At 55.1% G+C, this 46,345-nt stretch carries 46 protein-coding genes, 1 tRNA gene and 2 pseudogenes; 12 read left to right on the top strand and 37 right to left on the bottom strand.

The genetic code is table 11. The features are described from left to right. The 5 genes and pseudogenes from H6A25_RS12680 to H6A25_RS02805 all read right to left on the bottom strand — a co-directional run. Nucleotides 1–232 (bottom strand): annotated as a pseudogene (locus H6A25_RS12680) (helix-turn-helix domain-containing protein); the annotation flags it as partial. Nucleotides 233–402: 170 nt separating this feature from the next. Then, complete coding sequence (locus tag H6A25_RS02815; RefSeq protein ID WP_430651153.1) at nt 403–660, bottom strand: ABC transporter substrate-binding protein; 258 nt, start codon at nt 658–660, stop codon at nt 403–405. Continuing rightward, on the bottom strand, nt 642–1,013 hold the full coding sequence (locus H6A25_RS12675) for a hypothetical protein (RefSeq protein ID WP_243423198.1): 372 nt from the start codon (nt 1,011–1,013) through the stop codon (nt 642–644). The genes H6A25_RS02815 and H6A25_RS12675 overlap by 19 nt, the downstream gene beginning before the upstream one ends. After that, nucleotides 968–1,222, bottom strand: coding sequence for a hypothetical protein (locus H6A25_RS12670; protein WP_243423196.1), 255 nt, complete (start codon nt 1,220–1,222; stop codon nt 968–970). The genes H6A25_RS12675 and H6A25_RS12670 overlap by 46 nt, the downstream gene beginning before the upstream one ends. A gap of 82 nt (nt 1,223–1,304) precedes the next feature. Next, nucleotides 1,305–1,952 (bottom strand): hypothetical protein, encoded by a 648-nt coding sequence (locus H6A25_RS02805; protein ID WP_204750493.1) that lies wholly within the window; start codon nt 1,950–1,952, stop codon nt 1,305–1,307. A 143-nt stretch (nt 1,953–2,095) separates the two neighbouring features. On the opposite strand from H6A25_RS02805, the gene H6A25_RS02800 reads away from it, so the two are divergent. Continuing rightward, nucleotides 2,096–2,434: a helix-turn-helix domain-containing protein gene (locus H6A25_RS02800; protein WP_204750492.1), complete on the top strand. Its 339-nt coding sequence runs from the start codon at nt 2,096–2,098 to the stop codon at nt 2,432–2,434. A gap of 27 nt (nt 2,435–2,461) precedes the next feature. Here H6A25_RS02800 and H6A25_RS02795 read toward each other — a convergent pair whose 3' ends face one another. The 16 genes from H6A25_RS02795 to H6A25_RS02720 form a co-directional block, all read right to left on the bottom strand. Further along, nucleotides 2,462–2,869, bottom strand: coding sequence for a hypothetical protein (locus H6A25_RS02795; RefSeq protein WP_204750491.1), 408 nt, complete (start codon nt 2,867–2,869; stop codon nt 2,462–2,464). Nucleotides 2,870–2,874: 5 nt separating this feature from the next. Then, a complete protein-coding gene (locus tag H6A25_RS02790; protein WP_204750490.1) occupies nt 2,875–3,789 on the bottom strand; it encodes a ParM/StbA family protein in 915 nt (304 codons plus the stop codon). A 271-nt stretch (nt 3,790–4,060) separates the two neighbouring features. Continuing rightward, entirely contained in the window at nt 4,061–4,465 is a 405-nt protein-coding gene (locus H6A25_RS02785) for a DUF4313 domain-containing protein (RefSeq protein WP_204750489.1), read from the bottom strand. A gap of 31 nt (nt 4,466–4,496) precedes the next feature. After that, the gene (locus H6A25_RS02780; protein ID WP_204750488.1) at nt 4,497–5,171 is read right to left on the bottom strand and encodes a hypothetical protein; all 675 of its coding nucleotides are present in this window, start codon (nt 5,169–5,171) and stop codon (nt 4,497–4,499) included. Nucleotides 5,172–5,226: 55 nt separating this feature from the next. Next, nucleotides 5,227–7,233, bottom strand: a complete 2,007-nt coding sequence (gene ligA, locus H6A25_RS02775; protein WP_204750487.1) for an NAD-dependent DNA ligase LigA — start codon at nt 7,231–7,233, stop codon at nt 5,227–5,229. Next, nucleotides 7,233–7,547, bottom strand: a complete 315-nt coding sequence (locus H6A25_RS02770) for a hypothetical protein (RefSeq protein WP_204750486.1) — start codon at nt 7,545–7,547, stop codon at nt 7,233–7,235. Before H6A25_RS02770 ends, ligA begins: the two co-directional genes overlap by 1 nt. 23 nt (nt 7,548–7,570) lie before the next feature. Then, nucleotides 7,571–7,774 (bottom strand): hypothetical protein, encoded by a 204-nt coding sequence (locus tag H6A25_RS02765; protein WP_204750485.1) that lies wholly within the window; start codon nt 7,772–7,774, stop codon nt 7,571–7,573. Nucleotides 7,775–7,787: 13 nt separating this feature from the next. Further along, the gene (locus H6A25_RS02760; protein WP_204750484.1) at nt 7,788–8,138 is read right to left on the bottom strand and encodes a sigma factor; all 351 of its coding nucleotides are present in this window, start codon (nt 8,136–8,138) and stop codon (nt 7,788–7,790) included. Between the two features lie 25 nt (nt 8,139–8,163). Then, nucleotides 8,164–10,344, bottom strand: coding sequence for a PcfJ domain-containing protein (locus H6A25_RS02755; RefSeq protein WP_204750483.1), 2,181 nt, complete (start codon nt 10,342–10,344; stop codon nt 8,164–8,166). A 4-nt stretch (nt 10,345–10,348) separates the two neighbouring features. Continuing rightward, the gene (locus tag H6A25_RS02750; RefSeq protein ID WP_204750482.1) at nt 10,349–10,888 is read right to left on the bottom strand and encodes a DUF7666 domain-containing protein; all 540 of its coding nucleotides are present in this window, start codon (nt 10,886–10,888) and stop codon (nt 10,349–10,351) included. 3 nt (nt 10,889–10,891) lie between these two features. Continuing rightward, a complete protein-coding gene (locus tag H6A25_RS02745; protein ID WP_243423194.1) occupies nt 10,892–11,674 on the bottom strand; it encodes a PcfK-like family protein in 783 nt (260 codons plus the stop codon). Between the two features lie 91 nt (nt 11,675–11,765). Further along, nucleotides 11,766–12,011 (bottom strand): hypothetical protein, encoded by a 246-nt coding sequence (locus tag H6A25_RS02740; protein WP_204750480.1) that lies wholly within the window; start codon nt 12,009–12,011, stop codon nt 11,766–11,768. Then, complete coding sequence (locus H6A25_RS02735) at nt 11,998–13,737, bottom strand: YodL domain-containing protein (RefSeq protein ID WP_204750479.1); 1,740 nt, start codon at nt 13,735–13,737, stop codon at nt 11,998–12,000. Before H6A25_RS02735 ends, H6A25_RS02740 begins: the two co-directional genes overlap by 14 nt. Before the next feature lie 55 nt (nt 13,738–13,792). Next, nucleotides 13,793–14,872, bottom strand: coding sequence for a hypothetical protein (locus H6A25_RS02730; RefSeq protein ID WP_204750478.1), 1,080 nt, complete (start codon nt 14,870–14,872; stop codon nt 13,793–13,795). Nucleotides 14,873–14,938: 66 nt separating this feature from the next. After that, nucleotides 14,939–17,236 (bottom strand): SF1B family DNA helicase RecD2, encoded by a 2,298-nt coding sequence (recD2, locus tag H6A25_RS02725; RefSeq protein WP_430651152.1) that lies wholly within the window; start codon nt 17,234–17,236, stop codon nt 14,939–14,941. A gap of 23 nt (nt 17,237–17,259) precedes the next feature. Continuing rightward, entirely contained in the window at nt 17,260–18,303 is a 1,044-nt protein-coding gene (locus tag H6A25_RS02720) for a YqaJ viral recombinase family protein (protein ID WP_204750477.1), read from the bottom strand. A gap of 930 nt (nt 18,304–19,233) precedes the next feature. Between H6A25_RS02720 and H6A25_RS02715 the strand changes: the two genes are divergently transcribed. Both H6A25_RS02715 and H6A25_RS02710 read left to right on the top strand, forming a co-directional pair. Continuing rightward, nucleotides 19,234–19,446 (top strand): helix-turn-helix domain-containing protein, encoded by a 213-nt coding sequence (locus tag H6A25_RS02715; protein ID WP_087337090.1) that lies wholly within the window; start codon nt 19,234–19,236, stop codon nt 19,444–19,446. A 17-nt stretch (nt 19,447–19,463) separates the two neighbouring features. After that, nucleotides 19,464–20,852, top strand: a complete 1,389-nt coding sequence (locus tag H6A25_RS02710) for a site-specific integrase (RefSeq protein WP_204750476.1) — start codon at nt 19,464–19,466, stop codon at nt 20,850–20,852. Nucleotides 20,853–21,057: 205 nt separating this feature from the next. On the opposite strand, the gene H6A25_RS02705 is transcribed toward H6A25_RS02710, so the two are convergent. Continuing rightward, nucleotides 21,058–21,134 (bottom strand) — tRNA-Arg (locus H6A25_RS02705). Nucleotides 21,135–21,241: 107 nt separating this feature from the next. Next, a complete protein-coding gene (locus H6A25_RS02700; RefSeq protein ID WP_204750475.1) occupies nt 21,242–22,525 on the bottom strand; it encodes an MFS transporter in 1,284 nt (427 codons plus the stop codon). Between the two features lie 283 nt (nt 22,526–22,808). Here H6A25_RS02700 and H6A25_RS13045 point away from each other — a divergent pair. The 3 genes and pseudogenes from H6A25_RS13045 to rbr all read left to right on the top strand — a co-directional run. Beyond that, nucleotides 22,809–23,132, top strand: a pseudogene (locus tag H6A25_RS13045) (Fur family transcriptional regulator); the annotation flags it as partial. Nucleotides 23,133–23,225: 93 nt separating this feature from the next. Continuing rightward, nucleotides 23,226–23,387: a rubredoxin gene (locus H6A25_RS13040; protein WP_118748315.1), complete on the top strand. Its 162-nt coding sequence runs from the start codon at nt 23,226–23,228 to the stop codon at nt 23,385–23,387. Between the two features lie 41 nt (nt 23,388–23,428). Continuing rightward, the gene (gene rbr / locus H6A25_RS02690; RefSeq protein WP_204750473.1) at nt 23,429–23,968 is read left to right on the top strand and encodes a rubrerythrin; all 540 of its coding nucleotides are present in this window, start codon (nt 23,429–23,431) and stop codon (nt 23,966–23,968) included. 76 nt (nt 23,969–24,044) lie between these two features. Here rbr and H6A25_RS02685 read toward each other — a convergent pair whose 3' ends face one another. The 10 genes from H6A25_RS02685 to H6A25_RS02640 form a co-directional block, all read right to left on the bottom strand. Then, nucleotides 24,045–25,106 (bottom strand): alanine racemase, encoded by a 1,062-nt coding sequence (locus tag H6A25_RS02685; RefSeq protein WP_204750472.1) that lies wholly within the window; start codon nt 25,104–25,106, stop codon nt 24,045–24,047. 73 nt (nt 25,107–25,179) lie between these two features. Then, a complete protein-coding gene (gltA, locus tag H6A25_RS02680; protein WP_243423190.1) occupies nt 25,180–26,571 on the bottom strand; it encodes an NADPH-dependent glutamate synthase in 1,392 nt (463 codons plus the stop codon). Beyond that, on the bottom strand, nt 26,561–27,415 hold the full coding sequence (locus H6A25_RS02675; RefSeq protein ID WP_204750471.1) for a sulfide/dihydroorotate dehydrogenase-like FAD/NAD-binding protein: 855 nt from the start codon (nt 27,413–27,415) through the stop codon (nt 26,561–26,563). The genes gltA and H6A25_RS02675 overlap by 11 nt, the downstream gene beginning before the upstream one ends. 235 nt (nt 27,416–27,650) lie before the next feature. Further along, nucleotides 27,651–29,099 carry a hypothetical protein gene (locus tag H6A25_RS02670; RefSeq protein WP_204750470.1) on the bottom strand — a complete coding sequence of 483 codons (1,449 nt, stop codon included), beginning with the start codon at nt 29,097–29,099 and terminating at the stop codon, nt 27,651–27,653. Nucleotides 29,100–29,114: 15 nt separating this feature from the next. After that, nucleotides 29,115–30,140, bottom strand: a complete 1,026-nt coding sequence (locus H6A25_RS02665; RefSeq protein ID WP_204750469.1) for a hypothetical protein — start codon at nt 30,138–30,140, stop codon at nt 29,115–29,117. Then, a complete protein-coding gene (locus tag H6A25_RS02660) occupies nt 30,137–31,828 on the bottom strand; it encodes a [Fe-Fe] hydrogenase large subunit C-terminal domain-containing protein (RefSeq protein ID WP_204750468.1) in 1,692 nt (563 codons plus the stop codon). Before H6A25_RS02660 ends, H6A25_RS02665 begins: the two co-directional genes overlap by 4 nt. Nucleotides 31,829–31,967: 139 nt before the next feature. Next, a complete protein-coding gene (locus tag H6A25_RS02655) occupies nt 31,968–32,219 on the bottom strand; it encodes a (2Fe-2S) ferredoxin domain-containing protein (RefSeq protein WP_204750467.1) in 252 nt (83 codons plus the stop codon). 18 nt (nt 32,220–32,237) lie between these two features. Continuing rightward, the gene (locus H6A25_RS02650) at nt 32,238–33,917 is read right to left on the bottom strand and encodes a [FeFe] hydrogenase, group A (RefSeq protein WP_204750466.1); all 1,680 of its coding nucleotides are present in this window, start codon (nt 33,915–33,917) and stop codon (nt 32,238–32,240) included. A gap of 3 nt (nt 33,918–33,920) precedes the next feature. Beyond that, the gene (nuoF, locus tag H6A25_RS02645; protein ID WP_204750465.1) at nt 33,921–35,795 is read right to left on the bottom strand and encodes an NADH-quinone oxidoreductase subunit NuoF; all 1,875 of its coding nucleotides are present in this window, start codon (nt 35,793–35,795) and stop codon (nt 33,921–33,923) included. Next, a complete protein-coding gene (locus H6A25_RS02640; RefSeq protein WP_204750464.1) occupies nt 35,789–36,274 on the bottom strand; it encodes a complex I 24 kDa subunit family protein in 486 nt (161 codons plus the stop codon). Before H6A25_RS02640 ends, nuoF begins: the two co-directional genes overlap by 7 nt. 654 nt (nt 36,275–36,928) lie before the next feature. Here H6A25_RS02640 and H6A25_RS02635 point away from each other — a divergent pair. From H6A25_RS02635 to H6A25_RS02620, 4 genes are all read left to right on the top strand, one after another. Beyond that, on the top strand, nt 36,929–38,305 hold the full coding sequence (locus H6A25_RS02635) for an MATE family efflux transporter (RefSeq protein WP_204750463.1): 1,377 nt from the start codon (nt 36,929–36,931) through the stop codon (nt 38,303–38,305). 464 nt (nt 38,306–38,769) lie between these two features. Continuing rightward, nucleotides 38,770–39,678: an ABC transporter permease gene (locus H6A25_RS02630; protein WP_204750462.1), complete on the top strand. Its 909-nt coding sequence runs from the start codon at nt 38,770–38,772 to the stop codon at nt 39,676–39,678. Between the two features lie 144 nt (nt 39,679–39,822). Further along, the gene (locus H6A25_RS02625; protein WP_204750461.1) at nt 39,823–40,329 is read left to right on the top strand and encodes an NAD(P)H-dependent oxidoreductase; all 507 of its coding nucleotides are present in this window, start codon (nt 39,823–39,825) and stop codon (nt 40,327–40,329) included. Beyond that, nucleotides 40,317–40,925, top strand: a complete 609-nt coding sequence (locus H6A25_RS02620; protein WP_204750460.1) for a hypothetical protein — start codon at nt 40,317–40,319, stop codon at nt 40,923–40,925. The genes H6A25_RS02625 and H6A25_RS02620 overlap by 13 nt, the downstream gene beginning before the upstream one ends. Nucleotides 40,926–41,008: 83 nt before the next feature. On the opposite strand, the gene H6A25_RS02615 is transcribed toward H6A25_RS02620, so the two are convergent. From H6A25_RS02615 to glsA, 3 genes are all read right to left on the bottom strand, one after another. After that, nucleotides 41,009–42,583 carry an ABC transporter substrate-binding protein gene (locus H6A25_RS02615; RefSeq protein WP_204750459.1) on the bottom strand — a complete coding sequence of 525 codons (1,575 nt, stop codon included), beginning with the start codon at nt 42,581–42,583 and terminating at the stop codon, nt 41,009–41,011. Between the two features lie 296 nt (nt 42,584–42,879). Beyond that, complete coding sequence (locus H6A25_RS02610; RefSeq protein ID WP_204750458.1) at nt 42,880–43,338, bottom strand: hypothetical protein; 459 nt, start codon at nt 43,336–43,338, stop codon at nt 42,880–42,882. A 33-nt stretch (nt 43,339–43,371) separates the two neighbouring features. Beyond that, on the bottom strand, nt 43,372–44,292 hold the full coding sequence (gene glsA, locus H6A25_RS02605) for a glutaminase A (RefSeq protein WP_204750457.1): 921 nt from the start codon (nt 44,290–44,292) through the stop codon (nt 43,372–43,374). Nucleotides 44,293–44,457: 165 nt separating this feature from the next. Here glsA and H6A25_RS02600 point away from each other — a divergent pair, with 165 nt between their 5' ends. Next, the gene (locus H6A25_RS02600) at nt 44,458–45,177 is read left to right on the top strand and encodes a sulfite exporter TauE/SafE family protein (RefSeq protein ID WP_204750456.1); all 720 of its coding nucleotides are present in this window, start codon (nt 44,458–44,460) and stop codon (nt 45,175–45,177) included. A 152-nt stretch (nt 45,178–45,329) separates the two neighbouring features. Next, entirely contained in the window at nt 45,330–45,926 is a 597-nt protein-coding gene (locus H6A25_RS02595) for a DUF1836 domain-containing protein (RefSeq protein WP_204750455.1), read from the top strand. 65 nt (nt 45,927–45,991) lie between these two features. Here H6A25_RS02595 and H6A25_RS02590 read toward each other — a convergent pair whose 3' ends face one another. Further along, nucleotides 45,992–46,240: an AbrB/MazE/SpoVT family DNA-binding domain-containing protein gene (locus tag H6A25_RS02590; protein WP_118425475.1), complete on the bottom strand. Its 249-nt coding sequence runs from the start codon at nt 46,238–46,240 to the stop codon at nt 45,992–45,994. Nucleotides 46,241–46,345: the final 105 nt, after the last annotated feature.

The raw sequence follows: 46,345 nt of genomic DNA, 5'->3' as shown, positions 1-46,345 counted from the left end.
AGAGCGACTTGTCCCGCAGGTGATGGTTGGACATCACCGTGTAATCGCGGGTTTTCTCAATGCGGAATACCGCCATATTGGATACCTCCTTCCTTCGGTTTTGAAAAGTGTTCGTTTCGGCGGGTTTACGCCCCCATATCACCGCCCGGCCTCCCATAAGGGAAAGGATATGGGCGGCCTCGTTTGCGCCGCCCACAGGCGAAAAAATAGGGGATTTCCCACCCGTATTCATACAGTTTTGCGTACCCCCGGCAGGGCATAAAAAAACGCCACAGGTTTGTGTTACCCATGGCGTTGCCCCGGCAGATGGCCGGTCTGTATTCAGTTATATGGTCACGGGGCGGAGGCCCCGATTGACGGGTGCTGTATCCGTATCTTGGCATTTCGTGGTCTTTCAGCGTGTCAAGGCTCACTCAACAGTTGTGCGGATTGCGGGGTCAGCTCAATGCCGATTTTGCTGGCCTGGTTACAGATGTAGACAACCATATTATCATCGGAGGCGGTGCCGGTCTGATACAGGAAAGCGGCGGACAGCTTCACACCATTCTTTTCGCGGATGCCATCCCCATCGGCATCTACATAGCCGGCCTCATCCAGAATTTGATTGGCATGATCCAGGTCAAAGCCGTACACCGTCTGCTCTACATCGCAGTAATCCAAAAGTACGGGACCTGGATACGCTCGTCTACCGAATACAGTTCGCTGAAAATATGGTCGATTTCGTGCTTGGATTTTATGATAAGGGAACGCCCATCTGAACACAGGCGTTCTTTTATCTGTTCCAAGCTGATATGCGCTTGTTGAAAACCCTGATCCAATGTTTTTTGTGCCGTCTCCATTTCCAGCAGTACGGTGATGCCCCGATATTTTTTTAGCGGAATGCGGGAGCCAAGGAACACCTGTTTATCTTTGGAGAGGTAATCCACGCAAAGATCGCCTTCGCCTAAAAAGCTGACTGCGCCTCCATCTAATTCGCACTCATAGCAGCCTTCCAGACAATGATTGATCTGCAAAAATCTTTTTCAAATCGGATGGGACGGAAACAGGAGTCCATTTTCAAATCGTTATAGGTAATTTGAATGCCAGGCGCAATTTCAAAGCGGCGCATCGTCCCTTCGCCGGATTCATTTCCTTCGTGCAGTATTCTTCTTTCTGGTTCTGCTCCTATTCCTGTTTTGTATATATTATGAAATGCCCCCGTTTCTTTGGTCGTCTCGAACATAGTATTCCTCCTAAGTCCACTTGGTCTCTGAGTTTGCTGCAACTAATTATATCATATATAAACGATTCCACATCAACAAAAATCACCAGTTTTCTCTTAGGTATTCTGGTATCCACTTAGCAGAGATTGCGGTTCCTTTCTCGCTGCAGATCGCCCCTACATGGGAAAAAAGTTTCATGATAGTTTCCTCAGGAAGATATTGATTGAAAACATAGTCACTTTTGCTGGTGAGAAAAGCAATTTCAACACCAGTTTCTGGGATCAAACGAAAACTCTTTCGCGCGCCAAAGAAACAGGACTTAACGCAATACAAATTGAAGGACTCCTCAATTTTCAAAGGCAAGAGTGTTTCCAATGCCAAAAGCCCAAAGGGGGTTGCGTAGTCAACAAGAACCGTGGTAAATCCTCGTTCTGTTGCCCAATGAAAGCCTTTCACAATTTGCTTTTTACAATAACTTTTTGTTAGGAAATTACATTCCTTTTCAGAATAGTATGAGGAGAAAAGAATTGTCCGTCTCGGTTCAATCGTCGGCTCCGCAGCAAGGTGTTCTTGGTAGCGTTGTTCCATCTGTATTTCCTGCAGAGCATCTTCAGGGCTTGTTTCAACCTCCTCATCTGTGTCCAATGCATGTGGGAAAAGAGCAGGGCACCGCTCGTAGAGGCGGAATTTGGCACGAAGGGCGGCCTCCTGTATCCAAAATTTCAGCCTTTCAATTAACATATGGTGCATAGTATGTTTCCTTCTTCTTGGCATTACAGCAAAATGTGTGGGCAATTTACTTCATTATATACGCTATGGATAATAATTTCTATCCATAGCCGCTTAAAAATTTACGCTACTATGGATAAACTATTAGCCATAGGAGTGGTGTCATGGAAAATCTTTTGACCGAGATGGGGGAGCGCCTGAGTAAGCGCCGGAAGCAGTTGGGCCTGACGCAAGAGCAGCTCGCTGAGATGGCAGGATCGACTACCCAGACCATCTCAACAGCGGAAACCGGCAGGAAAGCCCTGCGGCCGGAAAATGTCCTCAAATTGTGCGACGCCCTTGACATCAGCATCGACTATCTGTTTCGGGGCCAGATCTCCGATCAGGATTTTTCCTTATTATCAACGAAAATATCCCAGCTGACGCCGGAGCAGTATCAGTACCTGGAGACTATCATCGACAGTTTTATTGCTGCGGTCACGCTGGAAAAAGAGGAGGCATAGCAGGCACGGCCCGCTATGCCTCCTGTGCTATTTCTGACCAAAGGATGCCAGCGTGTTGGCGATGGCGGAAAAGCCCCCGTCGCCCAGCAGTTCCTTGAGATCCTCGGCATCTGCTATTTCCGGCTCCGGCGCCCGCCCCGAAGGAATCACCGATTCCTGGGGCTGAGGGCGATGTGGCGAAGCGGAAACACCATCCTCTGCGGTGTGCTTTTTGAGTACAGCCAAGACGATTTTCTCGATCTCCGCTGTATTCGGCGCTGGGGGCAAAACGACTTCCGGGGTTTCTGAGCAGTTGATGTAGTGAAGGACGGCGGTGGAGATAAAGCGGGCCTTCTGCCGGCCCTGCTGTTCCAGGATCTCGGCTGTCCGCGCCTGCTGGGGGTCGCCCAGATTGAATTGCACGGTAAACCGGCCCAGGTGTTTTTTATCCCCCATAGCATTCACCTTCCGGAGTGGGATACCCGGTAGAGCAGTTCATAGCCCTTGGCATTCGCCCGAATATCATCCACGAACACGGGGCTGCGAACCTTCCTGGACGCCTCGATCTGCCGACGCAGAAGGATAGAGCCGCCGCCTACGAACACCACCGGCCCGGAGCGGAGTTCCAGGCCGCGCTCCCGCAGGGTGCTCAACAGGTCATCCACAAACTCTCCCGCCTGCCGCCGAACCAGATCTCCCAGGACCGGGGTGGTATTTGCCACGCGCTCCATCAGGATGGCGTCGATCTCCGCCTCGTCCAGCAGGATGTCCTGCTCGGCGCTGACTCTGGATTGGATCTTGTTGTAGAGCAGGATCACACCGTTCTCCAGGGAATCGCAGATAGATAGGTCACCCTCGCCATTTTTGACCTGGAGATAGTCAGCGGTAAACCCGCCGATGTCCACGATCAAAGCCCGGGGCGCGTCCTGCAGGGAGCGGATGATCGTGGCCGCCGCCGCATAGGACTGCGGGTAGCAGCCAACATCATTGATCAGGATGGAATAGGGCCTGTCCCGATAGTTAAAGTTGACAACGCCCCGGCCCAAAAAGTATTGGCTGAACGCCCGGTGCTGGGCGCCGTAGTGTGCCGGCGGAAGTCCCACCGCCAACTGGATCTGCTGGGTGCCTTGGGTATCCATGCCTTGAGCCTCCATCTCCTGTGCGACAGCAAACAGCGTCAGCACAAAGAAACGGTGGTCGGAAGTTTTATCCCGGTGGTACGGGATGCGCTGGTCCGTAAGCTGATAGTATTGCCCCTCATATTCGAGAACACCCTTTCCAAAGGGCATCACATCGCTCTCTTTCAGCCCGGAGGTAAAGGGGGCGCTGTGGGCGGTCTTGATTTGCTTATTTCCGTGGTCAATTCCAATCAACATGGTTTTTTTCCTCCTTATACTCACCTTATACGAATCTAATACGCCTGTTTCAACAAAAAGCGGGGACAGTTCAGTTGAACTGTCCCCGCCGCTTTCTTAGTAGTCATCCATCTGGATGCCCTGCCTTTTCGTCATCCTCACGCGGATGCCAATGAAAGTAGCAATCCGGGTTTTCACACCGGCCATTCCACAGGATCGAACCGCACAATGGGCAAGTTTCCGCATCATAAGTACCTCCGCCGATATAGCTCATGGCTGTACTCCTTCCGATTCAGAGAGGGATATATTCCTCATAGGCTTTGGCGTACCTGCGATAATTTTCCCCTCCGATTTCACGCAAGAAACTTTCCTTGAATACCCAGAGGGGATATTCGCAGAAACCGCTGCGTTTTGTCAGTCCAGTGTCTTTAGCGATTCCCTGATCCAGTAACTGCTGGGCAAAATAGCAGTTATTCGTGTCGATATATGCGGCGTTTTGAAGACCAATGAATTCCCCAAATGATACCGTCAAAACAGCATATAATTCTTCATCCTCCACAGCATTAGTACCTACCGTATAGAGTGCAATCGCCAAACCAGGCATCTTCGCACCCATAAAGTCATGTACTCTATAAAGTTCTACACGCGGTTTCAAGGAAACACGCTGGCCAAAGCAATCTGTGATCGTTAGCATCATAGATGTGTCATCCCTTCTTTAATATCATGTATTATGCGGCATCCTCGATTTGCCATTTGATTTGCAAAGTGTCCGCCGGTCCCAGGGCATACCCCAAGTGTTTGGCATACTTCTTCATAAAGAACAATGTATTCTCGACATAGACGAGCCTGCCCTCAAAATGGTGGTATACGCACCGCCTTCCGTCAAGAGAGGGGGCGAGCCGCTTTGCGTCATCGGCTATCTTCTGCTCGTCCAACGCAGCGGTGTACTGAACTGCGACAAACAGATTGGCAAGAGAGCCAAACCGGGCATTCAGCAGAGACAGGGTCTGATTGCAGATCTCTTTTTGTTGTTCCAGGGAGTGATTAGAGTTGAAACTCAATCTGAAATAGGAAAAATCACGGTATTCCCCGGCAAAATCTGATGCATCCGAAAAAACACGGCACCAAAAATAGAGTTCCCATTCCTTGCTTTCAAAGCAGATGCTCTTTGGCGCATCGTATTGGTAACAGGTAAATTGCCCGGCAATGGTATCCATAACGGCCTTTATGAATTTGTTCCTCTCCTGCGGCGACGGATGAAGCACGGTTTCATGGTCCTGTGGATCATCCGGCAGATAGAGAAATTCGAGGCAGAGGGCGGAAGGAGCAATGCTCCCATAGCCGTGCTCTACCAGCTCCAACATCTCAGCAGAGATCAGGGAACGGTTGTGCTTGATTCTCATGTTGTCCTCCTGCAAAAATGAGGGAGAGGAGGCCTGCGCCCCCTCTCCCTGGCTCTTACTCGCCTGCCATGCGGAAGAACTCCGCCGGCGACAAGATCTTTACGCCCAGTGCCTGCGCCTTGTCCAACTTACTGCCCGCGTTTTCCCCGCAGATCAGGTAGTCGGTCTTACTGCTGACAGAACTGCCGGCGTGGGCGCCGAGGGATTCGATCTTGGCATTGATACCCTCCCGTGTGTATGGCTCCACCTTGCCGGTCACCACAATGGTCAGCCCGGTAAAGGGACTGGCTGTGGCTTCCGGTATAGGGGCCGCCGGCGCGATCTGCACCAACTCCCGCAACTCATACCAGATGTACCAGTTGTCCTCGCTCTCAAACCATGCGCGGATATTGTTCTGCAGGGTTTCCCCAAAGTCGGGGAGCTGTGTGAAGTCATATCCGCTGACCACCGCCTCTTCAAAGGCATTCAGGTCGCTTTGGAAAGTCCGGGCCAAGGTGCGGCTGGCAGTATTGCCGATCATCGGGATGTCCATCGCAATCAGATACCGCTCAAAAGTGGTATTCCGACTGCGCTGGATCGCATCCCAAAGGCGTTGCCACGACTTTTCACCCATCCCCTCCAACTTGATGATCTCCGCCCGATGATCGTCCAGACGGTAGATGTCCATATAGCTGTGGAGCAGCCCACGGCCAATGAGTTTTTCCAGGGTTGCCTCGGAAAGCCCCTCAATGTCCATTGCCTTTTCCCCAACAAAATGGACGAACTGCTGGAGCCGCCGGGTTTCACATTTCGGATTGTCGCAAAAGAGCGTCCGTGTGATCCGCTCCCGGCCGTCGGCGGTTGATTTGCTCTCGTGGATGCGGGTGGCTTCCCCGCAGCAGGGACACTGGCGCGGGATGACCGCATCCAGCGAAAAACCACCGCGGTCCAAATTTTCCTCCACATGGGGGATGATCATATTGCGCTTGGACACCTTGATGCGGTTGCCGGGCATCAGCTCCAGCCCCTCAATGAAAGAGAGGTTGTGGAGACTGGCCCTTGCTACCTCGCACCCGTCGATCTCCACCGGGTCGAAAATGGCTACCGGAGCGATCTCGCCGGAGCGGGTGGGGTTCCACTCAATGCTCTGGAGGCGGGTTTCAAAGGCGTCATCCTCAAACTTGTAGGCTATGCCGTCCTTATAGTGATGGCCGGTGCGCCCGCAGGACTTGGAGTAGGCGACATTGTTGTAGGTCACCACGATCCCGTCAATCGGGACATCGTGTTTTTTCGCCAGCTCCTGTAGCCGCTCGATCCCCATGTCGATATACCGCTGATTGAGCGCGGCGGTGGTCTTGAGATACGGACAAACTGTAAATCCGTAACCCCACAACTGCATCAGCCGGTCTGATTTCAGTTCCAGCGCCTCCAAGCCCTCCAGCACATTGAAGGGCATGAAGGTGACGCACCGCTCCTTGCAGACACGGGCATCCAGCAGGCGGACAGAGCCTGCGGCAAGGTTCCGCCCATTTTTATAGGGCTTCCCGCTGCTGTCCAGCAGTTTATCCTTCAGTTTTGTAAAATCACTGGGCCGGATAAACGCCTCGCCCACCACAACAAGATGCCCCGAATAGGGTATCTTTTGGGGAATGCCGGTGATGCCGCGGGCATTGTGCGTCACGACCTCACCTTCATTTCCATCTCCCCGGGTGGCGGCCTCTACCAGCGTACCGTTCTCATAGGTCAGCTTGATCGTCAGCCCGTCCAGTTTTAGCATCAGCAAAACGAGCTGATTCCCAATGAAGTCCAGAAGGGCGGCGCTGCGCTTCTCTTTGTCCAGCGAAAGCAAAGGAATGCGGTGGGTGGTTTTTGGCAGTTCACTGACCGGGGAATAGCCCACGGTCTGCGTCGGGGAATTTGCCATCTGGATTCCCGTGACCTGCTCCAACCGAGTAAGCTCGTCAAAGAGTTTGTCATACTCCTGGTCGCTGATGGTCGGCGCGTTGAGGTTATAATACTCGTGACGGCACCGATTCAGGCGCTCGGTCAGAGTTACCACCTGTTCATAAGCGGTCTGTGCCATTAGGCTGCCTCCTTTTCCTCCAGCACCCGGAACGACATGATCAGATATTGGCCGGTGTGGTGCTGGTCACTGTTGTAAATACTGCAGATCCCATTTTCAAAACTCCAGAACGGCGCTTTGCTCCACCAGAGGACGGGATTCCTGGAAGGATCAACACGGTTGGCCGGAGCGGCCACCGTACTGTAAAAGCCCTGGGTATTGACTTTCGTGACGCGGCGAATTTCGCCGACACATTCCTCCCGGCAATGCCCGGTGATTTCCAGACACATATTCTCTTTCAAGGTGCGTTTTAATTGGCTGAGAGTTTTGATCATAGCGAAGATACCATCCTTTCTCGTCAGGCCGCTTTGCGGCCGCTGTATACGCCAAAATTCAATTCGTAAATGATGTGGCTGATCGTTTCGTCATCGTCCCATGCCGAGCAGAGCGTGGCCCTGTCTGGACCTGCGCCCACATGGACGGATACCCGGCCATCATAGAGCTGCATCAGCAGCTCCGGCCGCCGGGCGCAGACCAGCGCGAGATTTCCCAGTTGTTTCATCGTATCCCTCCACTCACGCCGCGATGTGGATCTCCCAGTCGGGATCGCCGTCAGCCAGCGCATCCAGAGAGATCACGACGCCGCGAAGATCGTAGGGAGCGTCCTTGAAGCCATAGCGTTTCTGGGCGCTCTTACAGTTGAGAAGTTCGTAGCGGAGCTGGGAGAGGATGTGCTGCTCCAGCTTTCCTTTTTTGGGGTCGTACCCCGCCACCGCCCGAATCAGGCGGATGGCGAGGTCCTGGTACACATCGTCACGATCCAGATGGGCGGCCTCGATCAGATGCCAATTCTGACGAATGACCCGGTCAATGCACCAGAGGTATTCTTCTACAATGCGGTTGCGCTTTTTGATGGTAATTTTCATTTCAAATCCTTCTTTCTGTTTGTTTTTAGGCTGCTTCCATCAGGTCCGCCATCAGTACGTCAACCAACCGCCGGCCAGCCAGGTCACCCACGCGAATCTGAACATTGTCTTTCCGCATCCGTTCAAATTCTTGGGCCCGCAGCACCTTGCTCTTTTTGGCCCTCTTATGATCGGCCTTGGTCAGACGGGCTGAAATGGCGGTTTGCCATTCTTTGAGGTATGCTTTGATTTGCTCGATTTCATCGTCTGTGCGGCTGAATTCTGTCCGAGCCTGCCGCACAGTTCCGTCAGGCTCGATTTCCAGTGTGTAATATGGAACATCTGGAGCGGAGCGCCGACGTAGGAACAAAATATAAGTCTCATGTGCCTCCATCCGATCCCAATAGACCTCGCTCCGAAACAGACAGTGATTCAGTGCATAGCCGTCTGCATAAATTTCCTCAATACACTTAGGGGCAATAACAGCATAGGCATCCCCCGTGTGCTCATACTTGGACAGGCTTTTGCAGATCTTATTGATGGTGGGATGTTTTGCCGACAAATCATTGGCACGTTTTGCCGCGTCCTCCATCTTCGCGCGGAGTACCAGCTGGTCGTGCCGCAGGCGGAGTTTACTGGCTCGGTAAATGATTGCATCATCGGTGTCCATGCCAAACGATGCGGCCATAGAAAGATAATCCCGCCAAATCATAACGACATGGCTTGCAGAATCCCCGCTTTCAGTGGATTGACGCCGCACATAGTTATAGATTTGAATGGGACTCATTTTACCCATGACAAAGTCCAGGGACGATCTTTTGATGTTATTTAAGGAAAACCACTCGATGACTTTATCGGGATATTGGGTGTTCTGTGCCTTCTCGTACTGGAGCCAGTCCAAGGCAACACAGTCGCCTCTCATTTTCCGCAACCGGCGGAGACGCTGGGTATCAAGACCGAGCGCCTTTGTCAGATTTGTCGCAAACGGAGCCTTTAAGCAACCACGCACAGTTTCCGGTCGGTTTTTACAGTCAAGTTCAAGCGCCGGAAGGTTTGCTTTTTGGATTCGCTCAAAGGGCGGAACAAGAGAAAGCAGGTGGAGGTATCCTCGGGGATTACAGATCATGTTGTGGTCGTAGATCCATTGCACCAGATTAGAATCCCGGAGTTCATTGTTCTTGAGAGACGGAAGCGTTTTTCCGTAGACCGGTCCATCACCGCCATAGCAATAGCGGTAATAGGCATTGCCATAGTTGAAGGGAGGCGTTTCCGCGGCCCAGCGCAGGTCGCGGTTTTTATAGGTATACCAGTAATAATCTCGCGCCTGAAACTGACTGTCACAGATTGTGCGCTGGACTTCTGAGCACTGGATTTCCGCTTCTCCCCAGTTGTTTTGATGATAGGTGCGGTACACCCAAAACTCTCGGAGAATAAAACCATCCGGTCGGCGCTGCAAGAGGTAAACAGAGCGTCCATTGGTACGGAATGTCGAAGATCGGCCATAGGCCCTGAATTGCACCTTTCGGTGGCAACAGGGGCAACGGCCTTCTTTTTTATGGTAGGGTTGCTGCTTAAGCGGGACTTCCTTCTCACAATAGGTGCAGTAGCCCGTTTTGGCCCCGCCTTTTCTGTACTGGTAAAAGATGTACTGAGCCGGTATGCCGACCTTATCTACCCAGCGCAGCCAATCCTTCGGCAAAGGCGGCGTCAAGGCCATGTCCGCATCCCAGGGGGCTACGGCGTGTGCGTACCGCGTATTTGCCCTCTCCATACACAACTCCTGCTGGTAGCTTTGCAGCCCCCAATAGCCGTCCTCTTCTGTGCCTAAGTAGAATTTGATGATGCCCTGTTCTTTCTTGGGAAGGATGAATTTAGAGTTGCTCCGGATATATGCCGGCCAGGATAAACTCTCCACCGTGCCGGTAAGCCATTTTTGCCGCTCTGTGCCATAGGTGAGAAACTGTCTGCTGGCCCGATCCACATATACCACATAGGACGGCTCTTTTGCGCCGGCCCGGAGATATTCGGGATAGAAGAGGGAAACCATCAGGATGCCATCTTCCACCCGGCACCGAAGAAACAGGCCTATCGAATTTTCATTCCACCGATAGGCGCCCCTGTAGTGGGACGGCGGGGTCTTTGTTTCGGCCGCATCTTTGATTGCTAATTTCTTCATTTGCGGCGTGGCCAAAAGTTTGCTCATGGCCAGCAATTTCTTTTTATCCATATGCTCACTTCTTCCTTTTCTCGGAGTTGACGTCATACCAGGTATTCGCTTGGATTGTTTTACCGTCTACAATAATCAGCGCAATCTGCGTGATCTGTTTTGTGCCCGGTTCTTCTTTTGCAAGAGCTAAAATATCGCCCTTATTGCCTTGGGCCAGCGGATCGGCGCCGCGGACAATGGCATAGCCGTTCATAGCGGAACCTTTATCTTTTCGGACACGGCAGTTCCAGGCCCGGAACGGGTGATCCATCATGTAGGCCAGAGCATGGAGGAAAAATTCTTCCCGGCTCAGCTGCTTTAAGATGGTGAGTTCCGTACAGGCAATCTTGGAGTCAAGGGCATCCTCGTCAATATCTCCTCCGGGCCGGACAACATAGTAGACAGAACGGCTCATATCTGGATAGTAGGTGAGGCAATCCAGAGGGTTTTCAGCACAGTGAAATCCGTTCACCCTGCAATTTGCCTCTTTAGTCACGTTCCTGCCCATTACAAACTGGTAGCCCAGGCAAATCAGGCCGGGACGGAAGCCTTTGTAAGCAATCATGGCTCAGCCTGCCTTTCCCAACTGCGCGAAGTCCAGCGAGAGCTGTCCATCGTCAGAAGGAGCAACCGATTTGCTTTTCGATGTAGCTGGCGCCGCATCTTTTTTTGCCTTTTCGCTCTTGGCCGCTGTCCGGCTGGAGGAATTAGAGCGCCTGCGCGTGGATGGATCTTCAGCAGATTGATCCTCCTTGGCGTCCGGGTCGTTGAAATAATCCACCGCCCACTGATAGCACAAGTCATCCGGGACATCGCACCCATAGCCCTGCGCCCCATTTCCGGGGGTAATGCCATCAGCCTTCAATTCGTCCTGCACATACTCCCAGGCTTTCCTGGTGATGTACTTAAAGCAGTTGATCATATTTTTGCGGGGCTGCATGACCAGCCGGGCGAAGGCGGGATCTTCCAAACACTTGGTCTGGATGACCTCGGACACACAATCTTTCATATTCCGGCGGGTGATTTTTTCCGTGTCCGTTCCGACACGCTTGGCCGAGGCCATCATCACCTCGTCATCGCTCATGGCGGCAATCTGCTGGAGTTTCTCCTGCTCTGCCGCTTTTTGGCCGACGTCCTCTCTGCTGGTATTCTGGGGACCAGTGACCACACCGCCGCCAGAGGGTTTCGCATCCGAACCGCCGGCAGGAACTGCGGCGGCCTGGGGCAGTTGCTGGCGAGAGCCTGCCTGCTCGTGCCATTCCACGGCATCCGGCCTGTGCGAGTCCATCTGAAACGGCCCCATCTCGTCATTTTCAAACTGTTCCATGTCCATCTCGGAATAAACTCCCATTGATAAGACCTCCTTCATAAAATGTTGGGGAAAACAAAAAGGAATGTGAGGCGGCTATTGAGCCGCACACACATTCCTTTGTTTCTGACACTCATACCGCATAGACCAGTGTGCTGAATGGGTCGAAGCAGTAGCACACGAGCCCAGGGTATTGAGCGGATTTCCTTTGTATCTGCCGCTGGATCGCCCCGGCATCTTCCTCTGGCGGGAAGATGTGGTCAGGGCGCCACGCGATAGCGGTAAAATAGCGATCTTCCGGGTGGTAATGGATTTTCAGGTCAAGGCCGGTGCAATAGGAGAGCAGCGCCTCCAGTTGCCCGACTTTACTCAATCCCATCGCGCTTTTCTGCGTCGGGGTGAAAGCCCTTTTGTGCCAGAAGAGGTGAAAATTTGACCGGGACAAAGCCGGCGGTATCACAGTAATAGTAGGATCGCCCCTCATCATCATACAGTTCCACCACATCTGAGAGGGAAACGCTGCGGCCGTGGTAGTCTGAGGGCAGGTCATCGTTGTAGTTCTCGAAGATCCGCTCCAGCACCTCGGAAGAAGTCTGCGTCTTGGGGCGAGTCATGCGTCCCTCATACACCAGGCAATACTCCGATGCCGGGGGCTGCTCATAGCCCGCCTTGTGAAGCGCCTCGATTCCGGAAAAGGCGAATGGCACGGTTTTCCCGGGCTGAAGATCCAGCTGGTAGATGCGAAACTGCTGGCAGACCCGTCCGCTGTCCATCATCCGCCGGAAATCATCACCTTGCCCGTCCTGCAGGAAGGCGGCATATTCAAAATCCGTCAGGCCGAGGTATTCCCGCAGAGAGATTTTACAGTCCTTCGCCTGTTCCCATTGGGTAATACACGATTCAATCGCGCTGAGATCGCACAGGCCGCTTTGGTATCGCTCCTTAAATGTCATTCGGTTCAAAAACATATCCTGTTCCTCCGTTTTTGTGTTCTTTCTGTGCAAGGCCAACTGCCAGTCATCAATTCCCTTGTAGTTCGGGTTCCAGGTCAACCGGCGGCACGAGAGGCCGTGCTTCTTTGCCAGCAGATAGAGCTTGGACGCCCCTTGATTGACGCCCTTATTGCTGTACTTGTCCATGTCCTCGGCCTCAATGATCTCCTCTGTCCCATTGCGGCGCAGGAAGTCAAACAGGCTGTCGAGCTGAGAGGTGCAGCCTGCCCCGCCGGTGGCGGCAAAGGTCCGGTTCATCAACACATGGGCGATGTCCGCTTTCAGCGCACCCTCGGTCACATACACCACGCGGGAACACGGGTCGCCGACAAAATGGATCGGGCTGCCCGAAGATGTTCCCATCGGTTTGCTGGTGGATGCGAGCCAAAGATACTTCGCACCGCCTTTATCCGGCGGGTCGCCCTCCTTGCGGAGCGGGCGATCCAGTCGGATCTGAAGTCCCTGGATCAGACCGTCCACACCGCGATAGGGAATCAAAATCCCCGAGGTCCGCTGATGGAACTTGACAGTCCATTTCCCGCTGTCCGCCATGTAGAAGCCGGGCACACCCTGGACGGTGTATCCCTGCTGGATCAGCCGGGCAGTCAGAGAATTGCAGAGATATGGAACTGGCGTACTCTTGAAGCCAAAAGCCGCGATTTGCTCGTCGCTGAAACCCCGCTTTTCCCGCAGATGCTCTCGATGGGCCGGGGTAAGTTGGAGCATATTCAACAACGCGGAGTAGGTCTGATGGATCACTGGCAAGGGCGCCCGCTCAGACAACACGACCTCGCTTTGCACCTGCTCCTGGCGCCTCGCCTTATACTCCGGGGCAAAGCCGCCGGTCAGCAGCGCATCGCAAATCTCACTGTAAGCCGTAGGGTTACTGACATTCTGCACTTTGGCGTACAAGGCCAGCATCCCGCCGCTGTCGCCGCAGCAGTTGCTACACCATGCGTTCTTGGTCAGGTTGATACACAATTTCCCCCGCTGACTGCCGCACAGGGGGCAGTCAGCATAGATATAGCCGGGACTCCTCCGCCGGATATGCAGGCGGAGGAGTTCGACTACATCTATGATGGTAAAGGGAAAATCCGACGTCCTGGATGCCATCGGGTAAGAACTCCTTTCCATCACTCCCTAATCACTGTCTTGGTTCGTGGAAGCGTTATCCGGCCTTCTTCATTGCCAACTCGTCGAGCAGCAGTGAGGCGGCGGCCTTTAACACATTCCCCGCATCCTTTGCGGAATAGAGATAAAACCGCAGACTGGATGCGCGGCGGTCCATGACCTCCCCCAGCGTCCAGCCCTTGCAGGTGCCGAATGTGACCACAATGGAGCGGGCTTCGTCCACCGACATACGCTGGGTGATTTCCTCAATGGTCATATCATCCGTGTATGTGTTGGTGTCGGCAGGCTGCGCCTCGGCGGTATCCTCCTGGACGGGTTCTGCTGTGGCAGATGCCGTTTCCACCGCATCAGAAGCAGTGGGCGGCACGGTGCCGAGCATCTGAAGGATGCCGGCGGTTTCATTGGGCGCCTGGGACTGCTCACTCACCTGGGGCGGATCGGCCGGCTTTGGCGGTTCTGATTTCACGGGTGAAATTTCCGGCTCCTGAGCAGGCGGTAACGTCTCCGCCACAGGCTCGATCTTTTCAGGGGACGGATGCTCCGGGGCGGTTTCCTGCGCCTCGGTAACTGCATGAGGTCTTTCCGAAGCAACCGGCGCAGGGGCATCCGACGGCGACGGCGCTTTCTGTTCTTCCGACACAGAACGCGGGGCTTGTCCTTCCGTCAGGTGCCGAATCTGCTCCATCGGGATTTCAGAGCCGTAGCCGCTCCCGCTTTCCGCCTCCACCAGATCGGAGAGCTGAATACCGAAGCCGGCATTGTCCAGCGCCTCATTAAGCGCCTCGTCCTGCGCGGCCTGGATATATCGCCCGCCGGGGACGTCGGCTGCGTACATGGTGGAAACAAAATTGGCGATGGGCTTGGGGTCATCTCCATGCAGATAGACCTGCGCCTCGAAAATGGCCATGCTGTCCGTGATCCGCATGGGGGTCAGGACCATCCTGCCGTCGGCGCAGGCCAGACGGAACCACATTTTCTTAAACCGCAAGTCCAACTTCAGCACCGGCTCGCCGGTTTTACGCGAGGTGGCCTGGCGAAGATACCGCAGGGGATTGAACTGCGGCACTTTCCGCAGGGCCTCGGCCGCCGGGACGGTTTTGATGATACTGTCTTTCACGAAAAAAACTCCCTTCAAAAATAAAATAAGAGACGCCTGTGCATTTCTCTGCACCTGCATCCCGTTTTAACTGGCCCGCCGAATGATTGGCAGACGCTCTCCCTGTTCAGCAGCCATCTTGATGGACTGCGATTTGTAGTATGCCTGCATCCGCTCGCCCAGGAGGGTGTTGCGCCTGCCGGCCTTTTTATTGCAGATCGCCGCAAACAGCGCCTTTTTCTGGCCCACCAGCAGGACACGCCGCTTTGCACGGGTAACTGCGGTATAGAACACGTTCCGGTCCATCATGATTTTGTGGGCCATCAGCATGGGAAGGATGATGGTGTCATACTCGCTCCCCATTGCCTTGTGGACGGTGGTGGCATAAGCCAACTCCAACTCGTCCAGGCTGTCCATAGGATATTCCGCATAGCGGCCGTCGAAGTTGATCAGCACCGTACTTTTCCGAATAACGCAGATCTGCCCGACCTCGCCATTGAATACGCCGCGGGAAAGAAGATTGCCCTTCGGGTCACGCAGCTGGATGGAACTGTCGTTCTTTTTCTGCATGACCTTATCATAGAGGCGCAGCGTTATGCCGCCTCTGGTGATTTCCGGCTTTTCCGGGGACTGCGGATTGACCATCTCGCGGATCACTTCATTCAGCCGGTCAGAGGATGCGTCCCCTCTTGACCGGAAGGGAGAAAGGATCTGTACCTGCTCGATCCCGGTCGCCTTGACCTCGTTGAGATACAGTTCGCAGATACGTCCCGCTGTTTCCTCTTGGTCCTTTGCGGGGATAAAGCGGAAATAGTCCTCGCTGTAGCAGAGGTCCGTCACGCCATCGTGGATGTACTTGGCGTTGTAGGGGATGGGGCTGTCTTTTGCCTGGCGGAAGATCTCGTCCAGCACAGTGACGGGGACAAGGCCGCTCTTGATAAGCTGGTGAAACACATCTCCCGCGCCCACGCTTTCCAGCTGGTCTGCGTCGCCCACCAGCAAGATCCTCGTATTGGGGCGGACGCGGATAAAAAGCTGATAGGCCAGGGACATATCCATCATGGAACTTTCGTCCACGATCAGGAGGTCGGCCTCCAGATTTGCCGGCGGCTTTTGCCACACGGATTCATCCCCGTGGAGGCCCAGCAGACTGTGCAGGGTCTGTGCGTCCGCAATACCCGTTGTCTCCGCCATCCGCCGGCTGGCTTTCCCCGTGGGTGCCCCCAGGCGGATCTTGCTGTCGGGGTAAAGGATGCGGTACGCCTCGATCACCGCTTTAAGAATCGTACTTTTGCCGGTTCCGGGTCCGCCGGTGATGATCGACAGATTGCGGCTGAACGCCATCATAACGCCTTCATGCTGCCGCTTTGACAGGGTGATCCCTAACTGCCCCCTAATGCGCTCCAGGACAGAAGCAAGATTGGCCGGGGGCTCCGTCGGTTCCATCACCTTCTGTACCACAAGGCAGGCGGTTTCGCTCTCCTGAAGATATTGATAGGGCAAATAGATGTTCCCTTTATTGGAAGCCAGCACATTGGTGAGGATCATTTGCTCCAACGTGCTCTCTACCTCTTTGGGAGTCACCCGCATAGCGGGCGAAAGGATCGTTTCATTGAGAAGGAGAAGTGCGGATTTCAAAAGCACCTCTGTCTCCAGGTAGAGGTGGCCGTCGCCGTCACGGGCTTTTTCAAGCCCATAGAGCAAGGCACCCTGGATTCTCATGGGGTCCCGCAGATTTTCCCCGGACTTCTGGATGATCGCGTCTACGCGCTTGAATCCAAAACCGGGCATCTGACAGAGGCGGTAGGGACTTTCCCGTATCAGTCCGACGCTGTTCGGGCCAAAAAACTGATAGATCTTCATGGCCGTATTCGGCGTGATTTTGAACGGCGCCAAAATCGTCATAAGATCCCGCATGATTTTGCTCTCCGCATAGCCGGCTTTGATGTCCTCCAGCCGTTCCTCAGAGATACCACGGATCTCCAGCAGCCTATTCGGCGTTTTTTCAATGACCTCCAGGGAGCGGATGCCGAAACGCTGGACAATCGCCTCGGCGGTTCTTGGCCCGATCCCGCGCAGCAGCCCGGATGACAAATAGGCGCGTATCCCCTCCAATGTGGGAGGGACCACCTCGCGCCACTGCGTCACCTGGAACTGACGGCCATATTTACCGTCCTGCCACTCTCCAGTCAGTTCCACCTTGACCGCATCCGTCTGGGGCAGATCATACCCGACAGCGGTAAAGCGGATCAGATGGTCATGGTATCGGTAGGGGCTGCGGGCGTCTTCGGGAACCATCATATCGGCCGTTTTCATCCGAAGGACGGCAAATCTGCTTGCCTCATTGTAGAAGAGTACGCGATCAAATGCCGCTACAAAGCCCATTTTTTATCATCACCTCCGTGTAATCATGCCGCGCTGTCCGAAACCTTTTTGACAAGAAACCTTCGGCTCTCGGACGTCTTGACATATTCGCTGTAGATTTCCGGGTGGACCGCTTTGAGCCGGTCCAAGCCCTCTTTGGGAATGCTCTGCTTATAGACCGGGTTGTAGGTAATGGTATAGTTGCCCTCGGCATCCTCATAGAGCGCCTTGCAGCTATTCCCCATATCCGCCACGATCAGGGCTTTCAAGCGGGCCATTTCCTTATCCAGCTTTTTGATCTCGGCGTCAAAGCCGGATTTCTGTTCCTGCAACTGCATAAACTGCTTCACTCGGCTGAACTGCGGCGGCGTAATAACCACCGGCGGCGCGTCTGTGGCCGCAGGACCCAAGAGGCGCTGAACGCTTTTCATGACCAGATCGCCGTTCTCGGTGTATTCCGGCGGTAGCTGCTTCACCACGTTTTCGTTCCAGAACGTGTCCTCCAAGGCAATCAGTTCCTCCTCATAGGCCATATCGCGGTCAATGCTTCGGATGATCGCCTCCCGGGTGTCTGTGAACAGGCAGCAGAAAAAGGTCTTGCTGTAGTTCATCACTGCCATATAGTGGCGCCCCTGGCTTTCATAGTACGCAGGGACGATTTCTTTCCCGGCATACCACCAGTTTTCAGAGGAATTTGACGTGCTTGTTTTACACTCCAGGATGGCTATGCTGTCGTCTGGCAGTTCCACCAGATAGTCCAGATCCGCCAGCATCCAGGGATATTGCGGATGCTGGAACATGAACTTCTTTTGGAATACCTTCAGTCCGGTGCGCTTTGAAAAGATCTCCGCCACCAGCGGCTCCAGACGGTGCCCGATCTCCTTGGCGACCCAGTTTTCGTCATCCGCCGCTGCGGAGATCCCCAGTTTGTCGTAGTACAGATCACGGCCCGTCATAAAGGGGGAGATCCCAAGGACTGCGGCGGCATCGCTCCCGCCAATCCCTCTCCGCCGGTAAGCAAGCCATTCCTCACGCGGCAATTCTGAGGTTTCTACCAGTACCAGCGGCTGATATGCCGTTGTCCCCATAGACGTCGAAATCCTCCTCTCCAAGCATCACGGTTCTCAGTTCTTCCTTTAAGACCTGCCTGTTGTTGCCCCTCCGCAGTTTCTTGTGGAGCCTGCTGCGGCGGTGGGGCCGCCATTTCTTTCGGTGCTTCATGGTTGTCGTTCTCCTTTCGATTTTGATATATTCTCAAAGCCTGCCGGCTTTTGAGCAAAAAAAGAAAGCGAGAACAACTGAGGCCGACATATGCCAGCGATCCATCCGCCTTTCGGCGGCGTACAGTCATTCTCGCTTTCGCGATGGGGAATACCCCTATAAAATTGAAAATATCAGCAGCAGTCCACCCCCTGGGCGCACCAATGCCGCTGATCAACCGTTCAAACCTAACAACGTGTGCAATGCGATACCCTATCGCTCACAGGCCGTTGACCTGCCCTCAAAATGAGGAGCGCACAAAGAATCAATTACATGATGGATTGTACCACAATATATTGTGTATGTCAATATGGATCGAACATGATTTTGTGTATTCAGACAATCAGAGACAATATGAGCCACGACTACGCCGGACGAAGTTCTATGGCACGGGAGGTCGCGGGGAACCAAGGGAACCCCCGCCGGGCTTCCCGTGTTTTGCTTTACACAGGGCATTTTACAAACGGGAAATGCCTTCTGTCTGTACCTTGAAAAATGCCGGCGGCGAACTGCCAGGGCCATATCTCTGTTCCGGGAGTCATACAGGAGCGGCAGACAGTGTGCATTTGCGCGCCTGTCGCTGAAATCGCGCATAGCGCAGCCTGGAAATACGCGGTCTGAAGCGAGAGCGCAGGAATTGGCCCGGAGCGGATTAGAATTTGGTTTAGAACGTGTTGTTTTTGCTGACGGAAATTCGTACAATATCTTTGTAAGGGTACTGTGGAATTTCCTCAGCCACACATGAAAGGAGGATTTTTGTGGCTGAAATCACTTCAACGAACCCAAGAGCCACTCCTGAAAAGAGAAGCTATTCTGTCGCAGAAGTCGCCGAAATACTCGGCGTGAGTAAGCGGTCTGTATATAATCTCTGTTCCAGCGGCGAACTGAAAAGCGTCCGCATTGGGACAAAACTGCGGATCTCAAAGAAATCTTTTGATGAGTGGCTTGACGGTGTAGATCATGTTGATTGAAAGGAGTCCACAGAATTATGGCATCCATCCAAAAGCGCGGCAAGAAATATGCTGTGGTTTACACCTACGAAGATTCATCAGGGACCAAAAGACAAAAGTGGGAAACTTTCACCACGAAAAGGGAGGCCGCCGCAAGAAAGAGCCAGGTAGAATATGAAATCGACAACGGTTCCTTCATCCCGCCGTCAACGATAACGGTCAAAGACTTCTTGAAAGACTTTGTTGACCTCTACGGGGCAAAGCGATGGGGGCTTTCCGCTTTTTCCGGGAACACAAGCCTTATCAACAACTATATCAATCCGCTGTTAGGTGAGTACAATGTCCAGGACATCAACCGGCGTGTTGTTGACGGCTTCATCCAGAAGCTGCAGAAGACCACCCCGGTGTCCACCCCTTTTCGCCGGGCGCGCACCGAGTTTCTGCCGCCGTGTACTATCGAAAAGATCTGCAAGGTGATGCACTGTGCCTTTAGACAGGCCGTGAGATGGGACATGGTGGCAAAAAATCCGTTCGATGATGTCCTGCTCCCCAAGAAGGAAAAGAAACGGCGGGAGATCTGGACGGTCGAGATCATCCGCAAGGCGCTGGATAACTGCTCAGACGGAAAGCTCTTTGTGGCGATCAACCTGTCGTTTGCCTGCTCACTGCGGATGGGAGAGATCACAGGTTTGACCTGGGACTGTGTCCATATCACCGACGATGATATTGCGCGAGACGACGCCTATATCATCATCGACAAGGAACTGGCCCGGGTGAGCCAGGATGCGATCCAGGCAATCGGGGAAAAGGACATCCTGTTCATGTTCCCCCGGATCACAAAGGCCAAGTCCACGACGCGTCTGGTGCTGAAAAGGCCCAAGACTGAAACCAGTATCCGAAAGGTCTGGCTCCCCAAGACCCTGGCCTATATTCTTCGGGACTGGAAGCAGAAGCAGGACAAGCTCAAGGAACTCATGGGCGAGGAATACAGTGATTATAACTTGGTGCTTGCCTTGGAAACTGGACGGCCCTGCGAGGATCGCGTGATCGGCAATCAGTTTGAGCGGCTGAAAAAGTCGGCAGGACTGCCCGATGTAGTTTTTCATTCCCTGCGTCACTCCAGCACCACCTATAAGCTGAAGATCAATCACGGAGATATTAAGGCCACCCAGGGGGACACTGGACACGCACAGGCCACGATGGTCACAGAGGTCTACGCCCATATCATCGACGAGGAGCGCAAGATCAACGCCCAGAAGTTTGAGACGGCCTTCTACGCAAATCCGGATATGCGGCTTGTAGAGCGACAGCTCCAGCCCCCGGTGGAACAGCCAAAGCCTGGTTTGGATCTTCAGCAGCTGCTTGCACAGTTGCAGGAAAACCCGGAGCTGGCGAGCCAGTTGAAATCCCTTCTGCAAGCGGGGTAATAAAAGGACTCGAAACATACACCAGAGGACGCAAAACGACCCATTAGCAAAAACCCCATTTTCATTAGCAGACATACCTAAAATCGTTCGATTCCCCCACGGCAAGATGGTTGGAAACGCATAGGATAATTGGGAAATTGATTGATTTCACTTCGTAACAATTTTGAATGAAAAACGCCGTGATTTCGCAAAATCACAGCGTTTTTGGCACCCCCGGGCAGGCTCGAACTGCCGGCGTTCCGCTTAGGAGGCGGACCCTCTATCCATCTGAGGTACGGGGGCATATGAAGTTTTCTCTCGCCGGGTGATAGGTGAGCATAGACTTAGGAGGGGGCTGTTATATCCATTTAACTATGGGGGCATAGCCCCGAAGGGCTTCTATTAGTATATCAATTTTTTTCTTCCCTTGCAACCACAAATCCCCGCTTTTCCAGGGCCTTGTCCTGGGTGCGGAAGGCCCACATATAGGCTAGTGTGATCAGACACAAAAGAACGATCATGGCGGCAAAGGCCGGTTTATAGCTATGAAGCACATCGTAGGAGCCGCCCACCAGCACCGGACAGAACATACCTCCAATGTTGGCAAAAGCAGAAATCATGCCCAAAATGCTGCCGAAATCCCGGTTGCCATAGACGATTTGAGCGATGATGGGATGGGCCACATTGCCAAAGGCCCCACCCAGACCGGTGCCCAGCACGATCAATCCGATACCGGGCATGGCGGGGGCCATCAATGCCCCGGCCAGAGCCACACCGGCAGAAGTATGGGACACAATAGTGGCCTTTTCTGCCCCCAGTTTGTCATAGAGCCAGCCCAGAACCAGCTTGCCGATGGCCAGAGAGCCCATGCCGAAGGAAGCCACCGAAGCGGCAAAGGTGGGAGAATACCCCACATCGCTTACATGGGGGGCCGTGTTCTGCATCAGACCGCTGGTACAGATGGTGTTCAGTGCTGCACAAAGGCAGATCACCCAGAACTGGGGCGTGCGCACGGCATGGCGATAGTAAACGCCCTGTTTTTCCACCTGGCTCAGGTCTTCTTTCTCGTCACCGGTTTCTCCATAGGGGAGCAGCCCTTTGTCCGCAGGCCGGGTCCGGATGATGAAAAAGCACACCGGTACCACCAGCAAAAAGATCATCACTGCCAGCATCTGATAGGCTGTGCGCCATCCATAGTGGATGATCAGCTGGCTGGCCAGAGGGTTGCAGATCATGCCGCCCACACCGCTGCCCATGAACGCCAGACCTACAGCAAACCCCCGGCGGGTATGGAACCAGTTATTGATGAGCATGGACAGGGCCACCGTGGTGATCATGCCCTCCGCTACACCGGTGACCAGCGCCGCTCCATAAAACATAGGGAGCGAACGGGCAAAAGAAAAACAGAAATAGCCCCCTGCCATAAAAATACTGCTGATGCGCAAAGCCAGCGTCACATCCAAGCGGGAAAAGATCCGTCCGCTGACCAGGGACATGACCATCAGGGATGCCGACAGAATGGTCTGGGTCAGTCCCATGCCCGCCCGGGAAAAGCCCATATCGGCACACACAGGCTTGATAAAGACGCCCATGCAGTTGTTGATGGCCCCATAGCTCATGCCCATGATGATAAAGCAGCCAGCCACGATCAGCCACCCATAAAAGATCTTGTTTTTCTTTTCCCCTTTGTTCATATCTCTCGCTCCTGAGAGGCGCCCTTCTCCCGGCGCCTTTGTCCCTGCTATTGTGCGGCAAAAGCACGCAGATGTCAACGGTAATTTGTCCAATATCTGAACTAAATATTTTCCTTTCCCCGTTGTTTTGTCCTATCCGGTGAGGTTGGTATGGATTTCCCTCTTTCCGGCTACAATGAACAATGTATTAAATTCTTCGTTTTGAGGAAAAAGTGGTTGACAGAAGTGTTGGTTTGATATAAACTTCTAATTAGTAATTCTTCCTACGAAATGAGTGATCCCCATGAAACGCCGTACCATTCAGCGTGCGCTGGTGCTCTCGGCGGTGATGGAGCTAAACGATCATCCCACCGCGGAAGAGGTCTACCGCTACGCCGCTCAACGAACCCCCACCATCAGCCGGGGCACGGTGTACCGCAACCTTTCCCAGCTGGCAGACGAGGGGACCATCTCCCGCATTCCCGTGCCCAATGCCCCGGATCGATTCGATTCGGCCACTGGCCCTCATTATCACCTGGTCTGCCAGGAATGCGGCCGGTTTGTGGACGCCCCTGTCCCCTATCAGGCCGCAATGGACCGGCAAGTGGCACAGACAACCGGCTGGGAATGCGATTTTCACCACACTATCTTTCAAGGCCGATGCACCCGGTGCATCCACCATACACCCAATCATCAACCAAATGAACAGGAGGACTCAATCATGAGCAAGTACAAGTGCACCATCTGCGGCTATGTTTACGATGAAGCTGAGGGCTATGAGGCCGGCGGCATCGCTCCCGGCACCAAATGGGAAGATCTGCCTGAAGATTTCGTCTGCCCGCTGTGCTCTGTTGGCAAAGAACTGTTTGAAAAGGAAGACTAATCGCCTTTTCTCCAAATAATTTCTTGAAGGAGGAGTTTTTTATGAATCTGAAAGGTTCCAAGACCGAAGCCAATCTGATGGCCGCTTTTGCTGGTGAATCCCAGGCCCGCAACAAGTATACCTACTATGCTTCCGCTGCCAAGAAGGAAGGCTACAACCAGATCGCCGACATCTTCGAGGAGACCGCCGGCAACGAGAAAGAGCATGCTAAAATCTGGTTCAAGCTGCTCCATGACGGTTCCGTTCCCAAGACCGAGGAAAACCTGAAGGATGCTGCCGCCGGCGAGCACTATGAGTGGACCGATATGTATGCCGGTTTTGCCAAGACGGCCAAGGAAGAGGGTTTCGACAAGATCGCTTTCCTCTTTGAAGAAGTGGGCAAGATCGAAAAAGAGCATGAAGAGCGCTATCAGAAGCTGCTGGACAACCTGACTCAGGGCAAGGTCTTTGAGCGGGAAGAGCCCCAGATGTGGATCTGCGCCAACTGCGGCCATATCCATTATGGCAACAAGGCTCCCGAAAAGTGCCCTGTGTGCGATCATCCCATGGCCTATTTCAAGATCAAGGCTGAAAATTATTAATCGTCCAATCTGATTGAAAAAAACACCCTTTGGTTTTACCAAAGGGTGTTTTTCTGTTTTATATTACAACAAGTATTTATTTGCTTTTCCCCCGGCTGGTGACAGGGAGACGGTTGAGCACTTTCCCCTCTTCTTCAAAATAGAAAAAGTCATGGAGATTCATGGTGGTGCAGCAATGGCCGGGGATGAGCCGGATCTTGTCTCCCACATGGAAGGGATGACCGGGGAAGGTAAAAGCGCTGTGCTCTTCGCTCATATTCACCGAAGCACCGGGCAAAGCGGGACACACCGGGTTGCCCTGATCCACACCCATGGCCTTGACGCCTGCATCGGTGACCACCAGGTCGGGCCGGGTGCTCACCACTGTGGCCAGCACGGTGAGGGAATTTTCAAAGCGCAGACCCATCTGGCGATAGGTGGCATCCATGAACAGATAGCTCCCCGCCTGCACTTCGGTATAGACGGTGTCCTCTTTCCGCAGTTCCACCGTACCGGTGCTGGCGCCGCTGACCTCTTTTACAGGGACCTGCCATTTTTTCAGATCGGCCAGAAGGCTTTGCAGCTCTGTTTCGATCCGCTGAGCCTCTTCTGCCCGGCGGGCGCCGTCCATCTCATGGGACAACTGGCCGGCATAGGCCTGCACGCCGTCAAAGACCAGATGGGGACAGGCCATCACTTCCATGGCCAAACTCCGGAAGGCCTCATGGGTGGTAACGCCGCAGCGGCCCATGCCCACTTCATATTCCACCAGACAATGAATGGTGCTGCCTTCCACAGCGGCTGCCTGCTCCAGATCCCGGATATTCTGGCTCTGATCCACGCACACCGTAATACGGCATCCCTTGGCCAGGTAGGCCACTCGGGCGATCCGGCTTTTTTCGGTGATCTGATTGGCGATCAGGATATCCTCGATGCCCGCCAAAGCCAAATCCTCCGCCTCAGCCACCTTGGCACAGGTAATCCCTTTGGCTCCGGCCCGCACCTGGAGATGGGCGATGTCGGTGCTTTTGTGGGATTTATAATGGGGGCGCAGGGCCACTTTCAGCGGGGCCAGAAGCCGGGCCATTTTTTCCATATTGCTGTCAAACACCGGCCGGTTGATCAGAATCGCCGGAGTCTCCAAATGTTCTGCTCGCATCCATTTTCCTCCTTTTGCCGCAAAACAGAAAAGCGGCGCGGCGAAAAGCCGCCGCGCCGCTCTATGTGATCACTTAGTTCTTGGATTTGATGTACTCGTCGATGGACTTGGCAGCAGTCTTGCCAGCGCCCATAGCCAGAATAACGGTAGCAGCGCCGGTGACGGCGTCGCCGCCAGCATAAACGCCTTCCAGAGAAGTCTTGCCGTTTTCGTCGGCAGTGATGCAGCCCTTCTTGTTGGTCTCCAGGCCGTTGGTGCTCTTCTTCAGGATGGGGTTGGGAGAAGTGCCCAGAGCCATGATGACACAGTCCACATCCAGCACATAGTTGGAGCCTTCCACGGGGATGGGACGGCGGCGGCCGGAAGCATCGGGCTCGCCCAGTTCCATCTTGACAACTTCCATGCCGGTGACCCAGCCTTCTTCGTTGCCCAGGATCTTCACGGGGTTGTTGAGCACCTTGAAGTCGATGCCCTCTTCCATGGCGTGATGGACTTCTTCCTTACGGGCGGGCAGCTCTTCCAGGCCACGGCGATAGACGATGGACACATCGGCGCCCATACGCTTGGCGCAGCGGGCGGCGTCCATAGCCACGTTGCCGCCGCCCACCACGGCCACTTTCTTGGCGTGGAAGATGGGGGTGTCGTGCTTGCCGTCGTAGGCCTTCATCAGGTTGATACGGGTCAGGTACTCGTTGGCGGAGAACACGCCGTTGAGGTTCTCGCCCTCGATGCCCATAAAGGAGGGCAGGCCGGCGCCGGTGCCGATGAAGATGGCCTCATAGCCCTCTTCCTTCAGATCCTCGATGGAAACCGACTTGCCAACCACCACATTGGTCTGGATGTTGACGCCCATGGCCTCCAGGTTCTCCACTTCCTTGGCCACGATGGCCTTGGGCAGACGGAACTCAGGAATACCATAGATCAGAACGCCGCCGGCGGCATGGAAAGCCTCCAGCATAGTCACATCGTAGCCCATCTGCACCAGGTCGGAAGCGCAGGTCAGGCTGGCAGGGCCGGCGCCCAGAACAGCAACCTTATGGCCGTTGGAAGGAACCTTCTTGGGCTTTTCGGTGCTGTTGGCCATGTGCCAGTCGGCGCAGAAACGCTCCAGACGGCCGATGGCAACGCTTTCGCCCTTGATGCCGCGGATGCACTTGCCTTCGCACTGGTTTTCCTGGGGGCAAACACGGCCGCAGATGGCAGGCAAAGTGGAGGTTTCGGCGATCTTCTGATAGCCTTCCTCGAACTTGCCCTCAGCCACCAAAGCGATGAACTGAGGAATCTGCACATTCACGGGGCAGCCGCTGACGCAGGGCATATTCTTGCAGCCCAGGCAGCGGTTGGCCTCTTCCACGGCCATCTCGGCAGTATAGCCCAGGGCCACTTCTTCAAAGTTCTTGTTTCTTACGTCGGGAGCCTGCTCCGGCATCTTTGTTTTTTCCAGGCTCATGTTCTTATTTGCCATTGTTCATACCCTCCATTCTGCAAGCGTGCTTTTCCCGGGCGGCAGCTTCCTGCTCCGCATACATTCTGGACCGGCGGATGGTCTCGTCGAAATCCACCTTGTGGCCGTCGAAGTCGGGGCCGTCCACGCAAGCAAACTTGGTCTCGCCGTCCACGGTCAGGCGGCAGCCGCCGCACATGCCTGTGCCGTCGATCATAATGGGGTTCATGGAAACAATGGTGGGGATGTTGTACTTCTTGGTGAGGACGCAGACGAACTTCATCATCACCAGGGGGCCGATGGCGATGACGGCGTCATACTTCTCGCCGCTTTCGATCAGGGACTCCAGCTTGTTTGTGACAAAGCCCTTTTCGCCATAGGTGCCGTCGTCGGTCATCATGAACAGCTCATCGCAGCTTTCGCGCATCTGCTCTTCCAGCATGACGATCTCCTTGGTGCGGAAACCGGCGATCATGTGGACAGTGCCGCCGGCCTCATGGATGGCCTTGGCCTGAGGCCAGGCAATGGCGCAGCCCAGGCCGCCGCCGATGACAGCAACCTTCTTGCCCTTGAACTCCTCGGTCTCGGAGGGGTTGCCCAGAGGACCCACAAAGTCGTGGATATACTCCCCTTCCTTCAGCTCAGCCAGCTCCATGGTGGTGGCGCCCACTGTCTGGAAGATGATCGTGACAACGCCCTTTTCCCGATCGTAATGTGCGATGGTCAGGGGGATGCGCTCGCCTTCCTCGTTGACTCTCAGGATGATGAACTGGCCGGGCAGGCACTTTTTGGCCACCATCGGCGCTTCCACATCCATCAGGACAACATTGCTGCTCAAGGTTTCCCTACGCAGAATCTTGTACATTCTCAATCACCTCATCTATTATATTTGCCTTATCTTTAAAACACACCCGCCCGGTTCCCCAGGCTGTGGGTTTTACAAAAATGAGAAGGGGCTATGCCGGGGAAAATCCCCGGCGCCCGTTATTTAATAGCTGCCTTCACCGTCTGTAAAAAGCCGGCCCCGCACAGCGGGAGCGGGCCCCGTGGCCGGTCACGCCAAGCCGGGAGCCCACGGCGCGGCAGCCGCGCCGGCTGTATCAAACAAAATAAAACCATCCGCCCTCCGGCGGAGGGGCCGATTGCAGCTTTTTCTTCACGCTGCGCTGGCGAAGAGTCAGCTCTTCATCAGGCTTTTCCAGAAGCTCCATGGCCCTGCGGCAAAACCACTCTTTTCCCTGAGAGCTCTCCCGCACCTGCCAGAAGACCTCCAGAGCCGGGCATCGGAAGTGAAGAAATCCCCCCACCCTGGTCACCTTGACCCGCAGGCGGGAGCTTTGGTACCTTCCAGGGCTGCGGGCCAGAAAGGCGGCGGCCGCCTGCTCCCAGGGCTGGGAATGGCCGCAGCTGACACAGAAAAACCGTTCTCCCTGCCGGCCGCTTCCCTGGCGGCGCTGAGAGCACACCGGGCATTTCTGATAAAGGCCGCTGCCCGCAATGGGCACAGGAGACGGCAGGCCCAAAACAGGAGCCCGCTGAGAAATCAGTTTTGCCACAAACCGGTAATCTGGCAGAGAAAAAGAAGCACCCGGCAGACTCTTGCTGCCTCTGGTTGTGTTTTCCACCACCAGAAGGGCGCTGAGACGGCTGGCCAGACGGCACACATCCCCCGCCAGGCGGCAAAGGGCATCCTTTCCCTCTCCCCCGGGTTCCATGTACCAAAACTCCTCTTTTTCCCCGTCCCAGGCGCACAGACACAGGCCCTTTTCCGTGCGTCCCACCCCCAAGGTGCAGGCGGGAGAGCAGGGCGCCGGATCCCGGTACCAGAGCCTGACAGACAGATAGTATGCGCCGTTTTTCTCAAAAAGCAGCGCGTTTTTAGGCACGGCCAATCTTTTTTCCACCTGAAGCAGATGCTTTTTTTGCCATGGACCTGCATCCAGGGGAAGCAGCAGATACCGCCGCCGGCCCCGTTTTTCCCGCAGGATCTCTCCGGTATAAATATCGGTGAGGTAATCCTCCGAAGGAGCCCATTCCAACGCTCCTTGCCGGTTGAGCAGATAGACCTTGCCATAATATCTTCTGCCTTTTTCACCCCGGAGGATAGAATAATCCCTGCCCCCGGCGTAACGGCAAAAAGATACCGGTCTTAGCGTATCATATTTATCGAGATTTGTATAGATTTCTGAGGTGGAAAAATTGTCCCAATGGGACAAAATTCTCTCTAAATCTTCTTTTTCCCTCCGGCAGATGGGATAGGAACTCCGTCCTTTCCCTTTTTTTCGGGTCAGATATCCCCGCACAAGGCCCTGGGCGTCCCGCTGCAACGCATCTTTAAAGGGCTGGGCCTCAAAGTCATCGGCCTTTTTCAGCACCTCTCTGGGGCAGAAAAACAACTTCTCATCTTTTTCCGCCTGACGGCTGTAAGGACGGCAGGCCCGCAAAATGGCCTCCAGGGCCATGGAATAGCGGCGCTGGGCTTCTTCCAGCACCTGGCGTTTCTTCGCTGTGGGAGGCAGCAGTTTGATGGTCACAGTGCGGTAAGACAATGAATGTTCCCTCCCTCAGCAATATTCCACATAGGCCCCTTTGTCCCATTGGGTCAGGCAGGCCAGAAGCTGCTGGGCCAGAAGGCCTTCCATCCCCATGCCCTTTCCCTGGCTCTGGGGCAGCAGAATACGCAGGCTGGTGCATTGTCCATCCAGCAAAGCACCCAGCTGCCGGGTGTCCCGTTCTCCCTCCGTCCAAGGCCCGTCCCTGCCCAAAAAGGCCAGCGTGCGCCCCAGCAGGTCCTCGCTGGGCCACCGGTAACTGACCCCCAGAGCCCGGCCTTCTTTCTCCTTCTTTTCCACCAGAGCCACCGCTTTCCGGCCGGCCACCGCCTTGAGGCCCTTGAAATGCTCCAGCGTATAAAGCCATTTTTCCTCCCGCTCCTTGCCCTGGGGAACACCCACGGCCAGAAGCAGCGGACAGAGGGCCCGGGCCCGGCAAAAAAACACAGCAGGCCGTGGACTTTCCTCCAGCCCCCGGCAAGCGGAAAAAAACAGCTCCTTCATATAGCGTGCGCTCTCTTTGCCGGTATATGCCTTTGTCAAAAAAGCAAGGGCGCCCTGACGGCCCCAGTTCAGCTCCTGTCCCTCCTGGCCCTCCATGGCCTCCCGGGAAAGGGCACAGCACAGCTCACCGGACTGGATCTTGTCCTCCCGCAGCAGCACCGGTTTTCCTGCCAGAGGAACCGGTCCTCCCCAGGGAATCCGGCTGTTTCCCCTGGCCACCAGGGCCAAAGGCGGCATTTTCCACTCCACGGCCCGCAGATGCCCCCGTCCATCCAGCTCCAGCAGGGTAAAACCGTACTCTTCCCCCGCCTGGCTGAGCAGCAGGGAGACGGCGGTGCGCTGCAAGGATGCGCCTCCCTGAAGCATGGCCCATGCAGCGGCACAGGCGGCGGTGGCCACAGCCGTTTGTGCCATATCGGCTCCCGGACAGGAAATAATGGCGGCCCGTACCCGGTCTCCCCGGCGGCTCACCCGGCAGATGCAGCCGCCCTGCTCTGCTTCCTGGCCGCTGCTGTATTCCAAAAAAAGCTTCACCGGCGTTTCTCTCCCTTCACCGCCTGTTCCATGCGCAAAAGGGCCGCTTTGGTTTCGCCGGTGGTCTCTCCCAGGAGCCTGGCCACCTGCTGCACCATGCGCATCTGCCGGTCCACCGCTTCCTGGGCCACTCGCAGGGTCTGCTCCCGCTTCTTTTCAAAGGCGGTGCGGTCTTCTTCCTCCCTGGTCACATCCCGCAGAAGGACAATGGCGTCCCCGCCGGGCATCTCCACAATGGACAAGCGCACCTGGCGCTCGCCCCCTTTGACAAAGGCCGAGACATCGCTCACCGGCCACTCTTCCCGGGGCGGCAGTCCTTCTTCCAGGAAGTCCTCTGCTTCATGCCCCCGGGCTCCTTTGCCCCGGATGCCCAGCATCTCCATGGCCTTATGGTTGTATTCCAGCAGCTTCCCCTCCGGAGACAGCAGCAAAATGGCGCTGGGGGCATATTCGATGATCAGATTGGACATGGATTCGGCCTTTTCCCGCATATAGGGCAGGCACATACGCACATCGGCCTTGCCCTGCCACACGGCCACGGCCTTATCCCGGCAGGTGGGATAGCCGCAGGCGCCGCAGTTGAGCAGATCTTCCTTGGTCACCTTTCCCGTTTGGGCCAAAATGGCGGCGATTTCCTCTTCCCGGGGCTGCCGCTCCTTCTTTTTCCGGGGATGGAACTGGGCAGCAAGATCCACCTGGGCGCTTTCGCTCACCGAAGGCGCGCCGGTGCTCTTTTTCCGGGCGGCAGACAAAAGCCGCTCCTTCACCAGAATGGCCGGGGCTTTTTCCCGGGCGATTCCCGGGCCATGGACACAGGAGCCGGGGCAGGTGTTCAGCTCCAGAAAATAGCCATGGATCTGTCCTTGCCGCACCGCATCCAGCGTCTCCTTGCACCCTTCCACGCCGCTGACGGCATAGGTCTTGTATCCCTGGCGCTTGTTGGCCGGGATGGTGGCGATGATGCCGCCGGGGGAAGGGTACAGCCTGCTGAGGGGGGTGTGGGTCTCGGTGCATTGGGTGTCCTCTTCCCCAAAAACCACCCCTTTTTCCGCAAGCAGCGTTTCCAGCTCTTCAAACAGCAGCACGGCGCTGAGAGCGGCGTTTTCCTGTTTTTCCCAATGTTTGGCGGGACAGGGGCCGATGAACACCGTTTTGATCCGGCTGCCGAACATACTGCGCAGCATTTTGCCATGGGCCACCGCCGGGGAGACCACCGGGGCCAGCAGAGATGTCAATTCCGGATACTGCCGCTCCACCAGAAGTACCAGGGAGGGGCAGCAGGTGGCAATGATGTTGTCCATCTCCCCTTTGGCCATGAGGCGCATATATTCCAGACTCACCCGGGCAGCGCCTGCGGCCGTTTCCTCCACGCCGGTGAAGCCCAGCTTTTTCAAAGCGGCAGAAAACTGAGGAAATGTGATGCCCGGAAAAGCGGCCAGCCAGGAGGGGGCCACACTGGCATAGACCTTGAGCCCCATGGACAGCATCCGGCGCACATTGACAAGGTCGCTTTGCACCTGCTGGGCTCCCTGGGGGCAAACCTCCACACACCGGCCACAGAGGATGCATTCCTGAGAAAGCACCCGGGCCTGGTCATCGGAAAAGGCAATGGCCCCCTGAGGGCAGGAACGGATGCACTTATAACAGTTGCGGCAGTTGGCCTTCTGGGTGACGATCACCGGTTCCATATCCCTTTCTCCTTTCCCCTTCTTCTGCCGGTATTATACCCGTATTATAACATAAAAGACGAAAAAAAGACAAAGGGCGGCAAAAGAAAAAGCCGCCGGGGGACAACTCATCCCCCGGCGGCTTGTCTTGTACTATTGCTTATTCCTGCTCCATCAGATGGCCGCATTTTTCAAAGAAAAAGTCCCGGGTGGCGGCGCCGGTGAGACTGACGGTCTCCTGGTCGTCGATGCGCACCTTGACCCCTTCCACGCACTCACCGTCGCAGAACATCTGAGTCACTTCCACCTGGTCGTGGAGGGAATATTCCTCCACCAGCTGCCGCAGGGTGAGCAGTACATTGTAAGAGCCTTTCACATGGCAGGCGCTTCCCACGCACACGCTGAATTTCATCTTTCTGCCGCCTTTCTCTTATTTGCCGTATTCCACATGGAGCAGCTCGTGGACCCGGCCCTTGAGCACCCCGTCATACAGGGAGGTGACGGCATAGTTTTCCTCGGAACGCTTGATGGGGCTCATCCGGTCGGCCTGGTAAAGGCCTTCGCCCCGGCGGGCCTTGTCGGCCTTGGTGCCGAAGGGCTGGCCTGCGCCGGAGACGCAGCCGCCGGGACAGGCCATGACCTCGATGAAGTCATAGTCCTTGTGGCCTTCCAGGATCCGGTCCATCAAAGGCCGGGCGTTGTTCAGGCCGCTGACGATGGCGATGCGCACTTTTTTGCCGCCGATCTCCACTTCGGTATGCTTGACCCCTTCCATGCCGCGCACGCCATTGAAGGCGATGGCCCGCAGAGCCGTAGTGGATTTGTCGTCGCTGAGACGGCGAATCACTGCTTCGGTAACGCCGCCGGTGACGCCGAAGATCACACCGGCGCCGGTGGAGACGCCAAAGGGCATATCCACACTTTCCGGCTCCAGATCGTCAAAGACGATGCCGGCCTGGCGGATCATAGAGATGAGTTCCTGGGTGGTGATGGCATAATCCACATCGGGCACGCCGTTCCGCTTGAATTCATCCCGCTGCACCTCAAACTTTTTGGCGGTGCAGGGCATAATGGCCACCGACACGATCCGGCGTGTGGAGGGCTTCAGCTGCTCTTTCAGCACCGCACCGAACATCTCCATGGGAGAGCGGCAGGTGGACACATGGTGCATCAGTTCGGGATAATGCTTTTCCACAAACTGCACCCAGGCCGGGCAGCAGGAGGTGAAGAGGGGCAGATTTTCTCCCTTGGCCAGCCGCTCCGACAGCTCATTGGCCTCTTCCAGCACCGTCAGGTCAGCGCCGGTGGTGGTGTCATAAACCTCGTCAAATCCCAGGCGGCGCAGGGCAGCGGTGACCTTGCCCATGGCATTTTCCCCTTCGCCCAGACCCATTTCGCGGCTGATGCCCACCCGCACCGCGGGGGCAATCTGCACCACGCACTTGGTGTGGGGATCGGACAGCTCCTCCCACATCTTCTGGGTGTCGTTTTTCACCACAATGGCTCCGGTGGGACAGACGGCGGCACACTGGCCGCAGCCCACGCAGGCACTGCTGGCAATAGGTTCGTCAAAGGCGGGCATCACCTTCATGCGGGCGCCCCGGCCGGAAAAGTCAATGGCGCCCACGCCCTGGATCTCTTCACACATACGGACACAGTCGCCGCAGAGGATGCACTTGGCGTTGTCCCGGCTGATGCACACCGAGGACTCATCCCGCTCATGCTCCACCTGGCCGTCGCCGAAACGGATGTCCCGGATACCGAACTGATGAGCCAGCTCCTGGAGCTTGCATTTGCCGCTTTTTTCGCAGGTGGTGCAGTCCCGGCAATGGCTGGCCAGCAGCAGCTCCAGCACATTCTTCCGGTATTTCCGCAGCCGGGGTGTGTTAGTATAGATCTCCATACCCTCCCGGGGCGGGGTGGAGCAGGCCGCCTGGATATTTCCCCGTTTGTCCTCTACCATGCACATCCGGCAGGCGCCATACACCGACAGCTCGGAATAATAGCAGAAGGTGGGCAGCTGGATGCCGGCTTTGCGGATGACCGCCAGAATATTTTCTTCCCCATGGATGGGCACAGGGATGTTGTCTACCATCATAAATGCGCTCATGGTTTAGCCCTCCTTCACGGCGTGGAAACTGCACCCGTCAAAGCAGGCGCCGCACTTGATGCATTTGTCGGGATCGATGGTGAAGGGGCTGCGGATCTCCCCGGAGATGGCCCCCACAGGGCACATCCTGGCGCACTTGGAGCAGCCCTTGCACTCCTGAGGATCGATGTAATAGCGCTTCAGCTTCTGGCAGTTGTGGGTGGGGCAGCGCTTTTCCTTCACATGTGCTTCGTATTCATCCCGGAAATACCGGATGGTGCTCACCACCGGCTGGGCCGCCGTTTTTCCCAGACCGCACAGAGCGGTGGCCGAAATGGTCTCGGCCAGCTCTAAAAGCAGGTCGATGTCCCCCTCTTTTCCCTGTCCGGCCACGATCCGCTCCAGAATCTCCAGCATCCGCTTGGTGCCTTCCCGGCAGGGGACGCACTTGCCGCAGCTTTCGTTCTGGGTGAAGTTCATGAAGAACCGGGCCACTTCCACCATGCAGGTCTTGTCGTCCATGACCACCAAACCGCCGGAGCCGATCATGGCTCCCACTTTCTGGAGAGAATCGAAGTCCAGGGGCAGGTCCAGATGCTCCTTTGTCAGGCAGCCGCCGGAGGGGCCGCCGATCTGCACCGCTTTGAACTCGGCGCCGTCCCGCATGCCGCCGCCGATGTCGAAGATGATCTCCCGCAGGGTGGTGCCCATGGGCACTTCGATCAGGCCGGTGTTCTGAATGTTGCCCGTCAGGGCAAAGGCCTTGGTGCCCGGGCTGTTCTCCGGGCCGATGGAACGGTACCAGTCCGCCCCCCGGGTGATGATATGGGGCACATTGGCCAGCGTTTCCACATTGTTGAGCACGGTGGGCTTGTCAAACAGGCCCCGCTCCACGGTGCGGGGCGGCTTGACCCGGGGCATACCCCGGCGGCCCTCGATGGAGGCGGTGAGGGCGCTGCCTTCGCCGCAGACAAACGCACCGGCGCCCCGGCTGATATGGATGTCAAAATCAAAGCCGCTTCCCAGAATATTGGTTCCCAGCAGTCCCAGCTCTCTGGCCTGCTGAATGGCGCCGTCCAGACGGCTGACGGCCATGGGATATTCGGCCCGGACATAAATATAGCCCTGGCTGGCCCCGCAGGCCACACCGGCGATCATCATGCCTTCCAGCAGCCGGTGGGGGTCGCCCTCCATCACCGATCGGTCCATAAAGGCGCCCGGGTCTCCTTCGTCACCGTTGCAGACGATGTACTTGGGAGTGGCTTCCTGGGCGCGCACCTGAGCCCATTTCCGGCCGGCCGGGAAGCCGCCGCCGCCCCGGCCACGCAGGTTGGATTTCTGGATCTCATCCACGATCTCCTGGCCATCCATGTCAAACAAAGCCTTTTCAAAGGCTTTGTAGCCGCCGATGGCGATGTACTCCTGAATGGAGGTAGCGTCGATGTGGCCGCAGTGCTCCAACACAGTACGGGTCTGCTTTTTATAGAAGGGGATTTCTTCCTGGGTTTTATAGATCTCCCCATTCATCTTATAGCACAGCCGGTCGATGGGCTCGCCGCCCAGGACGGTCTTTTCGATGATCTCCTGGCAGTCGTCCTTCTTTACCTTAATATACAGCCAGCCCTGAGGCTCAATACGCACCAGAGGACCCATTTCACAAAAGCCGTGGCAGCCGCTGCGCTTGACGCCCACATCATCCCCATGAGGCTCATGGGCCAGGTCCACCTGACAGTGGATGCCTTTTTCCTGAAGTAGCTCCACCAGACGGGCATAGATGTCCAAAGAGCCGCCGGCCACACAGCCGGTACCGGCACACACCAGGATCTTCTTCACCTGAGAAGCAAAGCGGCCTTCCAGGGTCTGGCGCAGGACGGAAAGTTCTTCTCTTGTTTTCAGCATGCCGTCCCCTCCTTCTTCAGCTCATCCAGCAATTCCACCGCTTTCTCCGGCGTCATGGAAGGATAGACTTTGTCATTGACGGTACAGGCCGGGGCCAGACCGCAGGCTCCCAGACAGGAGACGGTCTCCACGGTAAAGAGCATATCGTCGGTGGTGATCTTCTGAGAGGAAAGGCCCAAAGTTTCCCGCATCTTCTCCAGAATGGGAATGCTTTTGCGCACATGGCAGGCAGTGCCGTCGCAGATCTTGATCACATATTTCCCCTTGGGTTCCAGGGAAAAATTCTCATAAAAAGTAGCCACGCTGTAAATTTTCGCGGCGCTCATCTGTAATTTTCTCGCCAGATAGGGAAAAATTTCCCGGGGCAGATACCGGTATTCTCCCTGGATATCCTGCAAAATGGCAATGACATTGCTGGCCTGGGCTCCGTGACGATCCAGTATGCGGTCGATGACGGCAAAATCCACTCCATTGTTCATGGACGCATCCCCTCCAAAAAAATATCTGTTGTGATCTCAGTGTAGCCGACCCGGAGACAGATTGCAATGATATTTTTTTAACGATACCCTTTCCGCAGAAAAATATTTTTTATTTAATACGGTTTTTCTTTTTTCTTATTTATACCGTATTAAATATATTCACCCCCCTTGGCGCACTCTTTCTCGGGATGAATTTTTTCTTGCCTCCGCTCTGTCGATTTGCTACACTGAAATCGCAGAACGGGTTTTCCCGGTCAGCTGCATCCTATTTCCAGTTCATGCGCAGATGCTTTTCCTCTGCGCCGGGAGTTCCCATAACCTCCCGTTTCCTTTTGCAGCGCTGTTTTTTTGCTCCCTGTTTCTCTCCTGCTTCCTCATAAATTTTCAAATGGCGCTGCATCTTGTCTCCTCTTTGCGGAAAGTCCGCCCATTTTGGGCGGCTTTTTGCTTCTTTTTTAACAATCCTTGTCCTTTTGCCCTTTTTATGTTATACTTTTTCCCAGTACGCCGCATCCAGTTCTGGAGGAAAAAGCGGCGCCCGGCATACGCATCCCTTTTTTTGCGGCGGCCTTGGGCCGTCTCTTTTTTTGCCTTTGCCTTTTTTCCGGCCTAACCGGTTGAAATTATTATTTTATCCCAAAGGAAGTGCATTTGATGGAAGAAATCCGCGAAAACAAAATGGGCAACACGCCCATGCTCCGGCTGATCATCTCCATGTCTCTGCCGGCCATTTTCTCCATGCTGGTCCAGTCCCTTTATAATATTGTGGACAGTTATTTTGTGGCCAAGATCAGCATGGATGCCCTCACCGCCGTTTCCCTGGCTTTCCCCATCCAGCAGTTGATGATCTCCCTGGCCGTCGGCACCGGGGTGGGCGTCAATTCCCTGGTGTCCCGCCGTCTGGGAGAAAAACGCCAGCGGGAAGCTGACCTGGCCGCCTGCCACGGGGCGATCCTGGCCTTCTTCACCTCTCTGCTTTTCGCCCTCTTCGGCCTGTTTGGCTCCCGGTGGTTCCTGGGCCTTTTCAGCCAGAACGCCAATGTGATCGATCTGGGCACCCAGTATCTGTCGGTGGTGTGCATCTGCTCCTTCGGCAGCTTTGTGGAAATCGCCTTTGAAAAGACCCTCCAGGCCACCGGCAACATGATCTATCCCATGCTCTTTATGCTGGTGGGCTGCGTCACCAACATCATTCTGGACCCCATTCTGATCTTTGGCCTGTTCGGCCTGCCCAAGATGGGCATCCTGGGCGCGGCAGTAGCCACCGTCATCGGTCAGATCCTGGCCATGTGCTTCAGCCTTTATGTGATGTTCCGCAAAAGCCATGCCGTCCATGTGACCCTCAAGGGCTTCCGTTTCCACGGCCCCACCATCCGGGATATCTACTCCGTAGGCATTCCTTCCATGATCATGCAGTCCATCAGCTCCTTCCTGGTGATGGGCCTGAACCAGATCCTTTCGGCCTTTTCTGAGACGGCCATCTCGGTGCTGGGCGTCTATTACAAGCTCCAGTCCTTTGTGTTCATGCCGGTCTTCGGCCTGACCCATGGACTGATGCCCATCATGGGCTACAACTACGGCGCCCGGAAAAAGGCACGCCTGCTCAGCTGCCTGCGCATCGGCATCTGCATCGCCTGCGGCATTATGGCAGTGGGCACGCTGCTGTTCTGGATCTTCCCCGCCCAGCTGCTGACCATCTTTGACGGCTCCGGCGAAATGCTGGCCATCGGCGTGCCGGCCTTCCGCTCCATCAGCCTGTGCTTTATCCCCGCAGCCTTCGGCGTCATTTTCTCCACCATCTTCCAGGCGGTGGGACGGGGCAAAAACAGCCTGTTCATTTCGGTGCTGCGCCAGCTGATCGTCATTCTGCCGGCCGCCTATCTGTTCTCCAAAATCGGCCTGGGCTATGTGTGGTATGCCTTCCCTCTGGCGGAGATCATCTCTCTGGTGGCCAGTCTCCTGCTCTTCAGCCGCTTCTATAAGCTGCACATCCACAACCTGGAAAGCAAGCCGGTTTCTCCGGCCGTGTGATCTCATTTTTTTCTTTTCCATCCATCCCCAAGGACCTGCGTCCTTGGGGATGCCTGTCAAAAAAGCGGCTTTGCCGCTTTTTTGAGTTTCTGCAAGGGGCTGCATGCACGCCTGTGGCGCACACTGGCCCCTTGAGAAGTGCAACAACTGACGCACAGGTCGCCAGTTGTTGCGGATTGATGAAAAGCAGGGCAAAAGTGTTTTCCTGTCATATCCTTTTCTCATCCATTGTCCCCAAGGACCTGCGTCCTTGGGGATTTTTTTAGTTGTTACAAAGTAATTAACTAATTTGCACAAAACCGCCCTCTTTTTTTCTCTATCCGTTCAGCCCCGAAACTCCTTTCCCGGCCCTCTGCCGCCTTGAAATGGACAAGGGATTGTGTTATGGTTTAATAGTGCCAAATCAGCGGCCTTTTTTCTTTGCCCTTTTGGCCTATTCCAATAAAGGAATCGAGGGTCCGCCCATGTGGAAATATGTATTCAAACGACTGATCATCCTGCTGCCGGTGCTTTTCGGCGCCACCTTTATCGTCTATCTGCTCTTTTATTTTGCCCCAGGCAATGCCGACCGTTCGGCGGTGCGCAAAGCGGCCACCCCGGAGGAAGCCGAGATCATCCGGGAGGAACGGGGGCTCAACGATCCCATTCTGGTGCAATATGCCCGCACTATGAAAGAGATCTTCGCCGAAGACAGTTTTGTGCGTGTCCAGCTGGGCGTGCGTTTGCCCAAAACCATCAAGCTCACCGCAGCAGCCGGTATTGTCACCCTGGTTTTGTCCCTTCCCATCGGCGTGTGTGCTGCCATCAAGCAAAACACCCTTTTTGACAATGTGAGCATGCTGATCTCCTTTTTCGGCGTGAGCATGCCCAACTTCTGGCTGGGAATGCTGATGCTCATTCTTTTTGCGCTGCATCTGGGCTGGTTCCCCACCTCCGGCAGCCTGACATTCAGCAGTCTGGTGCTTCCAGCCTTTACTCTGGCTTTCGGAAACATGGCCTTTATTTCCCGTATTACCCGCTCCTCCATGCTGGAGACCATCCGCCAGGATTACATCACCACCGCCCGGGCCAAGGGCCAGGCATTCAAAGCGGTGGTGCGGAAACACGCTCTGCGCAATGCCCTGATCCCCATTGTCACCGTCATGGGCCTGCGGCTGTGCGAGGTGTTCAGCGGTTCCATTCTGGTGGAGCTGATCTTCTCCTGGCCCGGCATCGGCCGGCTTCTGGTGGACTCCATCAACGAACGGGATTTCCCCATGATTCTGGGTTGCGTCATCACCTTTGCTTTCTGCTTCTCTATTATCAATCTGGTGGTAGACCTTTTGTATGTGGTCATCGACCCTCGCATCCGCTCCCAGTTCAGCCGTTCGTAAACCAAAAGAATACCAAAAGCCCTCCTGCTTATGTGGGAGGGCTTTTTTCATTGCCATAAAATTCACTCTATATTTTTTCCCTAAAATCCTTTATAATAAATCGATTTCATTTTTTATTCCAAAATCAAATGGAGGACTTTATTTATGGAGCTGATCCTCAGCGATCGACCCCTTTCCCTGCCCGCAGCCCCGCAGCGGGAATATATTGATCTGTCCCAAAAGAAAATAACTCCCTGTGTGGGCTGCTTCGGCTGCTGGGTCAAAACCCCCGGCCGGTGTGTCATACGGGATGATGCGCCCCAGATCTACCCCCTGATTGCCCGCAGCCACCGGGTGCTCTATGTGAGCCAGGTGATATTCGGCAGCTGGGCGCCCCGGATGAAAGCCATGCTGGAGCGTTCCCTTCCCATTCAGCAGGCCTTCCTCCGCCCCCACATGGGGGAGACCCATCATGTGCAGCGGCTGGTGGAGGAAAAAGAGGCCGTTATTCTGGCCTACGGCCCGGAGAGCCAGGAAGAAAAGGATCTGTTCTGCCGCCTGGTGGAGCGCAACCGGCGGAACATGAACTTCAAATCCTACAAAGTTTTTTTCTGCCGGGAAGAAGAAGTGCAGGAAGCCGCCATGCAGGAGGTGCTTTCATGGAACAAGTGATGATCCTCAACGCCAGCCCCCGGGCTGCCCGTTCCAACTCCAAGGAATACGCTGCCATTTTTTCTGCCCGCTGCTCCCTTCCCTGCCAGTATTTTGCCCTCAAAGGCCAGCCGGCTTCCCGGCTCATTCAGGAGATGGAACACTTCTCCCATCTGCTTCTGGTTTTTCCCCTGTATGTGGACAGCCTGCCAGTAGATCTTCTGGCCTTCCTGGCGGAAGTGCAGCACAACCCTCCTCAGAACAAACCCCGCCTGTCGGTGCTCATCAACTGCGGTTTTCTGGAGCCGGGGCAAAACGATGTGGCGGTGGATATTCTGCGGCTGTTTGCCAAAGAAACCGGCTTTCCCATGGGCTCTGTCATGAAGCTGGGCAGCGGGGAAGCCATTTTGCGCACCCCCTTCCGTTCCCGGGCGGAAAAGGCCATCGGCCAGCTGGCCGCCGCTGTGGAGCAGGGAAAAGCGACGGAAATCGCCACGGCTATGCCGCTGCCCCGCTTCCTGTTTATCCGGGCAGGCAACCGGTATTGGAAGATCTATGGCAAAGAAAACGGCGTATCTTATGAAGAAATGTGCCGCATGGACATTGAAAACCCCTGATAAGCAGGAAAGGACCCGTTTCCCACAGACTGTGGAGAACGGGTCCTTTTCCATTTGCGTTCTATAAATAGAGGTGAGGGGGGTTAAGCGCTCCAGCGCACATCTTCAAAGGCCACATTGCCGTCTTTGCCCACAACGACCCCTTCCAGGTCTTTGTCATAGGCCTTGATCACAACGGTCTGATACAAGGGGACAAAGGGAGTCCAGTCATTGAGATACTCCGAAAGCTCTGTGAAAGTGGCTTCCCGCTGGGTGCTGTCCAGCTGGGTTTTGGCCTGCTGGATCAGGCTATCCACCTTGGGATCATCGATACGGGCCAGATTGGCGGCGTCGATGGCGGAGGAATGATAGAGGCCCACATTGTAGGCATACATATTGCTGGCGGTGTAGCCCTGGATGGCCGCTTCATAATCGCCGCTCATAATGGCGTTGAGGTGGGTGGCATAGTCCAGGGTCTCGATCTCCATCTGAATGCCGATCTCCATCAGATTGGCCTGGATCACTTCGGCGGCCCGACGGTTGGCATCGGTGCAGGCCAGGCAAGTGAAGGTGGCATCTTCCGGATCAATACCCGATTTCTCCAGATACTCCTTGGCCTTTTCCACATCATATTCCTGGGAGTTTTCCTCGCTGTATCCGGGGAAGGCGGGAGAGGTCTGGCCCAGAGCCACAATGCCCTGACCATCGCAGGATACTGTGATCACGGCATCTCTGTCCACCGCAGCGCTTACCGCTTTGCGGAACCAGGGATTCTCAAAGGGCCCGGCTTCGCTGTTCATGGCCATGAAGTTCATACGGGTGCCTTCGTTTTCCTGCACGGTAACGGCCTCGTCTTCTTTCAGGCGGGTGATATCGGTGGCTTCCACTTCCATAATGAAGTCCACTTCCCCGGCCTGAAGGGCAATGGTGCGGGAAGAGCCTTCGGGAATGATCCGCCAGGTGATGGTTTCCATGGAGGGCTGATGCTCTGTGTCAAAGAAATTGGGGTTCTTCTCAAAGGTAATATTGTCGCCCCGGTTCCACTCTACGAAACAATAGGGGCCGGTGCCCACCGGGTTTTCGTTAAAGTCATTGCCTTCATCGATCAGTTCGCTGGGCAGAATGTCAATGCTGGCCATATCGTTGAGCACCATGGCATAGGGGCCGTCGGTGGTGATTTTCACATGGGTGTCGTCCACCACCTGGATGTTGGTCCAGAAGGAGGTGTAGTCCTTGGTGGTGGGGTAGGTCTTGGCATATTCCATGGAAGCTTTCACATCCTGGGCATCCAAAGTGCTTCCGTCATGGAAGGTGACGCCCTGCTTCAAAGTAAAAACCCATTCGGTTTCACTCACGGCCTCATAGCTTTCGGCCAGGTCGGTCACCGGTTCCAATGTTTCAGGATCAATGGCCATCAGGGCATTGAAGGTGAGCAGGTTCATATAGGTGGCGGTAACCGCCTTGTGATCAAAAGGGTGCAAAGTGGGCGGCTCGCTTTCGGTGGCGATCACCAGGGTGCTCCGCTTTTCCGCCGAGGCGGTATCCCCATCGTTTTCCATGCTGCGGCTGACAGCCGAACCTTCTTTGGCGCCACTGTCCTTGGCACAGGCGGCGAATATGCCGCTCATCAGCGCTCCCGCCAGAACCAGCGCCACCATTTTTCTCGTTTTCTTCTGCATCGCACATTCGCCTCTTTCTCTTTGAATTTCCCGGCTCACCGGTTTTTAACATCGTGAATGTGCGTTCATAATAGTATATAATCTCGTTTTTGTCAAGCCTTGGCCGGACTTTTTTATGTCTTTGGGGATTTTTCGGCTCTGAGCACAAATATCCGGGATTTTTCCCGGGTTTTTCATGGATTTTGACCGACTTTTCTTTTGCTTTCTCCCAAACGAACCAGCAAGAAAAAAGAAAAAACAGCGGGGCGAAAATTCAACATCGTGAATTTCCGTCCCGCTGTGCTTGGTTGATTTATTCAATTTAGTGAAGATTCGTCCTCGTCCTCATCGGCCAGAGACTCATCGGCCAGAAGCTCTTCGTCGGTCCATTCCTCCTCGTCGGGCATGATCAGCCCTTCCAGCTGATCTGCCTTGTCCTTGGCTTTCTGATAAAGGGAAGAAAATACCGTCTCTTCCAGCTCATCGATGGAAAACTCCTCTTTCTTCTCCGGGGAGATCACCTCTGTCCACCGCTGAAGCATGGCCTTGTTTTCCCGGGTCATGCCGCTGCGGAAGGCCATGAGTTTTTCCCCTTCCCACAAAGCGCAGGGATAGCACAGCGGTTTGCCCAGGGCATTCATCTCGATCCACAGGGCCCGCACCGTTTCATCCTGACGGTGTATCCCTTCATAATACCGGGTCTCATATTTCCGGCTGAAAGAGAAAATGCTTTTTTTCTTGATTTCGCCCACGATGGCCGGGGTGTATTGTTTCATTGTATTCGTCCTTTCTCCGGGAAGTTCCGGCTTTTACAAAATGCTCAGATCCATCTCATCCGACAGGCGGGAAAGAAGCTCGATGCCGCCGGCGCTGTTGCCCGTTTCATTAAGGGCCGGGCCCACGACGCCCAGGCCGCCTTTTCCGGGGATGGCCGCCATGATGCCCCCGCCCACGCCGCTTTTGGCGGGCATACCGGTGCGCACCAGAAATTCCCCCGACTGGCCGTACATTCCGCAGGACACCATGACAGCCATGGCGGTTTTGCAGTGGCTCTTCCGGGCACAGCACACACCGGTGACCGGGTTTTTCCCGCCGTTTGCCAGTGTGGCGGCCATGATCGCCAGATCCCGGCAGTTGACCTTCACCGAGCACAAGCGGAAATATTCGTCCAGAAGCTGCTCCACATCCCCGTCGATGATCTGGGTGCTCTTCATAAAATAGGCAATGGCCCGGTTACGATGGCCGGTCTGTTTTTCCGACACATACACCTGCTCGTCAATGGAAAGGGCGTCGTTGGCCGTCAGCTTCCCCAGCAGATCCATCACCCGCTGAAGGCGGCCCTCCGGCCCGCCGGAGACCATATACAGCGAAGCAATGGCGCCGCTGTTGATATAGGGATTGAGAGGCCGGTGATGATTTTTCACTTCCAGATCCACAATGGAATTGAAGGTTTCAGCAGTGGCGTTGAGGCTGATCCGGCGGGTCAGCTCATCCAGAGGACAATCGGCCAGAGCCTGGAGAAAAATGGCCACTTTCACGATGCTCTGCACCGTCACCCTCTTTTCCCATTCTCCGGCGCCCATGCCGTTTCCTTCCAGATCCATCCAGTAAACCCCCAGCTGCTGGGGATCGGCTTCCGCCAGTTTGGGGATATAAGAAGCCACTTTCCCCTGCTTTGTGGCAAAGGCACATTCGTTTACCAGCTCTTCCAGACGCTGCTGCGTGATCATCCCGTATCTTCCTCCTGTTTTGTTCATTATGACCATTATAGCCACCCCCCTCCCATCTTGCAAGAGCAACATTTTGTTTTGCAATTTACCCCGATCTGGTCTACAATATCCTTTGTGAGACCGTCCGGGACAAAAGGTTCCGGCAGACAAGGAGGATCTTTTTTTATGCAAATGCTCTTGCTGGGCCTGGCTTCCATGAGCAGCTCCCTGCTCCAGGCCGTCACCGGCTTCGGTTTCGGCATCGTGATGATGGCCATCATGCCCCTGTTTCTCCCCTATGAAGCCGCTTTGAACATTTCCACCATTCTATCCCTTTCTCTGAACCTGACCATTCTGGCCCGGTGCTGGAAACATATCAACTGGAAGCTGCTGGCCTTCCCCGCCCTGTTCTGCATCATGGGTTCTTCTGCGGGGATGTGGCTGATGCATGAATCCCCTTCTCCCATTTACAAGCGGCTGCTGGGCGTGTTCCTGGTGTGCCTTGCCATCTGGTTCTATTTTTTCAGCGGCAAAGTGCACATCCGTCCCCTGCTGCGCAACGCCGCCATCGTGGGCGTGATCTCCGGTCTGTGCGGCGGCCTGTTCAGCGTCAGCGGCCCGCCTATGATCCTCTATTTCGTGTCGGTGATTCCCGATAAGGAAGAATACATGGGCACCACCCAGTGCTATTTTCTTCTCAACAACATCTATCTTCTTTTGGTGCGCAGCCTGCTTCACCTGATCCCCGGCGGCATTCTGGCGCCCACTCTGTGGGGGGCTGCCGGCCTGCTCATCGGCAGTTTTCTGGGCGGCAGGATCTTCCGCTCCATCAACGCCAGGAAACTGAAAAGCGCTGTCTATATGGTCATGGCGGCTTCTGGACTGTGGATCGCCTTCAACGGCTGAATGACAAAACCGGGAAAGGGAGTTTTCAAAACTTCCTTTCCCGGTTTCTTTTGTGTGATATTCCCATGGCAAAAACCATTGCGATGAATGGGAGGCAGTGGTACAATATGTTTTGTTCTCAACAAAATGATTTTATCAGGGGTGAATCGGCAATGGACAACAGCACACTGCGCCAGAAAGCCCTGGAAGGACTGGATGGGCTTGAGACGCCTCAGCTTCCTTCCTGGGAGAGTCTGCCCCAGCTGGATCTGTATATGGATCAGGTGATCATGCTGATGGAGCGGTATCTGGCCCTGTTCAGCGACGGCAAGGACAAACTGATCACCCCCTCCATGATCAACAATTATGTAAAACTGGGCCTCATCCCCCCGCCGGTGAAGAAAAAATACAGCCGGGAACACCTGGTGCGGCTGATGACCATCTGCATGCTCAAGCAGGTTATGCCCATCCCCACCCTGTCCTACCTGACAGGCAAGGGCGCCCAGCAAACCGGCCTGCCGGAAAGCTTTGACCAGCTGACCCTGGAGCAGAGCCAGGCCCTGGAGCACACCGCCCGGGGAGCCCGGGAGGATATTTCCGCCCTGGATGAGGAAAATCTCCGCCAGGGTCTGGCTCAGCTGGCTTTGAAGTTTTCCGCCCAGGCCAATGCCAACCGGATCCTGGCCCAGAAGATCGCTTCCCTTCTGCAGCAGGAAACCCAGGTTCCCCCAAAGGCAAAGACCGATAAAGATAAGACAAAACAGCATTAAAAAAGGGTCCGTCCCAGAATGAAAATTCTGAGACGGGCCCTTTTATGCTGCAGCAAAAACGGCTCTTACTTTTCAGCCAGTTCCTTGCGGCAGTTTTCGCACACATTCTTTCCTTTAAATTCCGACACTTTTTTGGAGCTGCCGCAGAAGACGCAGTTGGGCTCATACTTGCGCAGCACAATGGAAGTGCCGTCCATGTAGATCTCAATGGGATCACCCTTGCTGGCGTCAATGTTCAGGGTGCGGCGCAGCTCGATGGGCAGCACGATCCGCCCCAGGCTGTCGATGTTTCTGACGATTCCGGTGGATTTCATACAGAACCTCCTCTATTCTTTTGGTATTTCTACAATATCATAACAACCTTTACAAAAAGTGTCAATAAACGACATGTGACAAAATTGTTAATTATTCAAGACAAT

Origin of the sequence: Intestinimonas butyriciproducens, assembly GCF_016901775.1 — a bacterium.
Lineage (GTDB): Bacteria > Bacillota > Clostridia > Oscillospirales > Butyricicoccaceae > Pseudobutyricicoccus.
Note: the sequence above shows the minus strand (reverse complement) of the source record. Positions and strands in the feature narration are given on the sequence as shown.

Coding starts and splice junctions, on each gene's coding strand:
- recD2 (WP_430651152.1), bottom strand. CDS start 17,236: ATGGGCTTTGTAGCGGCATTTGATCGCGTACTCTTCTACAATGAGGCA.
- H6A25_RS02805 (WP_204750493.1), bottom strand. CDS start 1,952: ATGCACCATATGTTAATTGAAAGGCTGAAATTTTGGATACAGGAGGCC.
- H6A25_RS02760 (WP_204750484.1), bottom strand. CDS start 8,138: ATGAAAATTACCATCAAAAAGCGCAACCGCATTGTAGAAGAATACCTC.
- H6A25_RS02635 (WP_204750463.1), top strand. CDS start 36,929: ATGGAAGAAATCCGCGAAAACAAAATGGGCAACACGCCCATGCTCCGG.
- nuoF (WP_204750465.1), bottom strand. CDS start 35,795: ATGCTGAAAACAAGAGAAGAACTTTCCGTCCTGCGCCAGACCCTGGAA.
- H6A25_RS02745 (WP_243423194.1), bottom strand. CDS start 11,674: ATGGGAGTTTATTCCGAGATGGACATGGAACAGTTTGAAAATGACGAG.
- H6A25_RS02800 (WP_204750492.1), top strand. CDS start 2,096: ATGGAAAATCTTTTGACCGAGATGGGGGAGCGCCTGAGTAAGCGCCGG.
- H6A25_RS02650 (WP_204750466.1), bottom strand. CDS start 33,917: ATGAGCGCATTTATGATGGTAGACAACATCCCTGTGCCCATCCATGGG.
- ligA (WP_204750487.1), bottom strand. CDS start 7,233: ATGGCACAGACCGCTTATGAACAGGTGGTAACTCTGACCGAGCGCCTG.
- H6A25_RS02765 (WP_204750485.1), bottom strand. CDS start 7,774: ATGAAACAACTGGGAAATCTCGCGCTGGTCTGCGCCCGGCGGCCGGAG.
- glsA (WP_204750457.1), bottom strand. CDS start 44,292: ATGATCACGCAGCAGCGTCTGGAAGAGCTGGTAAACGAATGTGCCTTT.
- H6A25_RS12670 (WP_243423196.1), bottom strand. CDS start 1,222: ATGTTCGAGACGACCAAAGAAACGGGGGCATTTCATAATATATACAAA.
- H6A25_RS02610 (WP_204750458.1), bottom strand. CDS start 43,338: ATGAAACAATACACCCCGGCCATCGTGGGCGAAATCAAGAAAAAAAGC.
- H6A25_RS02590 (WP_118425475.1), bottom strand. CDS start 46,240: ATGAAATCCACCGGAATCGTCAGAAACATCGACAGCCTGGGGCGGATC.
- gltA (WP_243423190.1), bottom strand. CDS start 26,571: ATGGCAAATAAGAACATGAGCCTGGAAAAAACAAAGATGCCGGAGCAG.
- H6A25_RS02700 (WP_204750475.1), bottom strand. CDS start 22,525: ATGAACAAAGGGGAAAAGAAAAACAAGATCTTTTATGGGTGGCTGATC.
- H6A25_RS02780 (WP_204750488.1), bottom strand. CDS start 5,171: ATGAGAATCAAGCACAACCGTTCCCTGATCTCTGCTGAGATGTTGGAG.
- H6A25_RS02655 (WP_204750467.1), bottom strand. CDS start 32,219: ATGAAATTCAGCGTGTGCGTGGGAAGCGCCTGCCATGTGAAAGGCTCT.
- H6A25_RS02630 (WP_204750462.1), top strand. CDS start 38,770: ATGTGGAAATATGTATTCAAACGACTGATCATCCTGCTGCCGGTGCTT.
- H6A25_RS02685 (WP_204750472.1), bottom strand. CDS start 25,106: ATGCGAGCAGAACATTTGGAGACTCCGGCGATTCTGATCAACCGGCCG.
- H6A25_RS02750 (WP_204750482.1), bottom strand. CDS start 10,888: ATGATTGCTTACAAAGGCTTCCGTCCCGGCCTGATTTGCCTGGGCTAC.
- H6A25_RS02710 (WP_204750476.1), top strand. CDS start 19,464: ATGGCATCCATCCAAAAGCGCGGCAAGAAATATGCTGTGGTTTACACC.
- H6A25_RS02770 (WP_204750486.1), bottom strand. CDS start 7,547: ATGATCAAAACTCTCAGCCAATTAAAACGCACCTTGAAAGAGAATATG.
- H6A25_RS02600 (WP_204750456.1), top strand. CDS start 44,458: ATGCAAATGCTCTTGCTGGGCCTGGCTTCCATGAGCAGCTCCCTGCTC.
- H6A25_RS02595 (WP_204750455.1), top strand. CDS start 45,330: ATGGACAACAGCACACTGCGCCAGAAAGCCCTGGAAGGACTGGATGGG.
- H6A25_RS02625 (WP_204750461.1), top strand. CDS start 39,823: ATGGAGCTGATCCTCAGCGATCGACCCCTTTCCCTGCCCGCAGCCCCG.
- H6A25_RS02660 (WP_204750468.1), bottom strand. CDS start 31,828: ATGGAACCGGTGATCGTCACCCAGAAGGCCAACTGCCGCAACTGTTAT.
- H6A25_RS02755 (WP_204750483.1), bottom strand. CDS start 10,344: ATGGATAAAAAGAAATTGCTGGCCATGAGCAAACTTTTGGCCACGCCG.
- H6A25_RS02785 (WP_204750489.1), bottom strand. CDS start 4,465: ATGATGCTAACGATCACAGATTGCTTTGGCCAGCGTGTTTCCTTGAAA.
- H6A25_RS02640 (WP_204750464.1), bottom strand. CDS start 36,274: ATGAACAATGGAGTGGATTTTGCCGTCATCGACCGCATACTGGATCGT.
- H6A25_RS02735 (WP_204750479.1), bottom strand. CDS start 13,737: ATGGCATCCAGGACGTCGGATTTTCCCTTTACCATCATAGATGTAGTC.
- H6A25_RS02790 (WP_204750490.1), bottom strand. CDS start 3,789: ATGTTGATTGGAATTGACCACGGAAATAAGCAAATCAAGACCGCCCAC.
- H6A25_RS02795 (WP_204750491.1), bottom strand. CDS start 2,869: ATGGGGGATAAAAAACACCTGGGCCGGTTTACCGTGCAATTCAATCTG.
- H6A25_RS13040 (WP_118748315.1), top strand. CDS start 23,226: ATGAGCAAGTACAAGTGCACCATCTGCGGCTATGTTTACGATGAAGCT.
- H6A25_RS02720 (WP_204750477.1), bottom strand. CDS start 18,303: ATGGGGACAACGGCATATCAGCCGCTGGTACTGGTAGAAACCTCAGAA.
- H6A25_RS02740 (WP_204750480.1), bottom strand. CDS start 12,011: ATGGGATTGAGTAAAGTCGGGCAACTGGAGGCGCTGCTCTCCTATTGC.
- H6A25_RS02615 (WP_204750459.1), bottom strand. CDS start 42,583: ATGCAGAAGAAAACGAGAAAAATGGTGGCGCTGGTTCTGGCGGGAGCG.
- rbr (WP_204750473.1), top strand. CDS start 23,429: ATGAATCTGAAAGGTTCCAAGACCGAAGCCAATCTGATGGCCGCTTTT.
- H6A25_RS02620 (WP_204750460.1), top strand. CDS start 40,317: ATGGAACAAGTGATGATCCTCAACGCCAGCCCCCGGGCTGCCCGTTCC.
- H6A25_RS02675 (WP_204750471.1), bottom strand. CDS start 27,415: ATGTACAAGATTCTGCGTAGGGAAACCTTGAGCAGCAATGTTGTCCTG.